Raw genomic sequence first — 57,671 nt, forward strand, 5'->3', positions numbered from 1 at the left:
AGAAATAGAAGAAATTGCAGTTATCGTAATCGGTTGTTCCGGCATAATTTCAGTACAATTCAAATACTATTCAAAACGCCTTGAATAGTATTGTAAACCTTTTTCTTCCTGTTGATCCAAAATATCGTAGAATGCTAAAATATTAATGGTGTTTCCGAGAGGACGCAAAAATACACCTTTATCTATAAAATATCTGAAGGGTTTGCCCCTAAGATTACAGTGGCATTCCGGATGCAATTTTAATTCCAAGGCCGAAACGGTAACATATTGTCTGATGATTCCAACTTTTTCACGTGTTTGGATTTCTTGAATTCCCTGGGAACACAATAATTCAATCCTGGCCAAAGTGGCAGTACAGGCCAAAGCGCCCGCCATAGAGGTCTGTTCTTGAAATCCCTCCTTAAAAGTGAAAAGGACATTCCTTTGGTCTTCTCCATAAAACATAGGTTTCTTATCTCTTTTGGAAAGTTTTTTGGCTATCATTGAATTTAACAAGTCGCCTTTTTTCTATCTTGCAGGGATGGGAAGCAACCCTGGTCTGATGCTGCGCAAAGTTATAACATCTCTTACTCCTCAATACCATAAACTTAGGGACAAATCTATTTTTATTTTGCTTTTGGCAACCTCCTTTTTTATCAGGTTTCCCTTTTTCTTTAGGGACTACATAGATCGGGACGAAAGCACCTTTATTCTTATGGGCCAATCTTGGGTAGACGGCTATTTACCCTATGTGGAACTTTGGGATTTAAAACCGCCCGTTACCTACCTCTTTTTTGCCAGCAGCATCTATGTCTTTGGAAAAAGTTTTTTAGCCATCCGGTTTTTAGGAACCATACTTGTGGCCACTACGGCTTTTTTTACCTATAGGATCGGAAAGGAATTACATTCCATTAAACTGGGCCTTTGGGTGGCTATGGCCTGCATTGCGCTACAAAGTCTCTTTGGAAGTTTGCAGGGAGTAATGTCGGAACATATTTGTATGGCCTTTTTTATGCCGGGACTTTATCTACTCATAAAACAGAAAAAAGTACTGTGGACAGGTTTGGCGGGGATTTTCATGGGCCTTGCGATTATGGCAAAATTGAATATGGCCTATGCTGTGCTCCTGTTGGGAGCATACCTTACCTACCATTATATAAAGCAAAGGGAATTTGATAAAGGAATTCAATTCTCCTTTCTTTTTGGCAGTGGAATTATAATTATTATTCTATTAACGTTGTTGCCTTATTTCATTTCGGGCAATACGGAGGTTTGGTGGAAATCCGTTGTCCTTGCCCCATTGGAATACACGGATGCCAGGCGGTATTCCCTTGTTAAAATGGCACCCACATTTCTTCTCCTAGGTTTGTTCTTCTACTACCTATGGAAAAAGAAGCTTTTAGACTTTAGAAGCACAACGGTTCAAATTTTGGTAATTGCAATTTTGGGTGTACTTTTTTCCTTCTTCAAAGGTGGACGGATCAACAGCCATTATTTGATACAACTACATCCCATATTGATAATTCTAGTGGGTATGGCAATAAGTAAAATCCCAATATTCCAAAAATTCGATTATAGGCCTTATCTATTTTTTTTAATGTTGGTATTGCCTTTGGAAAGTTACTTTGAATACTATTCCATAGTAAAGAATAAAATGGAAAGAAATACTTACTTCAATGGTGAAGGATTTACCGTACCCCAGTACTTGGTCGGTGCAAATATGGACACACAGAACATTTTGTTTTTGGGCTATCATATTGGATATTGGATACTTGATGTAAAACCGCCCACAAAGGCGGCCACACACCCCAGTAATATCTGCAGGGACGAGTTATTTCGCTTTTATGACAACCCAAGGAGTTCTTCCTTACAGGAATTACAATATATATTGGAAGAAGTACAACCTAAGGTAATTGTTGTGCGAAAAAATAGATTGGTTTTTGATAAGAAGGAAGTAGAAGAAAACGAATATGTTGATGCCTATTTAGAGAAGTACTATACGGTTTTTGCAACAATTGATAAGGCCGAAATCCTTCAACGCCTACATTGACTCCAATATACCACGAAATCTATTCGCATATTTTTTTATGGTTTCCCGGTCAAAGCCCGGTTCTTCTTCAATTCTTCCTATTAAGGATACCCCTGTCTTATGAAGTATTATGTTTTCTGTATGCGGATTGGCATCACCGCTAAAAATTACCGAGACCTCATATCCCTTTTGTTGTAACCAACGGATGGTCAATAAGGAATGATTAATGCTTCCCAGATAGTGCCTGGAAACCACCACCACCTTGTAATTGGGCATAATGATATCCAAAATGGTATCTTCCTCATTTAAGGGAACCAGCAGACCTCCTGCTCCTTCGATAATCAGATGATTATCTGTTTCCGGCTCAACGATATGTTGCCTTTCAATGTGAATACCATCTATTTCAGCAGCCGCGTGGGGGCTCATGGGGGAAGTCAGTTCATAACTGCCTTTATGGATTACACTTTTAGTGTTGGAAATAAGTTCTTGTATTTTATGGCTATCCGTATAATCCAGTTCCCCGGCCTGGACCGGTTTCCAATAATCTGCCTCCAAGGCCTCCACAAGTATAGCCGAGGCAACAGTCTTTCCCACCTCGGTGGATATTCCGGTAACAAATATTCTCTGCATTCCTAAGGTTTTGTAATCATGCCACAATTTAGGCATTTGTACTTTCTTTTTTCAAAAAAAGGGAAGAGTTTATGGAAAAGGCTTTTTCGTTGATAATAGACTTCTGACTTTTGGGCCTTACAATTGGGGCAAACAACAGGGTTACCATTTTTATCCAAGGCGTAGGACCGAATTTCATCATAAATCGCCTTCGCCATTTCCTTATCCCTGCTGTAAACCTGAATCCGTACTCCACCAATGGCACTGCTGATCAACGGGTCGGAATTCAAGGTATTTTCATCCTTTAGAAAAACAGGAATACCCTCAGATTCCAGTTTGCCCTTTAAAACCTGGACATCCGCCGGATATTCAAAAGAAGCCAAAGTGTAAAATCTTTCACCCATAAACATTCAAATTATAGGAGAGTATTTCAAGAGATTTCTCGATTTCCTTTTTAGTATTAAAGCTATGCAAACAGAAACGCAAACGTTCCTTTCCCTTCGGAACGGTTGGGGAAAAAATTGGTTTTACGTCAAAGCCGACATCCTGGATGTTTTTGGCTATTGACCCAACTTGCCGATTTCCGGGCAGTATACAACTCTGAATGGCCGAATAACTTGGGATAAAAAAGGAATCAAGTCCTTTTAAATTTACCCTGCTCTTAAAATAAATAATATTCTCCTTGAGTCTTTCCCTAGAGTCGACTCCTTTTGAGGACATCAAATAGTGATACGCTTCAATAATCGTTGCTATGGAATGTGGTGGTAGCGCCGTTGTGTAAATGAAACTTCGTGCAAAATTCACCAAATAGTCCTTGAGTTCACCACTCCCTAAAATCGCTGCCCCATGACAACCCAAAGCCTTACCAAAGGTAATAATGCTGGCAAATACTTCCTTTTGAAGCCCTAACTCAACAACTTTACCTTTGCCCATTTCTCCAAAAACACCTATTGCATGCGCCTCATCCACGATGAGATTAAATCCGTTCTGGACACAAAAATTTGAGAGTTTTCTCAAATCGGGAGAGTCCCCGTCCATGGAAAAAACTGATTCGGTAACAATATAAATCTCTACTTCATCAGTAGTTCCATTGCATTTGGAAAGGCACCTATCCTTTAAATCTTCCAAGTCATTGTGCTTAAACTTATAGCTTTTGGCATTGCCCATTTTAATACCGTCCCGGATACTGGCATGGATCAATTCATCAAAAAAGACAAAATCGCCACGTTGCGGGACCGAACCAAAAAAACCTACATTGGCAGCGTACCCTGAACCAAAAACCAATGCGGAAGGCACTCCGAGAGATTCGGCCAAGGTTTCCTCCAACTCCTTATATAAACTGTGATTGCCCGAAAGTAGCCGCGATCCCGTAGCACCATTCGATGTTATGCCTCTTTTTTTTAGAAGCTTAAAAGCATTGGAAAAAATGGTTTTGCTCCGGGCAAAACCCAAATAATCATTAGAAGTAAAATCCATTAGATCCAAGGGTTCAACCAAGTTTCTGATAAAATTATCCTCCTTTCGTTTTGAGAGTTTCGCCTTTAATTTGAGGGGAAGTTTGGCCATATTCAAATTTACTACCTTTATTAAAACTTCTTGACATGGTCATCTACAAAAGGACGTCAATAGAAGATGAATTATTACAGATTTTAGAATTACAAAAGCGTAACCTATCGGAATCCTTATCAAGGCAAGAGAAGTATACGGAGGGCTTTGTAACGGTATCCCATTCTCTTGATCAATTAAGGAAGATGCACCAGGTCTGCCCCCATATCATCGCAAAGGACAAGGACAAGGACAAGGTAATCGGTTATGCCTTATGTATGCATCCTAGATTTGCAGAAATAATAGCCGTCTTAAGACCTATGTTCCAAGAAATTAAGACCGTGCTATCCGAAGGAGAAAAGTATATGGTTATGGGACAAATATGTATTGACAAGGCTTATCGGAAAAAAGGTGTTTTCAGAAAACTATACCAAACTATGAAATCAACTTTGTTTCCGGATTATCCCACTATCATCACTGAAGTAGACACCGAGAACCAACGCTCCCTTGAGGCACATTATGCAGTTGGTTTTAAAGATTTAAAAAAGTATCGTTCCGTTGATCAGGAATGGCAATTGATTTTGCTCAAATAAAATCCTTCTTTGTTATTCAACAGGTCCCTTAGGTTGAAAACAGTCTGATTTACTAATCCGCCAGAACAATTACCTTGTTATCCTTTATTTCAACGGTGCCACTAGTAATAGGAAGAACGGTCTTACCACTGGGGTCCTTGCTAAACTTATCTTTATAAAGCTCATCGATGACCACATTGCCATCAACTTTTACCTGCCCCTTTTGTAGCAATGAAACGATAGGTGCGTGGTCCTTTAACATTTGGAATTCACCGTTGATGCCCGGTACGGTTACAGACTCCACTTCTCCAGCGAACAGTGTAGCTTCAGGTGATACGATTTCTAAATACATACGGTCTAAATCTCAAATTAAATATCAAATTCCATGTTGGAATTTGGCATTTATCGGACAAAGCCCGATTTATGCCTCGGCCAGCATTTTCTCACCTGCTTCAATAGCTTCTTCTATGGTGCCTTTGAGGTTAAAGGCCGATTCCGGTAAATGGTCCAATTCACCGTCCATAATCATATTAAAACCTTTTATGGTATCCTTTATATCTACCAAAACCCCAGGTGTACCTGTAAACTGTTCCGCTACATGGAATGGTTGTGACAAGAAACGTTGTACACGCCTTGCCCTACCCACTGCAAGTTTATCCTCTTCGGAAAGCTCTTCCATACCCAAAATAGCAATGATATCCTGAAGTTCCTTGTAACGTTGAAGCAACTCTTTTACCCTTTGGGCACAAGCGTAATGATCTTTTCCTAAAATTTCCGGGGTCAGAATCCTCGAGGTGGAATCCAAGGGATCCACCGCCGGATAGATTCCAAGTTCAGCAATTTTACGGGACAATACCGTTGTTGCATCCAAGTGGGCAAATGTTGTTGCAGGAGCGGGATCCGTTAAGTCATCCGCGGGTACATATACCGCTTGTACTGAAGTAATGGAACCTCTTTTAGTAGAAGTAATCCTTTCCTGCATGGCCCCCATTTCCGTGGCCAAAGTAGGCTGGTAACCTACCGCAGAAGGCATACGTCCCAATAGGGCGGACACCTCCGAACCGGCTTGGGTAAATCGGAAGATATTATCAACGAAGAAAAGCACATCTTTTCCTTGGCCTTCCCCTGCGCCATCACGAAAATACTCGGCAATGGTCAATCCTGAAAGGGCAACACGGGCACGGGCACCCGGAGGTTCGTTCATTTGGCCAAAAACGAAAGTAGCCTTGGATTCCTTCATAGCCTTTTTATCGACCTTGGACAAATCCCATCCTCCTTCTTCCATGGAATGCAAAAAGTCATCCCCATATTTTATAATACCGGATTCCAACATTTCGCGAAGCAAGTCATTTCCTTCTCTAGTCCGTTCCCCAACCCCTGCAAATACAGATAGACCACCATGTCCTTTGGCTATGTTGTTGATCAATTCCTGAATCAATACCGTTTTTCCAACCCCAGCACCGCCGAATAATCCAATTTTACCACCTTTGGCATAAGGTTCTATCAAATCGATTACCTTGATTCCAGTAAAAAGAACCTCGGTAGAGGTGGAAAGGTCCTCAAATTTTGGAGCTTCACGGTGAATCGGCAAACCATTATCCCCTTCTTTGGGCAAATCCCCGATTCCATCAATGGCATCCCCGATTACATTGAACAAACGTCCATAAACCTCCTCACCTATAGGCATCTGAATGGCATTTCCAGTAGCCAGTACTTCCGTTCCCCTGCTTAAACCATCCGTAGAATCCATGGATATGGACCTTACGGTATTTTCCCCAATATGGGATTGCACTTCCAAAACCAATGTTGACCCATCTTCCCTAGTAATTTCTAAAGAATCATAAATCTTGGGGAGATCCAATCCCGATTCAAATTCAACATCCACTACCGGACCTATTATCTGAGAAACTTTACCTGTAATTTTTGACATTACTTTTGTATTTAAGCTATTAAGGTTAGGAACTGTGCTAGAAAGCCTTAGTTTTTTCGGCTGCAAAGATATGGTATTCCGTCTTAATTGGAAACTTCTTTTTGCTGTTTTTTGACCAAAAAAAGGGTGCCCAATGAACACCCTTCTTCAGTTCTTTTTATAGGCTTGTGCTATGGATTTATCGTCCACGAAAGGTAATAAATTGATCCTACGAGACCAGAGCCCACAATGGTAAAATATTCGTCCGCCAAAAGGTTGGACCCCCCAAGCTTAAAGACTGATTTTATCTTTGGCACGGCATAATTGATTTGAGCATCCAAAACTGTGTAGGCCGGTATATCCCCATCGGCAAAAGAAGCCTGCCAGAAAAATGCATCACTCCATCTGTAATTGACATTAAACCCAAAGTTTTTGAATAACTCTTCGTTTCCGAAAGATGCCTTCACCTTATGCTTCGGCGTATTAAAACCAGGTCTAAAATCCGGGTCGGAAGCCTCATCAAAGTCAAAATCCGCAAAAGTGTAGTTCACTCCCAAATCAAAATTACCGAGAATCCTTGTGTTCACACCCAAGGTAGCACCATATGAGTTTACGTCTGCCGTGGAATTGGTATAGGCCTGAAATTCCTGACTATCCCCATTTCTTATTTCCGCGGCGGCGGCTTGCAAGTTGGTTTCATCCTTGGAAAATGTCACAATAACCCTTTCGGTGGCAATGAAGTCCTGAAAGGTATTATAATATCCGCTTAAATCTATGGTGAACTTTCCAATCTGCCCGCGATACCCCATTTCAAAGGCAGAAACTTGTTCTGGCTTTATGGGATCGGGATTACCTACTTCCAGCAAGTCGGCATTCGCAAAATTGGAAGCTCTAAAGGCATCTACCGAACTTTTTGAAAAAGAGTTTTCATAGGTATCCCTTGGCACAAAAACCCCTGTATTTCCTGTATTGTTATTGGTGACCGAAAACGTTCGTTTTTCCAGGTTGTCCGGTGCTGAACCCACCAATATAACATTGCCTAGATCCAATCCAATAAACAGGTCCTGGGTGGTAGGGTTTCGAAAGCCTGTTTGAAAAGAGGCCCGGAAGTTATGATTTCTTTTAGATCCCGCAGTATAGGCCAATGAAGCCCTCGGCGAAAGGAAACCATCAAAAAACTCGTTCTTATCATATCGAATGGAACCTGTAAACTTTAGTCTTTCGTCCAAAAATTGTTTTTGGATTTGCGTGTATAAACCAAATTCCTGATACGGAATGGATCCATCCAAATCCGTAAAAATGGTTCCTTGCGAATTGAGCACGTATTCCCTAAAAGACCCTCCTATTTGTATATCGGCAAAATCCTTGGTCAAATGACTAAAATTATAGTTTGCATCGATATGGCTTAGCTTTGTGTTATCTATAAAGCGGGACCCCGTAGCCAAATCCCCGTCCGAAATTACAGCATTAAAGGCACTTTGGAATTCGGGAGTTCCCGGAATCAATCTTCCCGTATCCGCTGCTTGTCTAGCTGTAGCATGAGCTGCTTCATCATCAAGTAATACCCCGGTTCCTATGCCTAATTTGGCTCCTGCAAAAGCAGCCACATAATCCCCGAACCACTGGGCATTGGATTTCCATATATTGTTAACGTTTATTCCCGTAAAACGCATATCGTAGGAGTTACCCGCATTTTCAGATGTGATATAGCCCCTTAGGAAAAAATTGTTGTTTTTGAATTCCAGCTTGTGCTGTTGCAAAATAAAATCATCAATATAGTACCTACTGGCCCCATGAAAGATGGTAGAACCGCGACCTATTCTACCATTATATATAATCTCGAAATCATCACCGAAAGGTCTGTAATGAACCGCTCCATCGAACTTGACACTCTGGGCGCCGTAATCGGTCAAATCCCGTTCTGAATAACCCGTCCTGGAGACCACCGCCGAACCCAAGGTGCCGGAGGGAAATCCCGTGGCAGCATCAAAATCAATGGGTATGGCAACCTCATCGCCAAACACGTTCAATCCGTTATAGGCAGGATTACTTCGATCCGCTCCGGGAATACTTAAATCTTCTTCATTTACTGCGAACCAGTCCGTACCTTCTAAAATGGAGAAATTGGCCTTTACCGCAAATCTTTCGTTAAATGCATGGGCTACCCTTATCCCAATATCGTAGTACGAATTGTTTCCAGCCGCTTCCTGGGAGGTCAACCCGGTTTTGCCATAAACGCTTATCCCTTGAAAGTCAAATGGACTCTTGCTTCTCATAAATAGAATACCATTGAAAGCATTGGCCCCATATAATGCGGAAGAAGCCCCTGGTAAAATCTCCACACTTTGTACATCCAACTCGTTCATTCCTACCAGATTTCCCAAAGCAAAATTCAATGCTGGGGAAGAGTTATCCATACCATCGACCAATTGTACGAACCTAGAATTATCAACTGCAGCAAAACCTCTGGTATTCAAGGATTGAAAAGTTAAACTACTAGCATTGATATCCACACCCTTTAAATTCTCAAGTCCACCATAAAAGGAGGCTGATGACGCATTTTTAATATCCCTTATCCCAAAACGTTCGACGGATACCGGGGATTCGAAAATACGCTCTGGAGTTCTGGAAGCAGAGATGACCACCTCATCCAAAAAGGTCTGGGTCTCCGAAAGTACAATAGTCAATGTTTGATTATTTTCCGTAACATTTGCAGCCCCATCAGAATACCCTATACTTGTAATTCTTAACTGAAAAGGGGGGACTTCCGATGTTTCCAACGTAAAAACCCCATCAAAATCAGCGACTGTCCCTATGGTCTTATCCACAATGACCACATTGGCTCCCGGAATGGGTTGGTCGTTCTCATCTACTACTTTTCCATTTACCGTTGTTTGCGCAAAACCAACCGTCACAAGCATCAGCATGGATAACAATAGTGTTGTTCTCATGTTAACTTTGGGTTAAATTAGTTCGTAGGGCAAGATACAGATTTTTAGAAAGGAACAATCATAAAACGGAAAAAATTATGCATGCATAGTATAATAATTGTAAAAAAACATCTTTAAAAATAGGAAATCAATAATCGCCAAAGAAAAAGGCCACGAAAGTTGTCCGTGGCCTTTTTTGAATCTTCCTTTGCAAATCCATCATTCAACGGTAACGGATTTCGCCAAGTTACGGGGCTGATCTACGTTGCAGTCTCGCATTACGGCTATATGGTAGGACAAAAGCTGTAAGGGTACCGTGGTCAAGAGCGGTGTTAGGCTTTCCAATGTTTCAGGAATCTCCACTACATGATCTGCCAATTCCGTCACTTGTTCGTCGCCTTCGGTAACGATAGCGATAATCATCCCTTTTCTTGACTTTATTTCTTGAATATTACTTACCACTTTTTCATAATGCCCCTTATTTGTAGCAATTACTATAACAGGCATTTGCTCATCAATCAAGGCTATAGGGCCGTGTTTCATTTCGGCGGCAGGATAACCCTCGGCATGTATATAGCTTATTTCCTTTAATTTCAACGCTCCTTCAAGCGCTACAGGAAAGTTATACCCCCTACCCAAGTACAAGCAATTACCGGATTCCTTGTACACATCCGCAATGATTTCGATTAACGGATTGGATTCCAATGCTATTTGCACTTTTGCAGGAATGTTTTCCAACTCTGTTAGATATTCATGGAATTTCGATTCTGAAAACTCCCCCTTTTCCTTGCCCAATTTAAGGGCCATTAACGTTAGGATTGTAATTTGTGTCGTAAAGGCTTTGGTCGATGCAACGCCTATTTCAGGTCCGGCATGCGTATAAGCGCCTGCGTCGGTTTCCCTGGCAATGGAAGACCCCACGACGTTGCACACTCCAAAGACAAAAGCGCCCTTTTCCTTGGCCAGTTTTATTGCGGCCAACGTATCTGCCGTCTCCCCGGACTGTGATATGGCAATAAGTACATCCTTATCGGTAATTATCGGATTCCTGTATCGAAACTCCGATGCATATTCAACTTCCACAGGGATTCTAGCCAAATCCTCAAAAATATATTCCGCCACTAACCCGGCATGCCAAGATGTTCCGCAAGCCACGATAATAATCCTATCGGCATTGACAAATTTTTCGAGATGCTGATCTATTCCTGCCATACGGATTATGCCCTGATCAGCAAGAAGTCTTCCCCTGTAGGTATCCAATATGGCGTGAGGCTGCTCGTAAATCTCTTTCAACATAAAGTGATCATAGCCTCCCTTTTCAATTTGCTCCAAGTTCAGCTGTAGTTCCAAGATTTTGGGATAAGCTATGGCATCATCCTTGATTTTGCGTAGTTTGATCTCCTTTCCCAGGCGAACGATAGCCATCTCCTGATCCTCCAAGTACACGGCGTTATTGGTAAACTCTATAAAGGGAGAGGCATCCGAGGCAATAAAAAACTCATTTTCCCCAATTCCGATGGCTAAAGGACTTCCCAATTTAGCCACTACAATTTCATCTGGTTTTTGTTTATCGAAAACAGCTATAGCGTATGCCCCAACCACCTGATTCAGTGCAATTTGAACAGCTTGTCCCAATTTTACCCCTTCAGTCTTCTTTACTTCCTCTATAAGATTAACCAAAACTTCGGTGTCCGTATCCGATTTAAAGGAATATCCCCTTTTGGTCAACTCCTTTTTAATGGACTCGTAGTTCTCGATAATCCCGTTGTGAATAATCACTAAATCACCTGAGTTGGAATAGTGGGGATGGGAATTGACATCGTTTGGCACCCCATGTGTAGCCCAACGTGTATGGCCTACCCCTAGATTCCCAATTAAGGAAATGCTATTTTCAGCCTTATTTTTAAGGTCCTCGACCTTACCTTTGGTCTTGGAAAGATTTATGGAAGTACCATCGTATAATGCAATTCCCGCACTATCATAGCCCCTATATTCCAGCCGTTGTAAGCCCTTTACAATAATGGGGTATGCATCCCGGTGTCCTATGTAACCAACTATTCCACACATAATAAAAAGGTATTAATAAGATGATTTTGAGTATAATGCAAATCTAATACGATGTCATTAAACTTCACCACTTTTTGGATGTAAAACGTATAATCTCTTTATGTGGTATAGGAAGGAAGAAAATATTGCCTTATAAAATCCAAATTATACTCTGCGGCCAACTTCTTAACATCAATTGGTTTCCGTATAAAAAATCTCAAGTTTCAATTTCTTATCCTCATTCTCCGGGCCAACATTACTACCAAAAAGCACTGTTCCCAAAGGGCTTAGGGTAGAAACAAATGGCAAATCCCTTTCTTCATCGGTCAGCATGGCATTTCGTGTTGCGCTAGATCTAATATCTGTAGTTATGGTAAGTGCCAAAGTTGCATTGGTGGAATCTCGGATTACCAAATCATTAATATAATCGGTAATCTTTAATTTATACCTGGATCCCTTTTCGTTCGATTCCACGATTAATCTTCCATCATAACTTTCATTTACGGCAGCTACTAAAATCTGCCCTGTTCTGGAATCGATAAGTCTCTGAGCTCCTGACAAGTATACCGGAATATTGGTTTCGGCGTTATATAGATATAGCCGGGGAGGTTCTGCAGCATCCCCAGCGGCATCCAAGGTTTGGCGATCTAAATAAAAAATGAGATTGGCCTCATTGATAATCCAATTGTTGGCCTTTATCTGGTTTAAGACTTCTTCACCGTTTTCCTCCTCAAAAAGATTTATTTCCGCAAAAGATCCCGAACCTCCTTTTAAATAAATCCTCGAAGCATTTTCCGAAACATCCAAGGCGTCTGTTATTTGAGGAGGGAAGGCGTCATTTATAAATGTATTGACCGCATTGCCATTAATTCCTCCAGCATCCAATCGCGTAATCAGATCAATCGAATAGGTGCTTTCCCTTACTTCAACAATATCATCCGAAACATCATCCGCGGTCCCATTTACATCTACGGCATCATATTCGTACACAATATCCAAGCTTACATTAGGGTTGGTAAGATCCAAAAGGACCATAGCATCATCCGAAATAGAGGATATTGAAAAATGAAGCCCCCTTAAAAATTCGTTGAAGTTAGGTTGACTCAATAATTCAGAACCTCCTTCCTTATCCAAAATATTTTCCTGGAAGAAATCAGAATCCAAAGAAATCCGTATCCCTGGATCTAAACGACTGAATTGCTCTGACTCGTCCACATCCTCGGTAGTTGGGTCGTCTTCCAAAGGAACCAATATATGTTCATTACTTACGGTAATTTCACCCTCAAATAGGACATCGGACACAAAAGTTGGCGAGAACCTTTGTGTGGAAAAGTATTCTTGGGCTTCCTGAAAGTTGGTGTTGGGATCTAAATCACGCAAGAAGAAGGTAGAACGTTCTATCTTCAAATTAAAGGACAATGGGGTTTCATCATCAAATAGTTGGCCATTGACATAAATACTATCCAGTTCGAACTTTTTCGGAAATTGGTTGGCTATAGTGGAATCATCCTCCCCATCATTTATGTCATCCCCATCCGTATCCACATTTAAGGGGTCTGTTCCATTCGCCCTTTCCTGGTTGTCATTGACTCCGTCACCATCCGAATCACTATTGGGATCATCCGGGTCGACATCAAATTCATCGTCCACACCATCCAAGTCCCGATCTCGCTGCTCATCTCCTGCCCTTAAATAAGGTATATACAAAATAACTTCCTTTACGGTTTCATTTTCGGGTATCTGGGTAGGGAATGAACTATCTGGGTTGTCCTCCGTATCCTGATCAAGAATACCAAAAGTGGGATTGGTGTTGGGAAGTATGAGTTGAGTAGTTATGCGTGCCTCGGTCTTACCGTAAATTGGGTCATTGAAAATCCCTAGTTGGTACAAGGGAAGTTTGTTGGTACGTACTGCCTCTATTTTTTTGTTAAATGCAAAGACATCATAAACCGCCTTATCCGTAGTAAAGGGCTCACCTCCAATAACGCTGGCACCTATGGTGGTAAGGTCTTCCTCGCAAGAAAAGAAAAGTACCACAAGCAAAGTCCCTGCAAAGGCAGAAAATTTAAATCTTCTCAAAAAAGTCATTTAGGATTACTTTAGAACTTGTGTGTTATAAAAATTATCGTATGCTTCTTCAAATTCTTGCAAGGAAACATAAGGCAACACGGGCTTTTGAAGGTTGGAAATGTAATTCTGTAAATCTTCTGGAATTTCTTCCGCGGCTAAAATAACGGCATCCGAATAATCTACCGCCACTTTTAACAAATTATTATAGTTGGGGCTTTCCAAAGCATTGATATGGTCCTCAGGTACACCATCAAAGGTGATTTTCTTCTTCATTCCCCCGTCCAACTCACCTTCGAAACTGCTGCCATAGACCGATGTCACTATTTTGCTATCTGCAAATAATGGCTCATCGGCATAGTACTCCCTTAGATAAAGTGGCAACAAAGAAGCCATCCAACCATGTACATGAATAATGTCCGGGGACCAATTTAGCTTCTTGACCGTTTCGACTACCCCTTTGGCGAAGAAGATAGCTCGTTGGTCATTGTCTGGAAAAAGGTTGCCGTCCTCATCGGTAAAGGTAGATTTTCGCTTGAAATATTCATCATTGTCAATAAAATATACTTGTATCCTTTCTCGCGGAATGGAAGCTACCTTTATAATCAATGGCATGTCCATGTCGTTGATGACCAAGTTCATACCGGATAATCGTATTACTTCGTGCAATTGATGCCTACGCTCGTTGATGTTGCCGTATCTCGGCATGAAAATCCGTATTTGGCCACCTTTGCTATTGACCATCCTTGGCGCTTCGTAAGACATTAGGGAAACTTCGTTCTCTGGTAGGTAAGGGACTAATTCTGAAGATACGAACAATATCTTTTTACCATTCATAAAAGTTGTATTTTATTTATCGGACAAGCGTAGCTGCAAAATTACAAAAATTATGCAGATTAGCTGTAATTATAGTAAGTTTGCTGGCCTTTAGCGTAAAGTCAATGCTAGTATTAAAAACTGAAAAAGAGCTCAAATCACATCTTTCATCCTTGGGTGATGGAAAGTCTCTTGGGCTTGTCCCGACCATGGGAGCTTTGCATCATGGCCACACATCATTGGTCCAAAGAGCGATTTCCGAAAACGACACTACCATCGTAAGTATTTTTATTAACCCTACCCAGTTCAACAATCAGGAAGATCTAAAAAAATATCCTCAAAGCATAACGAAGGATATCCATATTTTGGAAAAACTTTCTGGTAAAGTTATTGTCTTTGCTCCCTCCGTTGAGGAAATGTATCCACAAGGGGTAACCTCCACGGCATATCGATTTGATGGTTTGGACAAAGTAATGGAAGGGGCTTTTAGGGAAGGCCATTTTGATGGCGTAGGTACTGTAGTAGAAACCTTGTTGAGATTAGTAAATCCCCATAAGGCCTATTTCGGAGAAAAAGACTTCCAACAGTTGCAAATTGTAAAACGGCTAGTTCAAATAAAGGATATCCCTGTAGACATCATAGGCTGCCCTATTGTCAGGGAACCCAATGGACTCGCGATGAGTTCACGGAATGAAAGGCTCTCCCCGGCACTTCGAAAGGAAGCGGGTATTATCTACAAAACACTAGAGACTGCCAAAAGGAAATTTGGCACGGAAAGTGCTAAATCTATTATGGACTGGGCAAAAAATAAGTTTAAAGGTCATCCAAATTTGGAGTTGGAATATATTGTAATAGCGGATGAGAAAACTTTGATGCCCCTTAAAGGAAAAAAAGATAATAAAAAATACAGGGCATTTATGGCCGTTTATGCCGGCACGGTTCGGCTTATAGATAACATAGCCCTGAATTAACTAACTTTGTCGTATGCAAATAGAAGTCGTGAAATCCAAGATTCATCGGGTAAAGGTCACTGGTGCAGACCTTAACTACATTGGTAGCATTACCATAGATGAGGATCTTATGGACGCCGCAAACATTATACGCGGCGAAAAGGTGCAGATTGTCAACAATAACAATGGGGAACGCTTGGAAACCTACGCCATTCCGGGACCAAGGGGTAGTGGCGAACTTACCTTGAACGGTGCCGCGGCACGAAAAGTTGCTGTGGGGGATATTTTGATATTGATCACTTATGCCTGGATGGACCAAGAAGAAGCCAAAAACTTTAACCCGGCATTGATTTTTCCCAATGAGGCGAACAACCTGTTGAACTGATCTTGAACGGAAAGCTTAAGAAAATACTAAAAACCATACTCCCGATATCTTTGGGAGTTTTTTTGGTCTGGTATTCCTACGCCAGCACTTCCCCTGAAGACCGAGAACAGATTATCCTACATATAAAGGAAGCTGATATGTTCTGGGTAAGCCTCTCCATATTCATTGGCATTGTAAGTCATGTATCCAGGGCAATACGCTGGAACTATTTGCTGGAGCCCTTGGGATATAAACCGAGAATCATCAACAATGTTTTTATTATCCTAATTTCCTACTTTGCCAATTTGTTGGTTATACGTTCCGGCGAAATATTACGGGCTACGGCCCTGAATACGTATGAAGATGTTCCCTTTGAAAAGGGCTTCGGCACCATAGTCACCGAACGGATTATCGATGTGATCATGTTGCTTTTGGTAATACTAATCGCATTTTTGTTCCAAGCCGAAATAATTTTAGGTATTCTCGAAGAAAATGGAATAGGACTGGTAGGCTCAATCGGCTTAATCGTAGCCGGTGTCCTAGGGCTTATTATCTCCATAAGGATTATCAGAAAATCCACCTCTGCCTTTGCCATGAAAATCAAGGCCTTTTTGAAAGGTCTTTTGGATGGAATCCTGAGTATTTTTAAAATGAAGCGGAAAGGAGGATTTGTATTTCATACCCTGCTAATATGGGGTTGTTATATTGGTATGTTCTGGGTCATAAAATTTACGGTGCCCGAAACTGAAAATCTTACTTTGGGAGCTCTTTTAGTAGCCTTTGTGGCAGGTGCCTTTGCGATGGCAACGACCAACGGTGGCTTGGGCCTTTTCCCTATTGTTGTGACCGCTGCTTTATCCTTTTTCGGAATAAGCAAGACCTCCGGGGACGCTTATGGATGGATCATGTGGACGGCACAAAACCTTATGATAGTGATTTTTGGTGCAATATCTTTTCTGGTATTACCGTTATGGAACAGAAACCGGTAACCTGTTCTACGGACCAAAAAACACCTTATGCAACGTTTTATCCTTACGCTTACCCTTCTAATATGCCTCGGTGCCAACGCCCAAGTGACCAAAGAGATTTTCGAATCTTTTAAGCTCCAGGAAAGAAGGGATGTCTCCTACTATTTCCCCGAAAATCTTTCGGAAGAAAAAAAATATCCACTTATTGTGGTATTGGATGGGGATTATTTATTTGACCAGGTGGTCGCCATCGCAAAATTCTACAGTACTTTCCAAGGAATGCCTGAATCCATTGTTGTTGGCATCCATCAAAGCAAGGATGACTTGCGCTGGGAAGATTGTGCTTTTGAGGAAATTAGCGGGCTCCCCTCCGAAAAAGGCAAAAAGTTTTTTGAATTCCTTGGCATGGAGCTTATTCCCTATTTGGACCTTAATTATAATACGGCCCCATTTAAAATGATCGTTGGTTATGATATTACGGCAAATTTTCAAAATTATTGGCTTTTTAAGGAAAACTCATTGTTCAATGCCTATATAAGTATCTCGCCTTCTTTGGCTCCTGAAATGGAAACTAGGGTTCCGGAACGCCTAAACACCATAAAGCAGAAGATATTTTATCATCTTATCGTTGAAGGAAAAACAGATGAAGCTATTCTCCAAATGGATAGGGCACTTAAGGTCATAGACAAGGAATCCTTTCACTATTTCTTTTATCAATATCCCGAGGCTAATGAAGTTTCCATAGCCACCTATGGACTCGGAAAGGCATGGGATCGGACCTTTGACATATTCAAACCGATAAGCCCACAAGAGTATAAGGAAAAAATATTGACATCGGACGAACCGGTTTTCCAATACCTGGAAGACAAATACACCATGATAGAAGATCTCTTCGGATTTCGCAAGGCCGTTGAGCTCAATGACGTTATGGCAATTTATGCGGGCACACGTAAGAAAGAAGACCTCGAGTCCTTAAAATCCCTATCGGATCTTTGTAAAAAAGAATTCCCCGATACTATGTTGGGCTTTTATTTTGAAGGCGAATATTACGAACAATTGGGAGAACCCAAAAAAGCCTTGCGCACTTTTGAAAAAGCTTTTGGTATGGACGAAATCGACTTTCTCACCAAAGAAATGGCCCTGGAGAAAATCGATGCCCTCAAAGCGGATTTTGGATATTAAAAGAGCCAACATTTTCTACTAGTATCTGGCTTGAGTACAACTTTTTGGCGACTATCCTAATTTATCCCATTAAATTCCTACACGATCCTGAGTTTAGGTTTATAAAAACAGCCGTTTTCAAACTTCTTGCTACCTTTGAGGTCAATCTAAACTTGTTTGGATGGCCAAAACAAAAACTGCCTACTTCTGTCAAAATTGTGGAGCCCAATACGCCAAATGGGTAGGGCAATGTACCTCTTGCAAGCAATGGAATACCGTGGTGGAGGAAGTTGTTCAAAAAGAGGAGAAAAGTGGTTGGAAAACGAGTAATAATCTTGCAAAAAAAATTGCCAAACCTTTACGGGTCAGTGAAATAAATACAGCTCGTGAGCTTCGCTTAGATGTATATGACCAAGAATTCAATAGGGTATTGGGAGGTGGGCTGGTACCTGGTTCCATGGTACTTTTAGGAGGAGAGCCTGGAGTGGGCAAAAGTACTTTATTATTACAAATTGCCTTGAGACTACCCTACAAAACCCTCTATGTTTCCGGCGAGGAAAGCCAGAAACAAATAAAGATGCGCGCGGATCGTATCTTTCCCGATACCGAGAATTGCTTTATCCTAACAGAGACCAAAACCCAGCACATTTTTCAGCAAATCGAAACGCTGGAACCGGATATTGTGGTCATAGATTCTATACAGACCTTGCATTCGGATTACATTGAATCGGCCGCCGGAAGCATTTCACAAATTCGCGAATGCACCGCTGAACTCATCAAATTTGCCAAGGAAACAAATACCCCTGTTGTTCTTATAGGCCATATTACCAAGGACGGCTCCATAGCAGGCCCCAAGATCTTGGAACATATGGTGGACACCGTGCTCCAATTTGAAGGTGACCGAAATTATGTGTATCGGATTTTGCGGTCTTTAAAAAATAGGTTTGGATCCACGGCAGAACTCGGCATTTACGAAATGCAGGGAAACGGACTTAGGGAGGTGAACAATCCATCTGAAATCCTGATCTCAAAAAACGACGATGGACTTAGTGGTACGGCCATTGCCTCTACCGTGGAGGGAATGCGACCCTTACTTATTGAAATCCAGGCCCTGGTAAGTACCGCCGTCTATGGTACGCCCCAACGTTCCACCACGGGCTACAATACAAAACGCTTAAATATGCTTTTGGCGGTACTTGAGAAACGTGCCGGTTTTAAATTGGGGGCCAAGGATGTCTTTCTAAATATTACCGGAGGTATTTCCGTAGACGATCCGGCCATAGATTTGGCCGTAATTGCAGCTATTCTTTCCAGCAATATTGACGTCCCTATTGAAAAAGGTATCTGTTTTGCGGCAGAAATCGGTTTAGCTGGGGAAATACGGCCGGTACAACGTGTGGAACAGCGTATTTTGGAAGCCGAAAAACTGGGTTTTTCCACCATTTACGTTTCCAAACGGAATAAAATTGGCCTACAAAACACCCAAATTGAAATTCAGTTGGTTTCCAAAATTGAAGATGTAATACGTCGATTATTTGGATGATCTATGGTGCGGGATTAGGAATCGCATTATGGATTTCCTCAATACCTTCAAGAACCGCATCGCTCAGCTCCACGTCAATGCTGGCTATATTCTCTTGCAATTGCCGCATGGAAGTGGCTCCTATGATATTACTGGTCAAAAAAGGTCTCGTGTTTACAAAAGCCAAGGCCATTTGGGCCATGGATAGGTCGTTGTCCTGAGCCAATTTGTGGTATCTTTCCGTGGCTCCTACCGCTGTTTCACCACTATACCGCTTATAATTGGGGAAAAGGGTAATCCTTGAGGTTGCCGGTTGCATACCCCCCAAATACTTTCCACTCAACGTACCGAAACCTAGAGGGGAATAGGCCAACAAACCTATTTTCTCACGATGTGACACCTCCGCATTGCCTACTTCAAACAGACGGTTCAATAGACTATACGGGTTTTGTATGGTAATCATTCTGGGGAGGCTTGGGTGCACCTTACTTTCTTCCAAGTAACGCATAACACCCCAGGGCGTTTCATTGGAAAGTCCTACATGGCGAATTTTTCCTTCACGTATCAAATCGCGCAAAGTTTCCAAAACCTGATGGATATTGTCCTTCCAATGATCGGTCACGTCATATGCGTACCCTCTTTGGCCAAAAAAGTTGGTATTTCGATCAGGCCAATGCAATTGGTAGAGGTCTATGTAATCGGTCTGCAAACGTTGCAAACTGCCTTCTACCGCCTGTGTGATGGACTGTCTCGTAAATCCAGTGGTTCGAATGAACTTCGTAAATTCCGCTTTTCCGGCAATTTTGCTGGCCAAAATAATCTTATCCCGGTTCCCGGACCTTTTGAACCATGTTCCTATGATTTTCTCGGTATCCGCATACCGGTCGGCATGTGGAGGTACCGGATATAATTCGGCCGTATCAAAAAAGTTAACACCCTCATTAAACGCATAGTCCATTTGTTCATGTCCTTCGGCCTCCGTATTCTGTTTGCCCCAGGTCATGGTTCCCAAACAAATTTTACTGACTTCAATATCGGTGTGCGGTAAAGTAGTATATTTCATCCTAAGCTTGGCGGTTTTTTAAAAGCCCAAATTTACAAATTAAAATGCCTTTGCCCTTTAACTCGGCATCAATTTTCCAACTCCACAAGAATGGGGCAGTGATCACTGTGTTTTGCTTCGGACAGAATTACGGAACGTTTCAAGCGATTCCCTAATGGCTCACTTACCAGACCATAATCCAATCGCCACCCTTTGTTGTTGTTCCTGGCATTGGCGCGATAACTCCACCAGGTATAATTATGGGGTTCTTTGTTAAAATAACGGAAACTATCTATAAATCCATTGTCCATAAAATTGCCGATCCATTCTCTTTCGACCGGCAAAAATCCGGATACATTTTTGTTTCGTACAGGATCATGGATATCTATGGCACGATGACAGATGTTATAGTCCCCTAGTATTATTAAATTCGGATATTCTTTTTTTAACCCGTTGATATACTCCTGAAAATCGGCCATATATTTTAACTTATGTTCCAACCGGGCCAAATTGGTTCCGGAAGGAAGATATAAGCTCATGATAGAGACTCCATTGTAGTCGGCCCTTAGATTTCTTCCCTCGTTATCCATATAGTCTATTCCCGTACCAAATTCCACATGATCCGGTCTTTGTTTGGACAAAATGGCCACCCCGCTATACCCCTTCTTTTGGGCACTGAACCAATAGTTATAGGAATATCCGGCCTTTTCAAAGAGTTCCAGGTCCAATTGATCTTCTTGGGCCTTTATTTCCTGTAGACAGACCACATCGGGGTCTACAGTGCCCAACCAATCCAAAAAACCTTTGTTCAGAGCGGCCCGGATACCGTTTACGTTGTATGAAACTATCTTCATTCATGAAATATTTGGGCCGAAATTAAGGAATGTTATAGGAAATACATAGTGCTATTGCCACCATTACGACCGAAAGGGCATTTTTGGAACGCGATTTGATTTACTTTCAATATCCTTTAGTTTTGACCTATGAAAAATGTATTCCTCTCCTTCCTGTTCCTAAGTGTTTGTAACTTGAATGCCCAAGCCTATCCTCCATTGGGCAACGAACACGAAATAAAGTTTAACATAGGGCTTTTTTTGGTCACTGCCACAGCCGAAGGTTCTTATGAATATTTCCTTAATGAGGACATCAGTATAGGGGGCACGTTGTATTTTGATGGTGATGCCGAGGATTACAACGGTAATTTTGGCATAGGCCCAAATTTTAGGGCCTATTTTGGTTTTGGGCCAAGAAGTGGGTTTTTTGCCGAGGCCTTTGGGCTGTATTATACCGGTGAGGATGAAGTGAATTCGGATACTTTGGGCATCCGCAACAATGATTATAGTACTTTGGCCCTCGGTTTTGGCATTGGCAATAAGTGGGTTACCCGAAGTCAGCGTTTTAGTTTGGAAATAAGCGGAGGTTTAGGGAGAAACATAAATCCGGAGGATTTTCAGGATTCTTTCATGTATAGGGCGGGTCTATCGGTTGGATTTCGATTTTAATCCCTAATTTTAAACCTTGATTCATAATGAATGAAGGTATCCTTTCTATTTCCCGTGCTTTTATGTTTTCCATTTTTGGTTGGGTCACAGGAACCGACCCAAAAAGACAGTGTGACCCGTTTGGACGAGGTAGTCCTTACGGACAGTGTGCGAATTAAAAATGCCATTGGAATTGTTCCCTCCCGTGTTATTGGCCCCGAAGTCTTCCAAAATTATAGTCCCATCGACGCGGTTTCGGCCATTAACCAAATCCCGGGGGTCTATATTCTTTCCGGAGCCTTGAATACCAACCGGATAACCATCCGAGGCGTAGGTGCACGGACCCCGTTCGGCACGGACAAATTACGCCTGTATTATAACGATATCCCGGTTACCAATGGTACAGGCTTTTCCACCATTGAGGCATTCGATCTTGAAAATCTTGCCGCCATTGAGGTCATAAAAGGCCCAAAAGGAGTCGCTTTTGGAACCAATTTGGGTGGGGCAATAATCCTTGACTCAAGGGAACGAAAGGAAGAATCCACCGAATTCCGCAACAATTTCACCGTAGGTTCCTATGCACTCCTTAAAAACAATCTTTCTTTTCTTCATAAGGAAGGAAAACTATCCCTAGGATTTCACTACGGCCATATGGAGACAGATGGCTATCGGGAAAACAATAGGTTTGAACGGGATGGTTTTCTCTTGAACACTTCTGTGAAAATTAGTAGAAAAAATACCATTTCACTACTAGTAAACCATATTGACTACACGGCACAGATCCCGAGCTCCCTTAGTCAAACGGCTTTTGATGAGGATCCTACCCAAGCCGCCTTTACCTGGGCCGCATCTCAAGGTTTTGAAACCAACAATTATACCCTGTTGGGCTTGTCCTTGAATCATAAATTTTCGGACAAGTTAGAAAACAATACGAGCGTTTTTTACACCTATTTGGACCACTTTGAACCCAGACCATTCAATATTTTAGATGAGTTTACCAATGGCTATGGTTTTCGGACACGATTTTCGGGAAGCTTCGATCTGGGAGGGCAAAATGCCCAATATACCTTTGGTGGTGAATTGTATAAGGACGAATACCATTGGGGTACTTTTGAGAACCTGTATCAAGAGAATAATGGTAACGGAAGTCTCCAAGGTGATAGACTGAGTGATAACAGAGAGTTCCGAAGGCAATTCAATGGGTTTGGTGCCTTGACAATTCCATTGGGAAATAGATTTATAGCCCAGGCGGGCCTAAACATTAATAAGACCAACTACGATTTTCGGGACCTATTCAATTCAGGGGCTCAAAATAGGAGCGCGGAACGTGATTTTAAGGTTATCGTAATGCCCAGCCTTAATCTAGATTATGCCTTTGCCTCAGGACAAAAGCTTTATGCCAATATAAGTAGGGGGTTTTCCAATCCCAGTTTAGAGGAAACATTGACCCCGGACGGTGTCATTAATCCCGATATCGCCCAAGAAACTGGAACAAACTATGAAGCGGGGGCCTTTGTGGCCTTTGCAAACAAAAAACTCACTATTGATGCCGCCCTGTATCGCATGGATATTAAAAATTTATTGGTCGCCCAAAGAGTGGGGGATGACCAGTTTGTGGGCAGGAACGCCGGCCAAACCAAACATCAGGGATTGGATATGGAAGTAAATTATGACTGGGACATTTCCGAAAAACTGCGCATTTCCCCTTTTATCAATTACACTTTTAGCGACCATAGTTTTGTGGACTTTGTAGATGGGGACGACGACTTTTCGGGAAATCCTTTGACAGGGGTACCCAAGCATCGTATCAATTCTGGTTTAAGACTACAATGGGGCCCTGGATTCTACTGGAACACCACCCATCAGTTTGTGGATGAAATTTCACTGAGGGATGAAAATACAGTATACAGTGATAGCTTCAATGTCTTTAATTCAAGATTGGGATATCGTACCACGCTTCTCCAAAAATTGACCCTTGGGCTGGATTTTGGGATGAATAACATCGCAAATACAAAATATGCCCAATCCGTTTTGATCAATGCCGGTAGTTTTGGTGGCAACGAACCGCGCTATTTTTACCCTGGGAATGACCGGAATGTGTACGGCAGCATTCGAGTTAGTTATTTCCTGTGATATAAATACGATTTCAAATCCATCAAGAAACTGCCCAAAAGTCTTAGTACACTCAAAATCTGACAACCGACAATTTTCGTATCCGGCCAATTGAATTGGCCCCGAAAATGAATACTTCCAATTTCTAAAGTATATCTCTTTTAATATTTGCGAAGCGGTATTTAATACTCTTGGATTTTGGGAATACGCTCTATTTATAAAAAATTTATATATTTGCACAATCGATTGTGCAAATTTTCGACCACAAATAGAAATTATGACCATAAAGGAATTGGCACAGGAACTCAATATGTCCACAACCACGGTTTCCCGTGTCTTGACCGGTCAAGAAAAAAAATACCGCATCAGTCCAAAAACTGCCTTAAGAGTAAGGGATGGGGCAAGGAAGCACAAATTTGAACCCAATCAAATTGCCCGTAATCTACGTCTTCAGGAAACCAATACCATAGGGCTAATTATCCCGGATATCAGTAATCCCTTTTTTGCCAACCTCGCCCGAACGGTAGAAATAGAACTCCGAAGAAGGGACAAAATGATCCTATTATGCGATACCAAGGATGAGACGAGCTTGGAGAAGGAGTCCCTGCATCTTCTTTTGGGCAGAAAAGTAGACGGTCTCTTGGTGGCGCCCGTAGGCAAAAAATATGACCATTTTATCAAGGATTCCAAAGTTCCTGTAGTGCTGATAGACCGTTATTTCAAGGACCAAACTATTCCCTTTGTTACTACGGACAACTACCAAGGCGCATATTCCGCAACGAAATTCTTGATCCAAAAGGGGCATCAAAATATTACCTGCATCCAAGGGCTAGGGCACACCTCGGTAAATGAAAATAGAATTCTTGGGTATCGAAAAGCAATGGAAGACCACAAAATATCGAATTTCATTCGGATTTCCGGTGCTGGCTATAGCATCCAAAATGGCTATGAGTCTACACGGGAGCTATTGCAAAAAAGGAATCGCCCTACGGCAATCTTCGCATTGAACAACCAAATTGCATTGGGGGCAATGAAAGCGGTTAAAGAGGCCGGTTTGCATATTCCGGGAGATGTTTCGCTTATTGCCTTTGATGAACAACCCTATTTTGAATTGTTATCCCCGGCCCTTACGGCCATACAACAACCCATGCAGGACATTGGCAAAGTGGCTGTGGAAACCTTGTTTAAGCTTATGACCGGTGAAACCGTAAAAAACCAAATGCTAAAACCCAATTTCATAGAGCGCGAATCCGTAAAATCAATAGAGTCATGAAAACCAAACTATTTTATTGTTTCCTTTTTCTATTATGGGGTCCGGTGATTTTTTCCCAGACCAAAATTATTTTTGATACTGATTTTGGAGGCGATGCGGATGATCTGGGAGCCCTGGCCATGCTCAATCATTTTCAAAACAAAGGTGAAATCGACCTTCTAGCGGTCATGTGTTGGAATGTGGAAAAGTATGCCGTAAGTGCTATTGACGCTGTAAACACCCATTATGGCAATCCGGATATCCCCATTGGGTTAAGAAAGGACAATCCCCATGAAACACCTTGGAACCATAGCAAGGTTATTGCGGACAACCTAAAACATGATGTTACCTATAACAACGCTCCGGATGCTACCGAGCTATATCGGAAATTGCTGGGTGGAAGCGAAGACCAGAGTATTGTACTAATTACCGTAGGGCCTTTGATGAACATTAAAAGACTGATCGACTCAAAGCCCGATGCTTTCTCCCCTCTTGCCGGCTCGGAATTGATTCACGCCAAAGTAAGGGAATTTGTAATCATGGGCGGTAATTTCCCAACAAGTAAGGATGAATGGAATTTTAACGGGGATATGCCCGGTGTTACAAAGTATGTGTTGGAAAACCTCAACTTGCCCATAACCTTTTCCGGTGCCGAACTGGGTTCCAAGATAAGAACGGGCGAGGTGTTCAATGACCTTCCCAAGGACTCCCCGCTTTACCTGGGCTTCTTCCATTTCAGTAAATATGCCCCTTGGATGAATCATTTATTCATGGGAAGGATCATTGACAATGCCACATTTGATCAAACCGCAGTTTTGTATGCGGTCCGGAATGGTTTGGGAGACTACTGGCACAAAGTTTCTGACGGCATTTGCATAGCGGATGAAGCCGGCGGCAATATCTGGAAGTCAGCAACAAATTCCAATCACTCCTATCTAGTACTTGATAAGGACATCCCTCAAATGGAAAAAGAACTTGAAGCCTTTATGCTAGGGAATTTCTAAAAACCACTCTTATGAAGAACCTTATATTTATACCCGTTTTAGTGCTGTCATTCCTTGGGGGAAGTGCTCAGGAAAAAGTTATCTTGGATACGGATCCTTCTTTTGATCCGGACGATGTAGGTTGTATTGCCATGCTTCAGACCATGGCCACCCAAGGGGAATGCGATATCTTGGCCATCATCAATTCCACCGATCAAAAAGAATCCGCCTTATGTATTAGTTCCATCAACTATTTCTATAATAGGAAGGCCATTCCCGTAGGCGACTATAAGGGGTATTCCAAAAAAATACATGCCACTGAAAATACCTATGACTATCATATTGCCAAGGACTATCCCCGGGAACTACAGAACTGGGAGGATTCTCTTGATGGGGTAAAACTGTATCGTGAGATTTTGGAGAGTGCCAAGGACACCAGTATTACGGTAGTCATTATCGGGACCATGCATAATTTTTATGGTCTACTGCAATCCGGTCCGGACGAGTTTAGTGACAAGACCGGGGTGGAACTGGTAAGGGACAAAGTAAAGCTCGTAGCCACCATGGGTGGAAACTTCTTAAATAACAAAGGCTTGGACAGAACCAATTGGGGCGGGGCGGATGCACTCTGTTCCTATACGGACTGGTCCTGCTTGAGACCTGAACGAAATCGAATGTGCCGTTACGTTATCGAGAATTGCCCTGCCCCTTTTATAGCCTCAGGTTGGGAAAATGGCAACGGGGACTACCACAATGCCAATAATGGCAATGTCATTACCGGACAGGGACTGAAGAAGCTACCGGAAAATCAAATTGTCCGCAAAAGTTATGAGCGTCATTTTGAATATCGTGGTGGTGCGGACGACATTTCGCGCCATAGCAATGATCAATGTGCCCTGCACTATGCTATCCGTGGGGAGGCCAATAACTATAGGGCATACACCAATGGCAAGATTACCCTATCCAAAAATGGAGAATGCCTCTGGGACCCTAACATCGATAGAAAACAGGGGCATATCCAGAAAAATAGGGAAGATGACGCGATAGCGGCCGAAATTGAGGCATTGATGATGGGTGCTGTTCCCGATTTGGATACCTCTCCCCCGACCACTCCAAAAAATGTACGATTAGTTTCAAGGGATGGGGAACATAGCATCCATTGGGAAGCTTCCACCGATTCCACAAAAGGTAGCTGGGTTGTGGGGTACAATGTTTATCAAAAAGGTGAATTTATCCATCAGGTATATGGGACCAAATTCAATATTGGAAATTCACTTGGAGAAGACTCCTATACCATTAAGGCCATTAATGCGAGCGGTACTGAAAGTGCCCCTGCAATCTTTTCAATGAAACGCTGATGTCCAATTCTATGAACAGGCTAGCTTTTCTTACGCTTTTCTTCCTAAGTTCACCAATTTTAATCGGGCAGGAGACCATTCGAATCCTTAATTTTCAAGCCGATAGCGGATACCAGCACGATTCAAAGGAGGAAGCCTTGCTATTGGTGGAATCGCTTGGCAAGAAAAATGGATGGGAAGTCTTTTCTACAGCTGATGCCAATACCTTGAACGAATCCCGACTTTTAAAGACGGATGTTGTAATCTTCAATAACAATTGTGGTACGGAAAGTGCCATTTTCTCTAAATCACAGGGACAGGCGCTTCAGAATTTTATTAGAAATGGCGGAGGCTTTGTGGGGATTCATTGCGCAGGTGCCATTTGGCATGAAGAGAAAGAATTCCAAGCTTGGTATGAACAACTTATAGGGACGCGCTTGGTAGGTCACCCCGAGGTACAAAATGCAACCCTGGTCATTGAAAATTCCGATCAGAACAGCACATATCACCTTCCTAGGAAATGGCGGATAAAGGACGAGTGGCATTATTTTTCATCCAACCCCCGTGGTAGGGTCAATGTACTTTTATCACTGGATGAGAATTCGTACCAGGCCGATTCCAGTTTAAAAATGGGTGATCATCCCTTTACATGGTACCAATATTTTGACGGGGGTCGGTCTTTTTTCACCTCTTTGGGCCATACTGTCGAGGTTTATCAAAATGTCGATTATCAAAGACTTATTGAAGGAGGTATCCAATGGGCGGCCCACAATGCAAAGGATAAAACGAAACCTGCATTGGACGGCCTAATTCTAGATTTGGATGCGGACCATAATGTGGTTACCAATGAAAAGGAAGAAGTATTGAAATGGACCAATGGTGTTGCACTTAGCGAAGCCCAAGATTTTACTCCCAATGATTATGGTGTGCGAATTACCGATCCGGGATCCGGAAGGCCTAAGCTTAAAAAGAACATCCAAGAAATAGCGGGACACAATGCCATAGTATTTGAAGAGGACGAGCTGGTAAATGGAAAAGAGGATACCTTTGATTACTTGGTAACGGGAAGCGGTTATACTTGGTTTACGGTACTAAAACCCTATAGGACGCAAAGTAGTACGGAACCGACGGAATTTGGATTGCATCGTTTAAAGGATGTGAATTCATTTTTAGGGAACTTGAGAAATGGGGGCAATTATGAAGGAATATGGGGTAGCCTTAACGACGACCTTACAGTGTGGTGTGGTTCGCGCAATGGCGTCACTTTTGGGCGATTTGACCAGAACAATCCAAAAATCACCGGAATACAACTGGAACCGAATACATATTATATCATCGCCGCAAGAATGGGATCGGGCACGGGCCATGTAGAAATAGAGCTCTTTGTAAATGAAATAAAACCTGTGGCCTCTGGAGAATATCCGGTAAATATCCATTCCAACCCCTCTAAATTGGCCATTGGGACGGAAAGGGATGCCACCAACCATCCCGGGTCGGAGTCTTTTGATGGTGAAATTGCCCGTTTGTTGCTATACGAGAGACCTCTGGATGATTCCGAAATGGCCCATATACTGGAATACTTAAAATCCAGATATGGCCTAACGAATTAGTGTTTCCTTTATAATCCTCCTTTTATGGTGGATTTGCCATTTCAACTTTAAGACCCTGTTTTGTTATGTAGTGCTGTCAAAAAAAGCATCCCACCGAGTGGTGGGATGCTTTACACCTACATATCAATTTTACTAATTCAAATCAAATCGGTCCAAGTTCATTACTTTGTTCCAAGCCGCAACAAAGTCCCTTACAAATTTCTTTTGGGCATCGTGGCAACCATATACTTCGGCAATGGCCCTAAGTTCCGTGTTGGATCCAAAAATAAGATCTACCCTGGAAGCGGTCCATTTTAAATCGCCTGTTTTGCGGTCGCGTCCCTCGAATATTTCCTCATCCTCGGAAACCGCTTTCCATTCGGTGTTCAGGTCTAGTAGATTTACAAAAAAGTCATTCGTGAGCGTTTCCGGTTTATGGGTAAATACGCCATTGTGCGATTTATCAAAATTGGTATCCAATACACGCATTCCACCTACCAAAACGGTCATTTCCGGAGCGGTCAAGGTCATCAATTGCGCCTTGTCCACCAACAATTCCTCCGTAGCTACGGAAAACTTGGTTCTTGCATAGTTTCGGAATCCGTCCGCTTGAGGCTCAAGCACTTCAAAGGATTCTGCATCGGTCTGCTCTGCACTGGCATCGGTACGTCCTGGTGTAAAAGGTACTGATATAGCTTCACCGGCATTCTCTGCGGCCTTTTCCACAGCAGCACTCCCACCTAAAACAATTAAATCCGCCAGCGAAACTTTTTTGCCTCCAGTTTGGGTTGCATTGAATGTGGCTTGAACACCTTCCAAGACCTCCAACACCTTGGCCAATTGGGCAGGATTGTTCACTTTCCAGTCTTTTTGTGGTGCCAAGCGCACGCGGGCACCGTTGGCCCCTCCACGGAAATCGGAACCACGAAAAGTTGAGGCCGAGGCCCAAGCTGTAGCCACCAATTGTGAAATGGATAGCCCGGAATCCAAAATCTTGGCTTTAAGGTCGGCGATATCATTTGCATTGATCAATTCATGATCTACGGCAGGTATGGGATCTTGCCATATCAACTCTTCCTGGGGCACCTCTGGCCCCAGATAACGGGAAACCGGTCCCATATCCCTATGGGTCAACTTAAACCAGGCCTTTGCATAGGCATCCGCAAATTCATCCGGGTTCTCGTAGAAATGCCGTGAAATCTTTTCGTAGTCCGGATCCATGCGCAAGGCCAGATCCGTGGTCAACATAAAAGGGTCGTTTCGTTTTTCCGGGTCGTGGGCATCAGGTACCGTACCGGCACCGGCTCCATCCTTAGGTTTCCATTGGTGTGCCCCTGCCGGACTTTGGGTCAGTTCCCATTCGTAACCAAACAGGTTTTCGAAGAATTTATGGCTCCATTTTGTGGGCGTATCCGTCCAAGCCCCTTCCAGACCACTGGTAATGGTATCGGCACCTTTACCGCTCCCAAAGTTGTTCTTCCAGCCCATACTCTGCATTTCAATGGAAGCTCCGGCAGGTTCCGCTTCTACAAATTCGGCATCGCTGGCGGCACCGTGTGTTTTGCCAAAGGTATGGCCTCCCGCAATCAAGGCTACGGTCTCATAGTCGTTCATGGCCATGCGACCAAAAGTTTCGCGAATGTCATGTGCTGCGGCAACAGGATCCGGATTGGCATTCGGGCCTTCGGGATTTACATAGATCAATCCCATATGGGCCGCTCCCAAAGGATTTTCCAATTCACCTTTATCCGAATACCGGGCTTTGTTCCCCAACCATTCGGCCTCCGAACCCCAGTAAATATCCTCTTCGGGCTGCCAGATATCCTCACGGCCTCCGGCAAAACCATACATGGGCAAGCCCATGGATTCGTGAGCCACATTACCCGTTAGAATCAACAGGTCTGCCCAGGAGATTTTCTTGCCATATTTCTGTTTTATGGGCCAAAGCAATAGACGGGCCTTGTCCAGATTGGCATTGTCCGGCCAACTATTCAAAGGGGCAAAACGCTGGGCCCCGGTTCCTCCACCACCGCGGCCATCGGCAATGCGATAGGTTCCAGCGGCATGCCATGCCATGCGAATAAAGAACGGTCCATAATGTCCGTAATCTGCCGGCCACCAGTCCTGGCTATTGGTCATTAAATCCGTGAGGTCTTTTTTTACCGCTGCCAAATCCAACGATTTGAATTCCTCGGCATAGTCAAAATCCTCATCCATGGGATCGGCCAAATTGGAATGTTGGCGTAGAATGTTCAGATTTAAGGAGTTGGGCCACCAATCGCGGTTGGTAGTACCCCCACCAGCAGCTTGGTTTAACTCCCCATTTAAAAATGGGCATTTGCTTATGTCGCCCTGACCGTTGTGTGTAGAATCCATCTCTAATTTTATTTTTAAGTGGTTATGTTCCTATTTCTTTCTAAAAGTAGGATTCTTATCCTTACAATTCGGAGTGCCGTTATTTTTTTGCGTTATGTGGATATTAAGATTTGTTATGGCTTGGTACAAAGCACATAGAATACGGTTTGGTTTTTGATTATCTTAGTTCCACATAGAAAAGATGTATAAATCATGATCTATACACAATTGTTGCCCACAATATTGAAATGAATATCCACAAACTAATAGACCAAATAGAATCAGTTAAAAAGTTCTTCTATAGAGCTGATGAAAATGCGTTAATTGAAATATCCGAAGAAAAATATAAAACTGAAATATTTGGGAAATTAACTGAAGAACAAAAAAAGAAAGCTTACGAGAAGGCTTGGGAGGCAAAGAATTTCGAAATTGAAAACTATTGGAAAAGAGCAAATTATTTTTGGGCATTTCAAGTGGCTTCATTTGCTGGTTACTTTAGTGTTATTGGTTCTGATTTTTATTTGGAGAATAAAGAGGTTTTGTATTACGTAATATGTATTGGATTTGTAACATCCTTGGCTTGGGCATTCATAAATATTGGAAGTAAAACTTGGCAAAGACATTGGGAAATTCACGTTGATTTATTAGAAGAAGAAATAACTGGACCTCTTTATAAAATAGTTACTACAGATAAAACTTTTTCTGTTACAAAAATCAATGAAATAATAAGTAGATTCTTTGTAGCAATTTGGCTAGTAATCGGATTTAAGTTCTTGGTCAACGAAACGACATTAGAATATTCGGAATTTGAAAATATTTATTTCTCGATAATATTTAGTACGATAGCTGTTATTTATTTTTCCATTGCAATGTACCACGGATATGGTAGAGGAAGATTTGAGGAAAGAAAAGTACGTTTATTTGAAAGACAATACAAAGTTGGAGAAACGGAAACAGAATAAAATACTGTGGGCAACATTGTATAACCGCAATTACGGCGGATTCGACTACGTCCGAATCCACTCGGAATTGCTAAGGCTTGTGATAAACCAAAAAATAATAACTTAAAACCCGTAACTGACGGTTATACGAGACCGTTACCTAACCTATTTTCAAAAAGAGGGAAAATAAAATTATAAATACTCACAATTGTATCTCTAAATACTGTCTTTGTCAAGAAAAACAAATACTTAACTGCCAATTGAAATGATGGACGTAAACAAGGTGAAGACAATAAAATTAACAATGTTAGATGGTGTTGAACTTAAATCCGCTACTTTTATTGGTAAACACTTCCCTTTTCATTTTCATCAATGTTGGAGTCTCGCTTATCTCGAATACGGAAGCGAAAACATTGCATTTGGCGATACAAATTTTTTGGTTAGTAAAAATGCTTTCCAACTAATTCCCCCTTATTCAATTCATAAAAACTGGAGCAATAAAAACAGTGCTTGGACTTATAAGGCGCTTTATATAAGCAATGACGTCATCAAAAATGTTTCAAAGAAAATAAATGTTGATTATTTCCATCTAGCAAGCTTTCCTTATTTTATATCATATGGGAACAGTGAGTTTGACATAAACGAAGCATCAATTTTTAAAATCCTTGAAAATCTTTTTTTGAATACTTTGAATGATGTTAAACGATCTTATTTTCAAAAAAATGTCGATGAACCTTTTGATGATATTCTAAACTATTTGTCCCTAAATTATAGCCAATCGATCACTTTAGAGATGCTACAGCAAAAGTTTAAAGTGAATAAATTTAAACTACAAAAAAGCTTTAAAAAGAGCATTGGTTTAACACCTTTGGAATATCTAACCACTATTAGAATAGAAAACTCAAAAAAACTTTTTTATACGGATGCGCCTTTGGTAGAAATTGCCCTTGAATCAGGGTTTTATGACCAAAGTCATTTTACGCATAGTTTCAAAAAATACGTTGGGGTAACTCCTGGAGACTATAAAAAGAATAGCAAGATTTTACAAGACTGGTAACCCCCCGGGAATTACATTTGTTTTCTAATTAAACCAATGAGAAACTAACTCATTTATAAGAAAGAAAACATGAAAACCAGTGAATTAATAATTCTGATTATCATATCGCTTAACACTGTCTCTGCCCAAGAAAGTATTGTAAACGATACTACACAAATAGCAGAAAGTTCCCATTTGGAATTGCCTCGGATACGGGTTATCCCGATAAAGGATGCCAAAAATGACAGGCAATATGAACTTTATATCAAGTTGCCAGAGGGATATTCGGAAAACGGTGATATCAAATATCCCGTGCTTTATTTTACCGATGCCATGTGGCACATTGAAATATTATCCGGTTCCACTGAGTACATAATGAAAGATGCTATTTTGGTTGGAATTTCCTGGCGGAAGGATATAGAGGAAGATGTAAAGCAAAAATATGGGGTTCATGCCAGTCGATTTGAAGATTACTCGTTCTGGAAAACAACCCACCCGGATCACCCAAAATTGCAGTTTGGCCAAGCCGATAATCACTTGGATTTTATTCGCAATAATGTTTTTAATTACATAGAAAAGAACTATCGTACGAACCCCAATAATCGTTCTTATTTTGGCTATTCCCTAAGCGGATTATTTGGCGCTTATATAATAATGAAGCAGCCTGATACTTTCAAAAACTATATTCTTGGCAGCCCATCAGTTCAAATACTTCATAAGGGAGAGCATAACGTGGAGTTTAAAAGTAAAAGGCTCAATGTCAACGTCTTTATTTCAAACGGCACTTTGGAGGAGGAGGAGCTGCACGAGCCAATAAGTGAATTTGTTAATTCGTTGAAAGCTAGAAACGATAATGGTTTATCCATAGAGCATGTAGTTATTGAGGGTAGTCACGAAACAGCGTTTCCGATGACGGGTGTACATAGTGTTACGTGGTTATCGGGTTTGATAACCGAATAACCAATCTAAAACCTAAAGTAAAATGGGATAATAAGTATGCATACGCTTGCTAACAAAAACTAATAACGGCTTTGGTGCTTCATCAAAGCCATTCAATTTGTTAGTAAAGAACTTGGTGAATAAGGAAAAAGCCCCCCTCGATCTCTTATAAAAAAGGCCGGGTTATAGCAGAGCTATGGTTATAATCAACAAAAACAGTTTTGTAAAGAGAATACTATATCTTTAATAACCACTCCCGCATATCTACCTCTTTGGCAATAATGGATTTTACCTCGGCCAACTTAATACGTTGCTGTTCCATAGTATCCCGGTGGCGTAGGGTTACCGTATCATCTTCCAAGGTCTGATGATCCACGGTAATACAAAACGGGGTGCCCGCGGCATCCTGCCGTCGGTACCTTCTGCCTACGGCATCCTTTTCGTCATAGGCCACATTGAAATCCCATTTTAAATCGGAAATGATCTTACGGGCAATTTCCGGAAGACCATCTTTTTTGACCAAGGGCAATACAGCGGCCTTGGTTGGGGCCAATACCGCGGGTAGCCGCAATACCGTCCGGAAGGTACCATTCTCCAACTCCTCTTCCTGTAGCGAATGACTAAAAACGGAGAGGAACATCCGATCCAAACCTATGGAGGTCTCTATTACATAAGGGACATAACTTTCTCGGGTATCCGTGTCAAAATATTGCAATTTTTTACCGGAATATTTTTCATGACTTCCCAAATCGAAATCGGTTCGGGAATGGATTCCCTCCAATTCCTTGAACCCGATTGGGAAACGGAATTCGATATCAGCGGCAGCATCTGCGTAATGTGCCAGCTTTTCATGGTCGTGAAAGCGATAGTTTTCTTCGCCCATTCCTAGGGACAAATGCCACTTTAGGCGATTTTCCTTCCACTTGTCATACCATTCCTTTTGGGTACCCGGTTTAATAAAAAACTGCATTTCCATCTGCTCGAACTCACGCATTCGGAAAATGAACTGCCGCGCCACGATTTCGTTACGGAAAGCTTTTCCGGTTTGTGCGATACCAAAGGGAATCTTCATCCGCCCTGTTTTCTGCACGTTCAAAAAGTTGACGAAAATTCCTTGGGCCGTTTCCGGGCGGAGATACAAATCGGTGGCCGTATCGGCGGAAGCGCCCAATTTGGTACCGAACATAAGGTTAAATTGTTTTACCTCCGTCCAATTTCTTGATCCGGACATGGGGCAGGCGATTTCCAATTCCTCAATGAGCTTTTTCACATCCGCCAGGTCCTCCTTTTCCAAGGACTTCCCTAAACGTTTTAATATGGTGGTTGCCTGTTCCTGATAATCGACCACCCGCGTGTTGGTGGCCAAAAATTGTTCCTTATCAAATTTATCCCCAAAACGTTTGGCGGCCTTTGCCACCTCCTTTTCGATTTTGGCCTCGATCTTGGCTACATGTTCCTCCACCAAAACATCGGCCCGATATCTTTTTTTTGAATCCTTGTTGTCTATTAACGGATCGTTGAAAGCATCCACGTGGCCCGAGGCTTTCCAAGTGGTAGGGTGCATAAAAATGGCCGCATCCAGACCAACGATATTTTCATTGAGCTGCACCATGGCCTTCCACCAGTACTCCCGTATATTTTTTTTGAGTTCCACGCCATTCTGGGCGTAATCATAAACGGCACTTAGACCGTCATATATCTCGCTGGATTGGAATACATAGCCGTATTCCTTAGCATGCGAGATTACCCGTCTTAAATCGTCATCTTGTTTTGCCATTCGGCAAAAATAGAATATTACCCTAAAAAAGTGCTAATTATTTCAATTGAAATTCGGAAGAGGCCAGGAGACGTTCGTCCTCGAAAACATTAAGGGTATATGTGCCCCCTTCCAAGGACCCCTCGGGAAGGGTTATGAAGTCGCAAATATTTTTCTGTTCCCCTGTAAAGACGACCTCCACACGCTTGCTGTAAATGTTTCCATTTACGGAAATGGTATTGGCATTATCCTCTATGACCCCCATGTTGGGGCCTAAAAACTGGAAGTAAATTACCTTTTCGGTGTTTATGATATTGGGATCGGCCATGATGGTAACACAGCCCCTTAGTTTTTCTATGGTCGATGCCTTATTGGTCCGTATGGGTTTTCCGCTTCTTAATCGAAAGCCTATTCCTTCCGAGCCTCTCAATGTCAAATACCGCTTGCTCTTCAGTTCCTTATTCAGTTCCTGGATCTTCCTGCGCTGCAGAGCTTCCGCTTCTGCCAAGGAATTGCTTTTGGTCCTTAGTTCCTCTATTTGCTTTCGTGTTTCCTCATACTTATCGGATAGCAACATATTGTTGTATCTCAGGAAGTTGTTTTTAAGCTTAAGACTATCGTTCTTGGCCTCCAGTCTACGAAGTTCGGTTTTGTATTCCCGTAATCTATCCACGGTAAAATTAAGCCTTCCAACCGAGTCCAATAACTGCTGTACACGATATCTGGAATCCTGCAATTCAATTTCGTTGACCTCGTTGAGCGCGGAAAGTCGATCAACATCTGCCTTCATTAAGGTAAGGTCCTTAACCAAAAGCTCCTTTTCCTGCTCTAAAAAGTCGATTTGGCTTTGGGATTGGGCATAGCTGTAATAGAAGGCAATAAGAATACCTATAATCACCGCCGCCAAAGCAGTAAGGATTATTTTATAGTTGAATTTATTATCTTGACCATCCATCAGAGCAAGTAAGCTTTAGTAGGTTAAAGTATATAAGATTTGTTCCGCTCCAAGCTATCAAATATAATAAATGATATAAACACCCTCCTATTGCCCAAGGTCTGTTTTGGATGTAATGCACATTTATCGGGCGGAGAGCAATATCTGTGTACAGTTTGTCGGAACCAAATACCGCTCACCGAATACACCTTTAACGCCGAAAATGCCGTTGACCGTATCTTTTATGGTAGAATTAACATAAAAAAGGCCAGTTCTTTTTTGTTTTATTCGGAAATAGGCATCGTAAAAAACCTGATCCATCATCTAAAATATCGAAACCAGGAGCAAATAGGGGCTTTCTTAGGTGATTGGTATGGCCAAGTCCTAAAAGAAACCTTTGATACAAACATTCATGCCGTTGTCCCGGTTCCGCTTCATAAACAAAAATTGCGACAACGTGGGTATAACCAAGTGACCCTATTTGCAGGAAAAATTGCCTATCACCTCGAAGCGGAATATGTGGATCATATACTCGTTAAAACGGCCAATACCAAGACACAGACCAAAAAAGGCAGAATAGCCAGATGGCAAGGAAACAAGGCCCTTTACACCCTTACCGATGCATCCGTATTGGAAAACAAAAATGTGCTTTTGGTAGATGACGTTATTACCACTGGGGCTACCATGGAACTCTGTGCAAGGGCCCTCATGGAGGCCAAGGGCATTAACATATATCTAACCAGTATCGCCGTTGTACCCTAATAAAATAAATTGTTTCTTTGTTGCGCTATACTATCCCCAATGTTACGACGCATATTGGCTTGTATTTTTTTGTTCTTTGCCATTGCCGCTTTTTTGCAATGTGCAAGAAGGGGCAATCCGACCGGCGGCCCTAAGGATATAGACCCTCCGGTTTTGTTACGGGCGGAACCTGAGAATATGACCATCAACTTTGATGCCCAGGAGATAAAGTTATATTTTGACGAGTATGTGAAGTTGGAGGATATTCAAGAGCAACTCATTGTCTCCCCTCCTTTGAAATATCTCCCTGAAATATCCCCACAAGGAGGAGCTGACAGGGTCGTGGAAATAAAGTTCAAGGATACCCTAAAGGAGAATACCACCTACACCCTGAATTTTGGACAAAGTATTACGGACAATAATGAGGGAAATCCGAATAGCTTTTTAACCTATGTGTTTTCCACAGGCGACTATATCGATTCATTGACTGTATTGGGTGTTGTTAAAGATGCCTTTAATAGAAAAGCTGATGAGTTCATAAGCGTAATGCTGTATGAACTGGACACCGCCTATACGGATTCCACAATCTATCAAAGGCCTCCAAACTATATCACAAACACATTGGATAGTGCCGTAATCTTTACTTTAAAAAATTTAAAGGAGGGCCAATATGCCTTATTTGGTCTAAAAGACGAAGGAAAGAACAATCTTTTTGATCAAAATTTGGATAAAATCGCCTTCATCCAGGATACGGTTACCCTACCTACGGATTCCACATACTTGCTCACCTTATTCAAGGAAATCCCTAATTATAGCAGCTCGGTACCAAGCTTTGCGGCAAGGAACAAAATAATTTTTGGATACTATGGTGATGGGAAAGACGTTCATATAGATCTTCTGAGCGACTTGCCGGATACCGTTAGAACCAAGATCTTAAAGGAACAGGACAAGGACACCCTCAATTTTTGGTTCACACCATTTGAAATGGATTCCCTTATCTTCACCGTAACCAATGAAACTCTTAAGGTTATTGATACATTTACCGTGAAAAGCAGGAAGGTAGGAATAGATTCCTTGACCCTAAATCCCAACCAACGCGGGGCCCTGTCATTCAACGAGCCATTTTACATAAATGCTACCACACCTCTGGTCGCTTTGGACACCTTACAAATGGGTATGCTAAAAAAAGATTCTGTCCCCGTTTTGTATACCGTGGCACTGGACAGTGTTGAGAACAGGATAAATTTTGACTTTGAAATAGAGCCCAATGAAAACTATGCCCTAAGGATGCTGCCTGGCGCAATTACCGATTTTTTTGGGCAAACTAACGATACTTTGAGCTATAACCTTTCTACCAAAAGTCTGGCCGATTTTGGAAATCTCAGGTTTAGCGTTACCACAGATAGTTTGGCGTATCCCCTCATCGTTCAGTTAACGGATGAAAAGGGCAAGACAAAACGGGAAATCTATGCCCCAAAACCCCAAATTTTCGAATTTAATGCCCTAGAGCCTTCCAAATACCTGGTCCGTATCATTTTTGATGGAAATGGCAATCAAAAATGGGATACGGGGAATTATCTTGAAAGAATACAACCCGAAAGGGTAACCTATTACCCCGATGTCATCGAAGTAAGGGCCAACTGGGAGTTGGAACAGACATTTATCATTCCAGAATAAAATGGTCCCTATCGTCCAGAAATTTTAACTTGTTCCGCGTGGTCTCAATGTGTTCCTTACGCAAAGTTGTATGAAGGACAGTCTCCTTATCCGAAAATACAAGTTGATTTCCCAAACAGTCATATACGGCGGAATGGCCTACATATGCATGGCCTGTGTCGTCCTGTCCTATCCTGTTTACCCCGATACAATACGCCATATTTTCTATGGCACGTGCCCTTAACAGGGTATCCCAAGCTGTAATTCGAGGCTTGGGCCAATTGGCCACGTAGAGGAGCGCATCATAATTCTCCGTATTTCGGCTCCATACCGGGAACCGAAGGTCATAGCAAATCAAGGGATAGAACCGGAATCCCTTGTACTCCACCAAAACTTTCTTTTCTCCGGCATTATAGACCTTATCCTCACCGGCAAGGGTAAAGGTGTGCCTTTTATCATACGTATGGAAACCACCATCGGGTTCAACAAAATGTAAACGATTAAAATACCTTCCATCTTCCTGGAATACCATACTACCAACCAGGGCCGCGTTTTTCTTGGCCGCTTGCCTTTGCATCCATTTTACCGTTTTTATTCCTTCTTCTTCCTTAATGTTCTTAGGTTGCATGGTAAATGCCGTAGTAAACATCTCGGGAAGAATGATAAGGTCTACCTCATTTGAAATAGCGTCCAATTTTTTGGAGAACATCTCCCTGTTCCGTTCAGGGTTTTCCCAGAACAGTGGGGATTGCACCAAGGTTATTGTCAATTCCTTTGCCATTGCAATCAATCAAAATATGCTTTAGAGTCATCCTCCATTACCAGCTTGTACAGCTGTTTCAATTGGCTTTTGAGAATTCTATCCTCAGATAACTCGGGAAGCCGGTCTATGGGAAAAAATCCAACGTCCTTAATATCAAAACTAGGTTTTAGCTCCCCGCCATATATCTTACAGAGAAAATTTAATTTGTAAATATAAAAAGGTTGGGGAGGATGGGGATGGCACTTTTTATCATAAATGGCCAATAATCGAACTGCATTGGTTTTGAACCCTGTTTCTTCTTCGATTTCCTTTACGACGACTTCCGAGGGTGAATAGCCCACATCGGCCCAGCCCCCGGGAATGGTCCATTTATCATCCTCACTTTCCTTGACCATGAGCACTTCCTTTGCATCATTTAACACAAAACCTCGAACGTCCACTTTTGGTGTGGGATAATCTGTTACCGGCATGTAAAAATCCTGCAATACGGAAAGCGGATGATCGGCCATAGTCGCCAACAGTCTTAGGCTTATATCCCTTAGTTCCTCGAACCGTTCCCGGTCGTACTCGTTCTGGCAATAGACCAGACCTGTATCGGACAATGCTTGTATGCGTTTAACGAGGTTTAGCTGATCGGAATCCTTCATTGAGGCGTATTTTCCAATAAATCCACCAATGCAGGTGCCTTTTGCATCTTAGCGTGATCCAAGGCCGTATGGCCTCTGTTATCCTTTATAGCGGTATTTGCTCCTTGGGCCAAGAGCATCTCGGTAATTTCTTTTTGATGAAAAGTCGCGGCATAAATAAGAGCCGTGGCCCCCATAGCATTTTGATGATTCACATCTGCCCCTCTTTCCAACAATTTCTGGGCTACAGCGATAAATCCCTTAAAACATACGCCCATTAAGGCTGTATTTCCAGAAGCATCCACTGCATTTATTTTTGCCCCTTTATCCAATAATAACTCGGTAATACCATCTTGACCGTAGTATGTGGCCAAAATCAGGGGGGTGGATCCCCGCTGGTCTTTACTATTGACCACATCCGGATTCGAAGCGATCATTTTTGTTATGGCTTCCAAATTACCATCTCGTATTTCCTTAAAAAAAATTTCCTCCTTTTCCATGGGTACTAAATGTATAAAAAACTATCAGATCTATAAAGAGATCTGAGGTTGGAAATTTTGCAAAACAGTATTCCAATCTATGTATCAAGGTAAAACGATTTCATAGTCTAAACCCTAGTTCCAGTGTTCATATTCCGATAAAACAACTATTTACAATTCTGACAATTTTTATGTAATTTCTTACGTTATTCAAATAAATTGTATTTTTAACCAACTAAACATCGTTAATTTGGAAACATTACCCATAAACTTCCTTATTAAAGATTCCCCTGCCTCCGTAGCCATTGTAGACTTCAATATGCGTTTCATAAGCCACTCCAAAACATGGTTGGAAGAATTCGCCAATGGCCACTCCTCAATCATAGGAAGATCGTATTATGATGTAATCCCGGATATTCCGGAGGAACTAAAAAGCATACACAAGGAGTGCCTAGAGGGAAGGCCTGATGCAAATACGGGCTTTAAACTAATACATCCCAATGGGTCTGTACAATGGCTGAAATGGAAAATAAACGCCTGGAGGGAAGAAGATGAAAGCATAGGAGGACTCATTATAGTTCAGGAGGATATTACCGAAGAAAAAAGAAGCCAAGAATTACTGATGAAGGCCAAGAGTGTGGCGCGCATTGGAGGTTGGGAGGTAGATTTGATATCCAATAGGGTGTACTGGACCCAGGTTACACGGGAAATCCATGAAGTTAGCGAGGATTATGTTCCCAACCTGGAGGAGGGAATCAATTTTTACAAGCAAGGAAAATCACGCGATACGATAACCTTTTTGGTCAGTAGGGCCATGAAGGATGGTACGCCTTGGGATACTGAACTACAAATCGTCACCACAAAAGGTAAAGAGCTTTGGGTAAGGGCCAAAGGGGAGGCGGAAATCATTAATGGCAAATGTATCCGCATTTATGGGACGTTCCAAGATATTGACGAAAGGAAAAGAGCCATTCTGGAATACCAAAAAGTATCGGATAGATTGGCCATTGCCACCGGTGCGGCCAAAATTGGTATTTGGGACTATAATGTTGTGGACAACATACTGGTTTGGGACGATAATATGTATGACTTGTATGGCGTTGCCAAAAAGGATTTTATCGGTGCCTTTGAAGCCTGGGAGGCTTGTGTACATCCGGATGATAAGGACAAAAGTCTAAAGGAATTGGACATGGCCTTGGCGGGCGTAAAAGAATTTAATACTGAATTTCGTGTGGTGCTCTCCGATGGCGAGATTAAGCACATCAAAGCGAAATCTACCGTGAAAAGGGACGAAGAGGGCAATCCGCTGCGTATGATTGGTGCCAATTGGGACATTACAAAATTAAAGAACACCCAATTGGAACTACTTCGTAGTCAAGAATCTTTTGAAGGTGCCTTTGAAAATTCCGCGGTAGGTATGGCCATTGTAGGACTTGACGGAAAATGGATACAGGTAAACAAAAGCTTATGCAAAAGCCTCGGTTATCGAAAATCCGAACTTTTGAAACTTACTTTTCAGGATATTACCCACCCGGACGACTTGGATATTGATTTAAAACTGCTGCGCAAACTCATTGATGGCAAACGAAAAAGTTATCAAATAGAAAAACGCTATTTTCATAAAAAAGGCGGTATCGTTTCCGCTGTACTCACGGTGACCGCCGTAAAGAACATTAAAGGTGAGTTATCCCATTTTATCTCCCAAGTTGTGGATATTTCCTCTCGGATCGAAGTACAGGACAAATTGACAAAACTTTTGGACGTAACCAGTGAACAGAATGATAGTTTACTGAATTTTGCCCATATCGTATCCCATAATCTAAGGTCTCATTCGAGTAATCTTTCCATGTTAACCGGTTTCCTAAATAAGGAAGAAAACGAGGAAGAACAAAGAAATTTGATGGGCATGTTATTGGATGCCTCAGAAAGTCTCAATGAAACGGTCCTCCATTTAAATGATGTGGTTCAGGTAAAGGCAGGAGTATTGGAAGAAATGATCCCGGTAAATCTTTTAGGGACTATAAAAGATGTAAAGAAGAACTTGGGCGTGTTGCTCAGGGAAAAAAAGGCGCGTTGTTCCATTCAAGTGCCGACTACTTTGAACATTGTTGGAATACCGGCCTATTTGGATAGTATTTTTCTAAACTTGTTTACCAATAGCATTAAATACAGCTCACCCGAAAGGGAGTTGTGCCTTAAAATTACGGCATCAAAAACAAATGATACGATACAGGTCTCCTTTTCGGACAACGGTCTGGGGATAGATTTGGAGAAACATGGGGACAAGCTTTTTGGCATGTACAAAACTTTTCATAAGCACAAGGATGCCAAAGGCATAGGACTGTTTATCACCAAAAACCAAATAGAGGCCATGAACGGGCGAATAACAGTGGAAAGTAAGGTTGGTATTGGTACCACTTTCAAGATATTTTTTCAAGTAAACTAAAAAAGAACGCTATGATGGAATTAAAAAAAATTCAACGCACCTGTATTATCGATGATGATCCGATTTTCATCTATGGAACCAGAAGGATTATGAAGGAGGTCGATTTTTGTGATAATATTTTGGTGTTCAATAATGGCCAGGATGCCATTGATGGCTTAAAGGAACTGATCGCCAAAGGGGAAGATCTTCCCGAAGTTCTATTTCTGGATTTGAACATGCCTATCATGAATGGCTGGGAGTTTTTGGAGGATTTTGTAAAAATCCCGAACCCGGATGGCAAAAAGGTCATTATTTATATCATTAGCTCGTCCGTAGATCCCAGGGACCTGGAGCGGATACGCAATTACAAGATGGTAAACAATTACATCCTTAAACCGTTATCCCCACAGGATTTGGTAAATGTGCTACAAGACGTAGCGTAATTTTTTCGGGTCTTCTTTTTTAAAGGAAACCGGCATTTTTATATGGTTTCTCCCAAACTGAGTATGCTTTTTATAAGCCAGAGGCTTGTGTCTGTCTTGTTTTTGCCAAAATCGTCCGAAAAGGCACTATCCCACTTGTCCTTAGCGCGGTAAAGCAACTGATATTAATCAGAGAATAACACAGTTAATCCCTTTTTCCAGGGCCAAAGTCTTCCGGGGCGTTTTGGGGTAAATCTATGGTCCCGGCCTCACCGGAATCATTATAAATGGTCCATTCGCTAAAAGTATACATGGGATTTCCATTCATAATATTCAAGTTGCGTACCGCGCGGCCATCCTCAAATTCATGATTGGTCCCGCTACCATCTTCCCCTATAACCCCAAAAATATCGATAACAGCTCCAAAGGGATCTACCAATTCCAAGTTGTCATCGCCATTGGAGTCTGCAGGACTGTTGGTCCTTACCCCTAAATCGGGTTTAAAGCCGTATACTATTTCAAATTCCTCGGCATTTGGGGAAATTACAACCGTGCTCCCGGCCGCAATAGTAAGTTCGGAAAGATCTAAGGATGAACTGACCTCGGTATTGGCATTGGTATATCTTCGTAATGCCCATCCCCTTAAACTTAAGGGTTGGGAATCGGCATTGTACAATTCTACAAAACGTGCACCTGAGTTATTGTCGGGATCTGCCAGTTCCGAAATAAAAATGAGGGTCGAGGTAAACTCATCGATCAGGTTTTCACAACGTTTCCCACTAAAATCGATATCATTCAAATCGCGGATAATCAATTGGAAGTCATCCCGGTCCTTGACCAAAACTCCCGTAACGCTTCCATTTCCCTCTGGAAGAGCTTGAGCCTGGAAATCAGAAAACCCACTGTTCAGCATGATGAGCTGGTTGTCATTACAAGTGGTCAAATTACGTTCCGTTTCCTCACGTTCCGTGGCGAAGGGAAGGCCCAACTCCTCTTCCAAAAATTCTACATTTTCTACAGTAACCAAAGTGTTTGCTACGGCATCACCTATGGCATCTACAGTGACCAAGATAGGTCTTGGTTCAACAATTTCATCACAAGAAACAAAAACATGGTTTCCTACGACTGCGGCCGGCAAACGACCAACGGACACGTTACCAAAGGAAATAAAGGTTCCGCCTAATTTGAATACTTCCCTACTCTTTCCCAAGTACAGGCCTTTTAGTTTGATAAAAATCTTACTTCCCATAGGATAGAATATATGGGAATCCCTAAGGTCAATCTCTATCTGAAATCCATCGGTAGGGTTTAAGGGATCATCCTGAAAATGAAGCACACTGAAAAAGTTACCTGCCTTATCCGATGATATTACGTAGCCTTCGATAACCCAATCTTCCAGGATCTGGATTGTCTCATCTACATACAAGTTCTTTACTTGGGCAAAGGTTGCATTTACTGCTATATCCGAAACGCATGTACTTCTGGGTGGGTCAAAGTTTCGATTTTTGATACATGATGTTGTCCACACAGAGATTACGGCAAGTAACGCTATACTTTTTTTCATCTTCTTTGTTTCTCCCTATCCAAGGAAATGATTTATCGATTCTTAAAAACTAAGGGCTAGGTTTAAAAAATAGGTGCGTCCGTAACCATACCAATACTTAGGTGCAAAAGAGGGCGAGTCACTTAGATTGTCCTGTTGCAGTTGTCCAAAATTACCGTTCCTACTCTGTTCAAACCCCCCGGTCCTAAAAATGGTATCGAATACATTATTTATGCTCACAAAAACACTGATATATTTTCCTTTTTTCAACCAAGATTTCCCTCCTACCAAATTCAACAGATAAAAACTATCCAGAGGTCTTTGTGCCAATAGCTTACTCACATTTTCTTCGGTTGCTTCCGGAAAAGGTTGTCCTGTATCAGGGTCCAATAGGAAACTCCGGGTTCGGGTTATCGTGGAAATACTGGCATAATTTTGGGTAAGATAATTGGCCGTTGCTCCAATCCACCAATATTTTGGATCTCGATATTCCAATCCAACGGCATAGGCCTGTTGTGGCCCTTGGGCTAGTTTATAGTCCTTGATATCTGCAGGACCAAGATTTATATTTCCATCGGGGTTTATTAAATCTTCCTCGGCGCCGGCGGTATCAAAATTAATGGACACCAGAGGATTACTGGCATATCGTTGTTTTCCAATGGAGCATACTGCAGACAGCTTTACGGCTGGGGATACCTGATATTCCAAACCCAATTCTGCACCCATATGCAATAAATCCAATTCTGTAATGACCTCCTGTACAAAATCTGAACCCACGCCGGCATCCACAAAAAAGAAATTGACATCGGTCATATTTTGGAATCGGGTATAAAAACCTGTAAGCCTTCCTGTTAGTTTTGGCAGCCTTATATAGTAATTCAAATCCGTGGAGAATATGGTCTCACTTAAAATGTCCGGTACCGTTTCAGTATTTTCCCTTGGATTAATGAACACGTTCTGTAAAACTGGTGGTCTACTCAAATACCCTCCATGGACAGTAAGCCAATGTCTTGCTGTTATTCTGTAATCAAGTCCTCCTTTGATACTATAATTTGAAAAAATCAGTTTGTCGTTCCTGCCTAACGAGTTTTCCGGAAAACGCTCATTCAAAAACAAACCCTCTCGTTGGTAATCTATGTTGATATGGGTTCCTGCCAAAAAAATACTCCACCTTTTATATTTAAATCTAAGTTGCGCAAACAAATCGAATCGATTCGTATTCATCCTGTAATGATAATTGAATACATCGCCTTCTTTTTTGTTCAAAGGGCCATTTACATCATTCTTGGTATCCGAAAACGGGTCAATATCCGTATGGAAATCAGCTCCCAAAAGATCTTGTATTTCTGCATAGTTATCAGAAATAGAGTTTCTATAAGTAACTCCAAAGTCTAACTTAAATCTATCGTTGATTTCCATACTTCCCATAGAATTGATGGCAAGTTGTTTTTCATCTGTTGTGTCATCGTAGAGCACATATGTGGCCATTTCGGTGGTATTCCCCATATAGAGACCTGGCCAATCTATCTGCGGGTCTTCCAGAAATCCTTCCCGGGCGAGATTGGCATTTACAAAATTGGCCCCAATGGGGCTATTCACATAAAAACTGGGTAAATAGCGATAATAAGTTGGGTCCGGATTGGGCCCATTATAATATCCTAATCTGCTTCTGGCATTGGTTCCGAATTGATAAGAGATGCCTGTATTTAAACGAAATTTATCAGATTCATAATAATGGTTCATTAGGAACAAAGGTTCTGCAATCTTCCTTTCCCGAGAGTTCCGGATTTTCCCGTTTTGTTCGCCCCAATATGGATTATATCGCTTTCCGGCCAATCTAAAGACCTCTTCGGTAATGGCAGAAGAGCGCCCACGACGATTGGAAGCCAAAATTGCCGTAAGATTGATTGTGTTCCTTGTATTGAAGCGATATTCCAAAGCCCCAAAAAGGGAATAGGCATCGTATAAAGTACCCCTAATATATCCTTCTTTGGCCCATCCCCTGGAGGTCGAAATGGCATAGGCCAATCCATTATCCTTTAAACCGGAATTGTAAGTGGCCATTAACCTGCCCGCATAGGTTCTGTTGGAGAACGAGGAGGATAATCGAGTCCCTGGACGCAGCCCAGAAGGTCTTACAGTAATGTTGGTATTGCCCAAGATACCCCCAAAGGTGTATTCGGAAGCGGATAACCCGTTGGTAAACTCTTGATTTCGGGTTACGTCGTTTAAGCCACCCCAGTTGTTCCATTGTGGACGGCCGTCAAAGAATTTGTTCATAGGAATTCCATTGATCAGTACTTGGCCGTTTTGAGAATCATAACCACGTACACGAAAAAACGCCTGTCCAAAGTCGAACGCGGCACGGTTAAGAAACACATCTCGGGTAGCCTGTAAGAACCCAACTGAAACCGAGCTTATCCCATCATCCAGTAATTCGGAATCGGTAAGGGTGATTAGGTTGTCCGTTTGTTCCGTGGTGATATCGCTTTCCAGGTAGATAGAGCCCAAGTCCAGTTCATTATCAACTGGGCTTATGGGAATCCGTTGCATTACAAAATCCACTGCAAAAATGTTCAGAATTACATCTTCCTTTAGGGAAATTTCCAATTTGAACCTACCTAGTTCATCAGTATTGGATTTCAAGCCCATTTCTTCTATATACACCGAGGCGCCCGATACCGGAGTTTTAAAACGATCATCCAACACACTCCCTGTGATGGTATACGTTTCCTGGCCAAAAAGTGCGGTCAGAAAGGGGAACAGATAAAAAAGCAAACAGCACCGATGCATTTTATAGTTTATCTACTATATTTTTGTAAAAAAATATCCTAAATCTTCAAAAATAACGTATATTTTCTTATAAATATAGTTTATTTTCTATTTATTGAGTTTTTATCATGAAGTTTTTAATCCTACTTACTTGCTCGGTATCCGCCCTTTTTGGATTTTCCCAAAAGTCCAAGAGATATACGGTAAGAACTATTGCCTTTTACAATGTGGAAAATCTGTTCGATACCAAAGACGATTCCCTAATTTTCGACGATGATCGTACACCGCAGGGAAAGGATCACTGGACAGCGGAGCGTTATCATAAAAAATTAAAAAATATCTCCAAGGTGATTTCCCAAATCGGAGCTGAGGTCACCCAAACATCCCCGGATCTCATTGGTCTCTGCGAAGTGGAGAACAAACAAGTGCTTCAAGACTTGATCAATCAACCTGCGCTTTTGGAAAAGGGCTATGGTATTATCCACTTTGATTCCCCTGATGAACGTGGCATTGATGTGGCCTTACTCTACAAGAAAGCCGTATTTATCCCAAGTTCATTTGAAAGTCATCGTTTATTGCTATTTACTGCCGAAGACGAACGCAACTATACCCGAGACCAATTAGTGGTAGGAGGGTTGCTGGACCTTGAAAAAATATATGTTATTGTAAATCATTGGCCTTCACGAAGTGGAGGTGAAAGCCGAAGCAAACCCAATCGTATTGCAGCCGCCCAATTGAACAAGCGCATTATGGATTCTCTTATACACTTAAATACCCATGCCAAAATTATTAGTATGGGCGACCTAAACGATGACCCGACGGACGAAAGCCTTAAAAAGGTTCTAAAGACCAATGGGGCAAAAAAAATGTTGGTAAAAGGTGAACTCTTCAATCCCATGGAAAAAATGTATAAAAAGGGTATCGGCTCCCTTGCCTATAGGGATAAATGGAACATGTTCGATCAAATTATCCTTACCCCAAATATGGTAAACACTGAAAAGGGAGCCTATACATTTTGGAAGGCCGGGGTTTTCAGTCCGTCCTACGTTATTACGCAAAAAGGAGCTTATAAGGGGTATCCCTTTAGAACTTATGCAGGCGGTAATTATACAGGTGGGTATAGTGACCACTTCCCGGTATACCTCTATCTAATAAAGGAAGCCTACGATACTACAGAGGAAAAAGAACCTTAGAATTTGTCCTTTTTCAGCCGGAACTAAATTCAGTGTTAACGGTTTCAAAACTCGTGAGGAACCATCAAACGATGCCATAAAGAAATTCTAGTCAAGTTTTTTAGTCCAATTCGGTAATCTGGAGATTTCGCCAATTTACTTTAATTCCACCCCCATCATGGATCTGTAGGGCAATGGATCCTTCTCCCATTCCTATTTTTTCGTCGGAAAAGCTTACCATTTCGGTGCCATTGAGCCAAGAGGTGAGTTTATCACCTTCCAACCTTATTTTCATCGTGTTCCAATCCCCCATTTTAAGTGCCTTGTCCTTCTCCGGATCGGGCTTTATCAACCAACCACGACCATAGGATTCATAAACACCACCGGTATCATGACCAGGAGGGGCCACCTCTACCTGCCAGCCGCTAATCTTTGTGCCCTCAATGGTTGAGCGGATGAAAACACCGCTGTTTCCATTGGCTTCCTGCTTAAACTCCAAGGTCAATTCAAAATTCTTATAGTGCTCATCCGTGGCCAAATAGCCATATCCCTTGTCCGGACCACTTTCACAGATCAACAATCCATCTTTTACATACCATTTTTCGGTGCCATAAATTGTCCAGCCATCCAGATTTTTTCCGTTAAAAAGTGATTTTTGTTGAGCCAGACCAAAGCCGGATATTAGAATTGCTACTAGAAGTGCCGCTTTTTTCATTCTATGTTTTTATTTTTCTATTTAACTAATTACTTAAATCTCCTTTGAAATCGTAAAGTTATCCCTGAATTTATTTCCTTTACCTTACTTTCTCTACACCTAGACCGCGCTTAGAAAGAGGGGGCAAGCCCCGTTAATTGAACCATTGGCCCCAAGGGATTCGGCTTAGGATCAAAACCAATCCGAGTCCATAAAAGATGGCTATACTTTTGAACTTCTTCTTCCCTTCCATAAATCTTTTGTGACGGGACCATCCTATGGTAATCAATACTATTGCAACAATGTTGATAAAAGGATGTTCCACGGCCAAGAGACGTGCCGCAGAATTCAGTCCACCCATGCCTAAGGCTTTAATGGCGTTTAATCCACTTGGGGAAATAAAAAACAATAAGAGACCGATCAAGAGTTGGATATGGGATAAAATCAAGGCAAAAAGGCTTAAGCGCAAATCCTTCTGTGGATAGAACATTTTATTGCCCAACCATCCCATAATGGCATTGGCCACAGCAAGAAAAAGAACGGCCAATACCACATAGGCCAAATAGGAGTGTAGAATTTGTACGGTTTGATACATCATGTTGATTTTGGCCTCCTAAAATACAAATTCTTTGGTATTAAAAAACCCCAACTGTATTGTTGGGGTTTAAAGGCTTGTGTATCCATCAGAAATTATACCGTAGACTTAAATTCCAGGTTCTTCCAATTCCTAGATAATATCCGAAGGAATCCCTTTGGTTTATATAATCCGCATCAAAAACATTGAAGACATTTCCTCTAAGGACCATTTCATTTGAGCCTCCTAAACTGAAGCTATACGTAGCTCCGGCATCTACCAAAGTGTAAGCAGGTAATCTCTCCGATTGGAATACCTGATTGTTAAGGGATGCATCTATGACATCCTCCACATCTACAAAACCATAGAATTCCGTAAAAATATTTATGTCCGTATCAAATGAAAAACCCTCACAGATATCGACATCTATTCCCGCACCGGTAGAGACCTGTGGGGCCTGTCCAATTTTTGTTCCTGTTAAGTCTACACTTCCACTGGCAATAAGTTCCGCTGTTTCATTGTTCTCCGTTATAAAAGGGGTAGTACCATCATATTCCCAATTCCCAATAGATCCGCGCCATTTCAACAAAAATGCCGCAGAAGGTCTATATCGGATGTCCAATTCTGCACCTCTATGGACCTGTGCAATATCGGTATACCGTGTCCTGATATCTATCTCCTCCCCATTGATTTCACGTTGTCCAAAATCCTGTAGGAATCTATTCCCCCAAGTTGTATAGTAGAGGTTAAAATTTATGACAAAATCGCTTGTAGTTAAACGATATCCCCCTTCAATGCCCGTAATTTCCTCATTATCCACCTCCGGTTCCACGATTTCGTTGGAATATCGAATATTTGTGAAAATGTTGTCCAAAAAGGCCTGTCTGGAATATTGTCCGATATTTGCAAAAATCACATGTTTGGAATCAAAAGTATAGGATAAACCTCCTTTTATGGTATAGCCCAATCGGTTTAACTTTTCGGATTCCCCCAACCCATCACCAAAACCGGATAACCGCCCATCTCTTTGATAATTTTGATTGGATACGGCTCCTTGTACGAAAGCAGAGAAAAGATTATTGGAATACTCCGCTTGCCCGAATACGCCCTGGTAATTTATATTCTCGGAATAATCAAATTCATAACGCTGATCGGGGTCCGCAAAATTGAAAAGGGCCGCCCAGGGATCTGCCTCAAAAGTTTCTGAAATAATATAATCATCCGGTCTATCCGATCTGCGATTATCATTGTAACCTTCCAAGCCTAATTTATCTACCAACTGCCTCCAGTGATCTCCCCTGTAGAATCTGAAATCAGCTCCAACGTTCAAAGCCCAATTTTCATTCGGGTTGAATTCCAGATTGGTCAACGCGCCGTACCAATTATGATTATTTACAGAAGCCCTCAGAACACCTGCACTTCCAAAAGATCCTATCCCATCCGGATTTTGAGAAATATTGTTTTCAACAATGGCGTCAAAATCTACTTGGCCGTCTTCCCGAAAAAAACGGGTACCCCTGCCCAAAGGACCGGTACCTCCCCCACGTCCCCAGGAAGCGTACAGCACTGTTGACAGTGCCGTTTCTTCATTAAGGGTCCAATCCCAGTTCAAGTTGGCCACAGGTTTATGATAGTAATTTCTTCTAAAGGTAAACTGTTCCCCTCTCAAGAACCCGGCATTGTCGTTGAATTTTTCACCAAACTCTTCATACTCCTCCAAATCCTTTGAAAAATTCTGTCCGTGAAACTGAGGTGCTCCGGTAATCAAGAAATTAAAATTATGGGAATCATTGGGTTGAAAGCCGACTCCAAGAAAGTAGGTCTGTCCCTGACCAAAAGTACCGCCGGCCCATTTTCTATGACCTTGCCAGTGATCCAGTAATATGGAATAGGCCCATTTCCCCTTTAATCCGGAATCGTAGCTTGCCGTTGTCTTACCGTAACTGTCGTTTCCGGTCATAATGCGGACAAAACCTCCTTCTTTACGTGCCGTAGCTTTGGACACGATATTGATTGTACCCCCTACGGAGGATATAGCCAGTTTAGAAGAGCCCAAACCCCTTTGTACCTGTACTGCGTTCGCCACATCCGCCATTCCGGACCAATTGGACCAGAATACCCGTCCATCCTCTACACTGTTTATAGGCTGCCCGTTCAAAAGAACTGCTGTATTGGTCTGATCAAATCCCCTGACGAATATCTGGGAATCTCCGAAACCGCCAGCTTGACTGGATACATATACATTAGGCGTATTTTTCATAGTTTCCGGAAATTCCACATTACCTACTCCTTTAGTCTGGATTTCAGCGGCGGGAATACTAGAAACGGCAATAGGCGTTTGTCTATCCCGGGCGAGGTCTATGATTCCAGAGCCCACCACAACTACTCCTTCCAACTCTTCCGCATCGGGGGATAAAACAATCTGTCCCAAACTGCCTGAACCATCAAAAGTCACCCTTGAAGTGATAAAACCAAGATATGATATAATTAACGTTCCTGAATCCTTGGTAGCTTCAATAGTAAAATTTCCATCAAAATCCGTTGTAGTACCATTACTGGTCCCATGAACAACGATATTTGCCCCGGGAAGCGGACCTCCTACCTCCGCATCCAAGACCGTGCCTGTAAGTGTTGCCTGTGAAAATACAATGGACACCATAAAAAATGCCATCAGCGCCAGATATGTCCTTCTCATTGTTTGCACTGCTTTACAATTTTTGAATTTGCCGCGAAAGTGCCTTTTTTCCAGATCTTTCATGTTAAGGCAATGTTAAATTAGCAAAGACAAATTTAACATAAATTCGACAATCTAAACACTGAAAAACAAGAAGTTACATTGTACATTGCAGAAATAGAAAAATGTCCCTTTAACTCTTAAAAACTTGTAAAAGATGCAAGGTAGAGGCATCATGATTCCCAATATTGGAACTATTGATGTCTTTTAATATGGATCCTGCCAATTGCTTGCCCAGTTCCACGCCCCATTGGTCATAACTGTAAATATTCCAGATAACGCCCTGAACAAAAATCTTATGTTCATAAAGGGCTATCAGCGCTCCAAGACTTTTTGGGGTCAGGCGGTTGATCAGGATGGTGTTTGTGGGCTTATTACCCTCAAATACCTTGTATGGAACCAATTTTTCCATTGTAGCATCTGCAAGCCCTTTGGACTCCAATTCAGACCGGACTTCTTTTTCTGTCTTGCCGTTCATTAGGGCTTCTGTCTGCGCAAAGAAATTGGCCATGAGTTTTTGATGATGGTCGGTATCTCCATGAAGCGACTCCTTAAACCCGATGAAATCCGTAGGAATCAATTTGGTGCCCTGATGTATTAATTGAAAGAACGCATGTTGGGAGTTGGTTCCAGGCTCTCCCCAAATAATGGTGCCCGTTTGGTAATGGGTTTTAGTCCCCATTCTATCCACACTTTTACCGTTACTCTCCATGATGCCTTGTTGTAGGTAGGCGGAAAATCTAGCGAGATATTGGGTGTATGGGATAATGGCTTCTGTCTCGGCACCATAGAAATTATTGTACCAGATACTCAATAAAGCGAGGATAACGGGAATATTCTGGTCAAATTCCGTGCCTTTAAAATGTTGGTCCATTCCATTGGCCCCCTCTAAAAGCGAGTTAAAATTTTGAAAACCTACGGCCAAGGCAATGGAAAGCCCCACGGCGCTCCATAAGGAAAACCGGCCTCCAACCCAATCCCACATGGGGAATACGTTCTCATCTGAAATACCAAACTCGCTTATGGCCGCCGTATTTGTGGAAACCGCTGCAAAATGAAGGGCAATGTCCTTCTGGGTAGCTTTTTGCAAGAACCATTTTTTTATAGTTACTGCATTGCTAAGGGTCTCTTGGGTAGTAAACGTCTTGGATACAACTACAAAAAGCGTAGTCTCGGGATTCAATTCCTTTAAGACCTCGTGAACGTGGTCACCATCCACATTACTCACAAAATGCATCCTTAAATGGTTCTTATAAAACCGCAAAGCTTCGGTGACCATTGCAGGTCCTAAATCGGACCCTCCTATTCCAATGTTTACCACATCGGTGAAAGGTTTTCCGGTAAAACCCTTCTTTTCTCCAGAAATTATGCCATCCGTAAAGCCTTTGATCTGTTCTTTGACCTGAAAGACCTCCTTAATTACGTTTTTGCCATCGACTACTATACGGTCAGCCTTCTGGGCACGAAGTGCTGTATGTAAAACGGCACGACCCTCCGTATGGTTGATCAAATCCCCTTCGAAATATTTATTTATGGCATCCTTTAGGTTTACTTCTTCCGCCAGTTGTAACAAAAACTGTACTGTTGGCTCGGTAATTCTATTCTTGGAAAAATCGACCAAAAAATCCTGCCATTTAATCGTAAAATTATCCACTCTATTTTGACCATCCTCGGCAAAAAGATTTTTTAGGTGGATTTCATTTGTTGCCTCGAAATGTTTTTTGAGTTCTTTCCAAGCGGATGTTGTGGTAGGATCAATACTTTGTAACGGCATTTGCAGGTTTTTCTTAGGGTTATGAGTTATTTCTGTGATTATCCAAAAATAAACATAATCCCGAGACTAAAGGAAAAACCAGCGCGTGAAAAAGTTCTATTGGTTCAGGGTAATCAGATCTTCATCCGAATCGTTGGGCTCCGGAAATTGGATGCAGTCCAGTTGATCCTTTTTTGGGTTAATGTAGGCATAGTATTCGGGTCTTAGTTCCTCGGCCAAGGGCTCGGCCTTTGGAAGTTCCTCGCGCAGTGGATCTACTTGTCTCCCATTCTTCCAAAAACGATAACATACATGAGGGCCGCTTGTATTACCCGTCATGCCGACCCATCCTATTACATCGCCCTGGCGCACAAATTCGCCTCTTCTTACCTTTTGTTTCTTCATGTGAAGATATTGGGTAGAGTAGGTACCGTTATGACGTATTTTTACATATTTTCCATTACCCCCTCTACGGGTAGATTCTGTTACCGTACCATCGGCCGTGGCCATAATAGGCGTTCCGATGGGCGCAGCATAGTCCGTTCCTAGATGGGGCCTTATTCTGTTGCCATAAAAGCGAATCCTTCTTTTAAGATTATACCGTGAGGATATTCTGCTGAATTTTACCGGTGCCCTTAAAAATGTTCTCCTAAGATTATTGGCTTCCTCATCAAAGTAGTCCATTATGTTTTTTAGGGAGTCGTTCTCATAGGCAAAGGCATAAATGGGTTTGCCATTGTGTTCGAAAAATGCTGCTTCTATGGGTTCGCAACCCGCATAAATAGAATCGTTGATGTATTTTTCTTTATAAATGACCTTGAATTTATCCCCTTTTTGAAGTCTAAAGAAGTCAATGGTCCAAGCGTAAATTTCCGACAAACTATTGGTTACGTTATAGTCTATTCCCTGATCTAAAATGGCCTCCGACAATGAGGTTTCTATAACCCCGGAAGCCTCACGCTCCACGTACTTCACCTCCTTTTTATCCTTATAGGCCATTACACTGTCCCTTAAATCGACAACCGTGTAATTTATACGGTCATTTTCATATATGAAAAATTGGGCCGCTTCCGCAGTGTCCTTGGATTTTAAGATAAGGTAGGGTTTCCCAACACGTATTTTGCGAACATCAAAAGTATCCCTGAAGTCTTGGGATATCTTGGCAATCTTTGGATAATCTACCTTGTGTTGCAACATGAGTTCGCCAAAACTGTCCCCTCTTTTTACGGTGTCTTGCTGCACCTTGAAGTTGGAAAGGTCAAAACCGAACTGTTTTACGGCTGCGGGAGCCTCTACAATGGCCACCTCACTATTATCCATTTCAGTTCGTTCCAACGGTTTATCGTCCTTACAAGATGTCAATATGGAAAATAATAATACTACGCCCCAGAGTATTCGCATTCTATTTTTTTATTTTCTCAGGGTTAAAGATATGGTCTACCCATTGCTTTCCCCAATTTTCTAATTCCTGATTCGTGTACAATTTCGGAAAAAATACAACCTTTTGAAAACTCGGTGGCAAATACTCTTTCCAGTTGGTGCCTCCAGTAGCCTCTACCTGTCCTTTTTCGCTTCCCAGATACCGGTAAGCGGAACCCATATGCATCAAAGGCCAGTTTATATTTGCATTCATGTCCAATGTCTTTAACGCCTTAACCAGCTCTTTATTATTTCGTTTCTCGTCTGGCATTTGCAGGTACTTGTGGTAGATGGTAGTATTCTGCAATTGCTTCGCTATTCGTACTAATCTTGGGGTGTATCTATATTCAAATTGCTTCAAGGTAAGGGTCTTTTCCCCGGTAACGTAATCCGTTGCACCCTTTTTCCAATAAATATGTTCGTAAAGTTCCTCAATGGTATCTTTAGATGAAAATCGGTCACGTTCCGTATAGTGTACCAGGTTTTCCAATGGAGTGGCATAAAGCTCGATCATCCTATATTGTGCAGACTGAAAGCCGCTGGAAGGTAACAAGGCCATTCTATATTGAAGGAACTGTTCCTTTTCCATTCCTTTGATCATAATACTGAAAGACGATATGAGGGCTTGGTAATAACTGTTTATTCTTCTGGCTTTCTCGATAAAAAAATCAAGG

The 57,671-nt window shown here is 42.0% G+C and carries 48 protein-coding genes (2 of these 48 running past the window's edge); 21 read left to right on the plus strand and 27 right to left on the minus strand.

Translation table 11 applies throughout. The features are described 5' to 3' along the window. On the minus strand, positions 1-45 hold the beginning of the coding sequence (locus Q0993_RS06685) for a beta-ketoacyl synthase N-terminal-like domain-containing protein (protein ID WP_299531026.1). The gene continues 1,134 nt to the left of window position 1, outside the view; 45 of the gene's 1,179 nt are visible here — the first part of the coding sequence; its start codon is at positions 43-45; its stop codon lies beyond the left edge, outside the window. 21 nt (positions 46-66) lie between these two features. After that, positions 67-483 (minus strand): hypothetical protein, encoded by a 417-nt coding sequence (locus tag Q0993_RS06690; RefSeq protein ID WP_299531028.1) that lies wholly within the window; start codon positions 481-483, stop codon positions 67-69. Positions 484-610: 127 nt separating this feature from the next. Between Q0993_RS06690 and Q0993_RS06695 the strand changes: the two genes are divergently transcribed. Next, positions 611-2,029: a glycosyltransferase family 39 protein gene (locus Q0993_RS06695; protein ID WP_299531030.1), complete on the plus strand. Its 1,419-nt coding sequence runs from the start codon at positions 611-613 to the stop codon at positions 2,027-2,029. Here Q0993_RS06695 and bioD read toward each other — a convergent pair. From bioD to Q0993_RS06710, 3 genes are read right to left on the minus strand one after another with little or no spacing between them, the layout of a single operon-like run. Further along, on the minus strand, positions 2,021-2,638 hold the full coding sequence (gene bioD, locus Q0993_RS06700; RefSeq protein WP_299531033.1) for a dethiobiotin synthase: 618 nt from the start codon (positions 2,636-2,638) through the stop codon (positions 2,021-2,023). The genes Q0993_RS06695 and bioD overlap by 9 nt on opposite strands. Before the next feature lie 2 nt (positions 2,639-2,640). Beyond that, a complete protein-coding gene (locus tag Q0993_RS06705; RefSeq protein ID WP_299531036.1) occupies positions 2,641-3,021 on the minus strand; it encodes a DUF2007 domain-containing protein in 381 nt (126 codons plus the stop codon). Then, positions 3,014-4,183 (minus strand): pyridoxal phosphate-dependent aminotransferase family protein, encoded by a 1,170-nt coding sequence (locus Q0993_RS06710; protein ID WP_299531039.1) that lies wholly within the window; start codon positions 4,181-4,183, stop codon positions 3,014-3,016. Before Q0993_RS06710 ends, Q0993_RS06705 begins: the two co-directional genes overlap by 8 nt. Positions 4,184-4,218: 35 nt before the next feature. Between Q0993_RS06710 and Q0993_RS06715 the strand changes: the two genes are divergently transcribed. Then, entirely contained in the window at positions 4,219-4,755 is a 537-nt protein-coding gene (locus tag Q0993_RS06715; RefSeq protein ID WP_299531042.1) for a GNAT family N-acetyltransferase, read from the plus strand. Positions 4,756-4,807: 52 nt separating this feature from the next. On the opposite strand, the gene Q0993_RS06720 is transcribed toward Q0993_RS06715, so the two are convergent. From Q0993_RS06720 to Q0993_RS06745, 6 genes are all read right to left on the minus strand, one after another. Further along, positions 4,808-5,086 (minus strand): F0F1 ATP synthase subunit epsilon, encoded by a 279-nt coding sequence (locus Q0993_RS06720; RefSeq protein ID WP_299531045.1) that lies wholly within the window; start codon positions 5,084-5,086, stop codon positions 4,808-4,810. A 69-nt stretch (positions 5,087-5,155) separates the two neighbouring features. Then, positions 5,156-6,664, minus strand: a complete 1,509-nt coding sequence (gene atpD / locus Q0993_RS06725) for a F0F1 ATP synthase subunit beta (protein WP_299531048.1) — start codon at positions 6,662-6,664, stop codon at positions 5,156-5,158. A 170-nt stretch (positions 6,665-6,834) separates the two neighbouring features. Further along, positions 6,835-9,594, minus strand: a complete 2,760-nt coding sequence (locus tag Q0993_RS06730; RefSeq protein ID WP_299531050.1) for a TonB-dependent receptor — start codon at positions 9,592-9,594, stop codon at positions 6,835-6,837. Positions 9,595-9,792: 198 nt separating this feature from the next. Then, entirely contained in the window at positions 9,793-11,640 is a 1,848-nt protein-coding gene (gene glmS / locus Q0993_RS06735; RefSeq protein ID WP_299531052.1) for a glutamine--fructose-6-phosphate transaminase (isomerizing), read from the minus strand. Positions 11,641-11,811: 171 nt separating this feature from the next. Further along, entirely contained in the window at positions 11,812-13,707 is a 1,896-nt protein-coding gene (locus tag Q0993_RS06740) for a DUF4270 family protein (protein WP_299531054.1), read from the minus strand. Positions 13,708-13,713: 6 nt separating this feature from the next. Continuing rightward, positions 13,714-14,523 carry a glycogen/starch synthase gene (locus Q0993_RS06745; RefSeq protein WP_299531056.1) on the minus strand — a complete coding sequence of 270 codons (810 nt, stop codon included), beginning with the start codon at positions 14,521-14,523 and terminating at the stop codon, positions 13,714-13,716. A 104-nt stretch (positions 14,524-14,627) separates the two neighbouring features. Between Q0993_RS06745 and panC the strand changes: the two genes are divergently transcribed. The 5 genes from panC (at position 14,628) to radA (ending at position 19,488) form a co-directional block, all read left to right on the plus strand. Further along, on the plus strand, positions 14,628-15,473 hold the full coding sequence (panC, locus tag Q0993_RS06750) for a pantoate--beta-alanine ligase (protein WP_299531058.1): 846 nt from the start codon (positions 14,628-14,630) through the stop codon (positions 15,471-15,473). A 13-nt stretch (positions 15,474-15,486) separates the two neighbouring features. Beyond that, on the plus strand, positions 15,487-15,837 hold the full coding sequence (gene panD, locus Q0993_RS06755; protein WP_299531060.1) for an aspartate 1-decarboxylase: 351 nt from the start codon (positions 15,487-15,489) through the stop codon (positions 15,835-15,837). A gap of 2 nt (positions 15,838-15,839) precedes the next feature. Then, complete coding sequence (locus tag Q0993_RS06760; protein ID WP_299531063.1) at positions 15,840-16,805, plus strand: lysylphosphatidylglycerol synthase transmembrane domain-containing protein; 966 nt, start codon at positions 15,840-15,842, stop codon at positions 16,803-16,805. Between the two features lie 27 nt (positions 16,806-16,832). Next, the gene (locus Q0993_RS06765; RefSeq protein ID WP_299531065.1) at positions 16,833-17,966 is read left to right on the plus strand and encodes an alpha/beta hydrolase-fold protein; all 1,134 of its coding nucleotides are present in this window, start codon (positions 16,833-16,835) and stop codon (positions 17,964-17,966) included. Between the two features lie 160 nt (positions 17,967-18,126). Continuing rightward, complete coding sequence (gene radA / locus Q0993_RS06770) at positions 18,127-19,488, plus strand: DNA repair protein RadA (protein WP_299531068.1); 1,362 nt, start codon at positions 18,127-18,129, stop codon at positions 19,486-19,488. 1 nt (position 19,489) lies between these two features. Here radA and Q0993_RS06775 read toward each other — a convergent pair whose 3' ends face one another. Together Q0993_RS06775 and Q0993_RS06780 are read right to left on the minus strand one after the other, a co-directional pair. Then, positions 19,490-20,530: an NADP(H)-dependent aldo-keto reductase gene (locus Q0993_RS06775; RefSeq protein ID WP_299531070.1), complete on the minus strand. Its 1,041-nt coding sequence runs from the start codon at positions 20,528-20,530 to the stop codon at positions 19,490-19,492. A gap of 68 nt (positions 20,531-20,598) precedes the next feature. After that, complete coding sequence (locus Q0993_RS06780) at positions 20,599-21,363, minus strand: exodeoxyribonuclease III (protein WP_299531073.1); 765 nt, start codon at positions 21,361-21,363, stop codon at positions 20,599-20,601. Between the two features lie 129 nt (positions 21,364-21,492). On the opposite strand from Q0993_RS06780, the gene Q0993_RS06785 reads away from it, so the two are divergent. From Q0993_RS06785 to Q0993_RS06810, 6 genes are all read left to right on the plus strand, one after another. Next, positions 21,493-22,011 carry a hypothetical protein gene (locus Q0993_RS06785; protein WP_299531075.1) on the plus strand — a complete coding sequence of 173 codons (519 nt, stop codon included), beginning with the start codon at positions 21,493-21,495 and terminating at the stop codon, positions 22,009-22,011. Between the two features lie 30 nt (positions 22,012-22,041). Further along, entirely contained in the window at positions 22,042-24,123 is a 2,082-nt protein-coding gene (locus Q0993_RS06790; protein WP_299531077.1) for a TonB-dependent receptor, read from the plus strand. 256 nt (positions 24,124-24,379) lie between these two features. Beyond that, the gene (locus tag Q0993_RS06795) at positions 24,380-25,375 is read left to right on the plus strand and encodes a LacI family DNA-binding transcriptional regulator (RefSeq protein WP_299531079.1); all 996 of its coding nucleotides are present in this window, start codon (positions 24,380-24,382) and stop codon (positions 25,373-25,375) included. After that, positions 25,372-26,358 carry a nucleoside hydrolase gene (locus Q0993_RS06800; RefSeq protein WP_299531081.1) on the plus strand — a complete coding sequence of 329 codons (987 nt, stop codon included), beginning with the start codon at positions 25,372-25,374 and terminating at the stop codon, positions 26,356-26,358. Before Q0993_RS06795 ends, Q0993_RS06800 begins: the two co-directional genes overlap by 4 nt. Positions 26,359-26,369: 11 nt before the next feature. Beyond that, on the plus strand, positions 26,370-27,695 hold the full coding sequence (locus Q0993_RS06805) for a hypothetical protein (protein ID WP_299531083.1): 1,326 nt from the start codon (positions 26,370-26,372) through the stop codon (positions 27,693-27,695). 11 nt (positions 27,696-27,706) lie between these two features. Beyond that, positions 27,707-29,284, plus strand: coding sequence for a ThuA domain-containing protein (locus tag Q0993_RS06810; protein WP_299531086.1), 1,578 nt, complete (start codon positions 27,707-27,709; stop codon positions 29,282-29,284). A gap of 132 nt (positions 29,285-29,416) precedes the next feature. Here the strand turns inward: Q0993_RS06810 and katG are convergent, their stop codons facing one another. Next, positions 29,417-31,639, minus strand: coding sequence for a catalase/peroxidase HPI (gene katG / locus Q0993_RS06815; protein ID WP_299531089.1), 2,223 nt, complete (start codon positions 31,637-31,639; stop codon positions 29,417-29,419). A 227-nt stretch (positions 31,640-31,866) separates the two neighbouring features. Here katG and Q0993_RS06820 point away from each other — a divergent pair, with 227 nt between their 5' ends. The 3 genes from Q0993_RS06820 to Q0993_RS06830 all read left to right on the plus strand — a co-directional run bounded on the left by Q0993_RS06820 (position 31,867) and on the right by Q0993_RS06830 (position 34,555). Next, positions 31,867-32,580, plus strand: a complete 714-nt coding sequence (locus tag Q0993_RS06820) for a hypothetical protein (RefSeq protein ID WP_299531092.1) — start codon at positions 31,867-31,869, stop codon at positions 32,578-32,580. A gap of 244 nt (positions 32,581-32,824) precedes the next feature. Further along, positions 32,825-33,616: an AraC family transcriptional regulator gene (locus Q0993_RS06825; protein ID WP_299531095.1), complete on the plus strand. Its 792-nt coding sequence runs from the start codon at positions 32,825-32,827 to the stop codon at positions 33,614-33,616. A gap of 69 nt (positions 33,617-33,685) precedes the next feature. Further along, positions 33,686-34,555, plus strand: a complete 870-nt coding sequence (locus Q0993_RS06830) for an alpha/beta hydrolase-fold protein (protein ID WP_299531098.1) — start codon at positions 33,686-33,688, stop codon at positions 34,553-34,555. A 214-nt stretch (positions 34,556-34,769) separates the two neighbouring features. Here the strand turns inward: Q0993_RS06830 and Q0993_RS06835 are convergent, their stop codons facing one another. Both Q0993_RS06835 and Q0993_RS06840 read right to left on the minus strand, forming a co-directional pair. After that, positions 34,770-36,311, minus strand: coding sequence for a glycine--tRNA ligase (locus Q0993_RS06835; protein ID WP_299531099.1), 1,542 nt, complete (start codon positions 36,309-36,311; stop codon positions 34,770-34,772). A 37-nt stretch (positions 36,312-36,348) separates the two neighbouring features. Next, positions 36,349-37,245 carry a hypothetical protein gene (locus Q0993_RS06840; protein WP_299531101.1) on the minus strand — a complete coding sequence of 299 codons (897 nt, stop codon included), beginning with the start codon at positions 37,243-37,245 and terminating at the stop codon, positions 36,349-36,351. A 90-nt stretch (positions 37,246-37,335) separates the two neighbouring features. Between Q0993_RS06840 and Q0993_RS06845 the strand changes: the two genes are divergently transcribed. Both Q0993_RS06845 and Q0993_RS06850 read left to right on the plus strand, forming a co-directional pair. Beyond that, positions 37,336-37,986, plus strand: coding sequence for a ComF family protein (locus tag Q0993_RS06845; RefSeq protein ID WP_299531103.1), 651 nt, complete (start codon positions 37,336-37,338; stop codon positions 37,984-37,986). A gap of 39 nt (positions 37,987-38,025) precedes the next feature. Then, a complete protein-coding gene (locus tag Q0993_RS06850; RefSeq protein ID WP_299531105.1) occupies positions 38,026-39,642 on the plus strand; it encodes an Ig-like domain-containing protein in 1,617 nt (538 codons plus the stop codon). On the opposite strand, the gene Q0993_RS06855 is transcribed toward Q0993_RS06850, so the two are convergent. From Q0993_RS06855 to Q0993_RS06865, 3 genes are read right to left on the minus strand one after another with little or no spacing between them, the layout of a single operon-like run. Then, positions 39,629-40,402, minus strand: a complete 774-nt coding sequence (locus Q0993_RS06855) for an amidohydrolase (protein WP_299531107.1) — start codon at positions 40,400-40,402, stop codon at positions 39,629-39,631. The two genes, Q0993_RS06850 and Q0993_RS06855, sit on opposite strands and share 14 nt — an antisense overlap. A gap of 5 nt (positions 40,403-40,407) precedes the next feature. Continuing rightward, positions 40,408-41,031, minus strand: a complete 624-nt coding sequence (locus Q0993_RS06860; protein WP_299531109.1) for an NUDIX hydrolase N-terminal domain-containing protein — start codon at positions 41,029-41,031, stop codon at positions 40,408-40,410. Beyond that, positions 41,028-41,510 carry an ankyrin repeat domain-containing protein gene (locus tag Q0993_RS06865; RefSeq protein WP_299531111.1) on the minus strand — a complete coding sequence of 161 codons (483 nt, stop codon included), beginning with the start codon at positions 41,508-41,510 and terminating at the stop codon, positions 41,028-41,030. Before Q0993_RS06865 ends, Q0993_RS06860 begins: the two co-directional genes overlap by 4 nt. A 229-nt stretch (positions 41,511-41,739) precedes the next feature. Between Q0993_RS06865 and Q0993_RS06870 the strand changes: the two genes are divergently transcribed. Both Q0993_RS06870 and Q0993_RS06875 read left to right on the plus strand, forming a co-directional pair. Further along, positions 41,740-43,935, plus strand: coding sequence for a PAS domain S-box protein (locus tag Q0993_RS06870; RefSeq protein ID WP_299531113.1), 2,196 nt, complete (start codon positions 41,740-41,742; stop codon positions 43,933-43,935). Positions 43,936-43,946: 11 nt separating this feature from the next. After that, on the plus strand, positions 43,947-44,357 hold the full coding sequence (locus Q0993_RS06875; RefSeq protein WP_299531115.1) for a response regulator: 411 nt from the start codon (positions 43,947-43,949) through the stop codon (positions 44,355-44,357). A 184-nt stretch (positions 44,358-44,541) separates the two neighbouring features. Here Q0993_RS06875 and Q0993_RS06880 read toward each other — a convergent pair whose 3' ends face one another. Then, positions 44,542-45,900, minus strand: a complete 1,359-nt coding sequence (locus Q0993_RS06880) for a DUF5689 domain-containing protein (RefSeq protein WP_299531117.1) — start codon at positions 45,898-45,900, stop codon at positions 44,542-44,544. Positions 45,901-45,942: 42 nt separating this feature from the next. After that, positions 45,943-48,657, minus strand: a complete 2,715-nt coding sequence (locus Q0993_RS06885; RefSeq protein WP_299531119.1) for a TonB-dependent receptor — start codon at positions 48,655-48,657, stop codon at positions 45,943-45,945. Positions 48,658-48,779: 122 nt separating this feature from the next. On the opposite strand from Q0993_RS06885, the gene Q0993_RS06890 reads away from it, so the two are divergent. Further along, positions 48,780-49,844, plus strand: a complete 1,065-nt coding sequence (locus Q0993_RS06890; protein ID WP_299531121.1) for an endonuclease/exonuclease/phosphatase family protein — start codon at positions 48,780-48,782, stop codon at positions 49,842-49,844. Between the two features lie 100 nt (positions 49,845-49,944). Here the strand turns inward: Q0993_RS06890 and Q0993_RS06895 are convergent, their stop codons facing one another. From Q0993_RS06895 to Q0993_RS06920, 6 genes are all read right to left on the minus strand, one after another. Next, positions 49,945-50,538 carry a DUF1080 domain-containing protein gene (locus Q0993_RS06895; RefSeq protein WP_299531123.1) on the minus strand — a complete coding sequence of 198 codons (594 nt, stop codon included), beginning with the start codon at positions 50,536-50,538 and terminating at the stop codon, positions 49,945-49,947. Between the two features lie 133 nt (positions 50,539-50,671). Further along, entirely contained in the window at positions 50,672-51,112 is a 441-nt protein-coding gene (locus Q0993_RS06900; protein WP_299531139.1) for a hypothetical protein, read from the minus strand. A gap of 88 nt (positions 51,113-51,200) precedes the next feature. Then, a complete protein-coding gene (locus tag Q0993_RS06905; RefSeq protein ID WP_299531125.1) occupies positions 51,201-53,786 on the minus strand; it encodes a carboxypeptidase-like regulatory domain-containing protein in 2,586 nt (861 codons plus the stop codon). Positions 53,787-53,958: 172 nt separating this feature from the next. Then, positions 53,959-55,599, minus strand: a complete 1,641-nt coding sequence (gene pgi / locus Q0993_RS06910) for a glucose-6-phosphate isomerase (protein WP_299531127.1) — start codon at positions 55,597-55,599, stop codon at positions 53,959-53,961. 96 nt (positions 55,600-55,695) lie between these two features. After that, positions 55,696-56,979 (minus strand): peptidoglycan DD-metalloendopeptidase family protein, encoded by a 1,284-nt coding sequence (locus Q0993_RS06915; RefSeq protein ID WP_299531129.1) that lies wholly within the window; start codon positions 56,977-56,979, stop codon positions 55,696-55,698. A gap of 1 nt (position 56,980) precedes the next feature. After that, positions 56,981-57,671: the 3' portion of a tryptophan 2,3-dioxygenase family protein gene (locus Q0993_RS06920; protein ID WP_299531131.1), read on the minus strand. Its footprint extends 278 nt past the window's final position; the window shows 691 of its 969 coding nt (coding positions 279-969); the start codon falls outside the window, past its right edge; the stop codon is at positions 56,981-56,983.

Source organism: Ulvibacterium sp. (assembly GCF_028285715.1).
Classification (GTDB): domain Bacteria; phylum Bacteroidota; class Bacteroidia; order Flavobacteriales; family Flavobacteriaceae; genus Ulvibacterium.

Bases quoted from the DNA above. Each gene is read 5' to 3' on its own strand.
- panD (WP_299531060.1), top strand. From the start codon at position 15,487: ATGCAAATAGAAGTCGTGAAATCCAAGATTCATCGGGTAAAGGTCACT.
- Q0993_RS06850 (WP_299531105.1), top strand. From the start codon at position 38,026: ATGTTACGACGCATATTGGCTTGTATTTTTTTGTTCTTTGCCATTGCC.
- Q0993_RS06830 (WP_299531098.1), top strand. From the start codon at position 33,686: ATGAAAACCAGTGAATTAATAATTCTGATTATCATATCGCTTAACACT.
- Q0993_RS06705 (WP_299531036.1), bottom strand. From the start codon at position 3,021: ATGGGTGAAAGATTTTACACTTTGGCTTCTTTTGAATATCCGGCGGAT.
- Q0993_RS06855 (WP_299531107.1), bottom strand. From the start codon at position 40,402: ATGGCAAAGGAATTGACAATAACCTTGGTGCAATCCCCACTGTTCTGG.
- Q0993_RS06790 (WP_299531077.1), top strand. From the start codon at position 22,042: ATGAAGGTATCCTTTCTATTTCCCGTGCTTTTATGTTTTCCATTTTTG.
- Q0993_RS06745 (WP_299531056.1), bottom strand. From the start codon at position 14,523: ATGAATGGTAAAAAGATATTGTTCGTATCTTCAGAATTAGTCCCTTAC.
- radA (WP_299531068.1), top strand. From the start codon at position 18,127: ATGGCCAAAACAAAAACTGCCTACTTCTGTCAAAATTGTGGAGCCCAA.
- Q0993_RS06810 (WP_299531086.1), top strand. From the start codon at position 27,707: ATGAACAGGCTAGCTTTTCTTACGCTTTTCTTCCTAAGTTCACCAATT.
- Q0993_RS06895 (WP_299531123.1), bottom strand. From the start codon at position 50,538: ATGAAAAAAGCGGCACTTCTAGTAGCAATTCTAATATCCGGCTTTGGT.
- pgi (WP_299531127.1), bottom strand. From the start codon at position 55,599: ATGCCGTTACAAAGTATTGATCCTACCACAACATCCGCTTGGAAAGAA.
- Q0993_RS06720 (WP_299531045.1), bottom strand. From the start codon at position 5,086: ATGTATTTAGAAATCGTATCACCTGAAGCTACACTGTTCGCTGGAGAA.
- Q0993_RS06795 (WP_299531079.1), top strand. From the start codon at position 24,380: ATGACCATAAAGGAATTGGCACAGGAACTCAATATGTCCACAACCACG.
- glmS (WP_299531052.1), bottom strand. From the start codon at position 11,640: ATGTGTGGAATAGTTGGTTACATAGGACACCGGGATGCATACCCCATT.
- Q0993_RS06690 (WP_299531028.1), bottom strand. From the start codon at position 483: ATGATAGCCAAAAAACTTTCCAAAAGAGATAAGAAACCTATGTTTTAT.
- katG (WP_299531089.1), bottom strand. From the start codon at position 31,639: ATGGATTCTACACACAACGGTCAGGGCGACATAAGCAAATGCCCATTT.
- Q0993_RS06710 (WP_299531039.1), bottom strand. From the start codon at position 4,183: ATGGCCAAACTTCCCCTCAAATTAAAGGCGAAACTCTCAAAACGAAAG.
- Q0993_RS06775 (WP_299531070.1), bottom strand. From the start codon at position 20,530: ATGAAATATACTACTTTACCGCACACCGATATTGAAGTCAGTAAAATT.
- Q0993_RS06765 (WP_299531065.1), top strand. From the start codon at position 16,833: ATGCAACGTTTTATCCTTACGCTTACCCTTCTAATATGCCTCGGTGCC.
- Q0993_RS06860 (WP_299531109.1), bottom strand. From the start codon at position 41,031: ATGAAGGATTCCGATCAGCTAAACCTCGTTAAACGCATACAAGCATTG.
- Q0993_RS06715 (WP_299531042.1), top strand. From the start codon at position 4,219: ATGGTCATCTACAAAAGGACGTCAATAGAAGATGAATTATTACAGATT.
- Q0993_RS06835 (WP_299531099.1), bottom strand. From the start codon at position 36,311: ATGGCAAAACAAGATGACGATTTAAGACGGGTAATCTCGCATGCTAAG.
- Q0993_RS06785 (WP_299531075.1), top strand. From the start codon at position 21,493: ATGAAAAATGTATTCCTCTCCTTCCTGTTCCTAAGTGTTTGTAACTTG.
- atpD (WP_299531048.1), bottom strand. From the start codon at position 6,664: ATGTCAAAAATTACAGGTAAAGTTTCTCAGATAATAGGTCCGGTAGTG.
- Q0993_RS06805 (WP_299531083.1), top strand. From the start codon at position 26,370: ATGAAGAACCTTATATTTATACCCGTTTTAGTGCTGTCATTCCTTGGG.
- Q0993_RS06875 (WP_299531115.1), top strand. From the start codon at position 43,947: ATGATGGAATTAAAAAAAATTCAACGCACCTGTATTATCGATGATGAT.
- panC (WP_299531058.1), top strand. From the start codon at position 14,628: ATGCTAGTATTAAAAACTGAAAAAGAGCTCAAATCACATCTTTCATCC.
- bioD (WP_299531033.1), bottom strand. From the start codon at position 2,638: ATGCAGAGAATATTTGTTACCGGAATATCCACCGAGGTGGGAAAGACT.
- Q0993_RS06825 (WP_299531095.1), top strand. From the start codon at position 32,825: ATGATGGACGTAAACAAGGTGAAGACAATAAAATTAACAATGTTAGAT.
- Q0993_RS06820 (WP_299531092.1), top strand. From the start codon at position 31,867: ATGAATATCCACAAACTAATAGACCAAATAGAATCAGTTAAAAAGTTC.
- Q0993_RS06780 (WP_299531073.1), bottom strand. From the start codon at position 21,363: ATGAAGATAGTTTCATACAACGTAAACGGTATCCGGGCCGCTCTGAAC.
- Q0993_RS06915 (WP_299531129.1), bottom strand. From the start codon at position 56,979: ATGCGAATACTCTGGGGCGTAGTATTATTATTTTCCATATTGACATCT.
- Q0993_RS06800 (WP_299531081.1), top strand. From the start codon at position 25,372: ATGAAAACCAAACTATTTTATTGTTTCCTTTTTCTATTATGGGGTCCG.
- Q0993_RS06865 (WP_299531111.1), bottom strand. From the start codon at position 41,510: ATGGAAAAGGAGGAAATTTTTTTTAAGGAAATACGAGATGGTAATTTG.
- Q0993_RS06840 (WP_299531101.1), bottom strand. From the start codon at position 37,245: ATGGATGGTCAAGATAATAAATTCAACTATAAAATAATCCTTACTGCT.
- Q0993_RS06740 (WP_299531054.1), bottom strand. From the start codon at position 13,707: ATGACTTTTTTGAGAAGATTTAAATTTTCTGCCTTTGCAGGGACTTTG.
- Q0993_RS06730 (WP_299531050.1), bottom strand. From the start codon at position 9,594: ATGAGAACAACACTATTGTTATCCATGCTGATGCTTGTGACGGTTGGT.
- Q0993_RS06890 (WP_299531121.1), top strand. From the start codon at position 48,780: ATGAAGTTTTTAATCCTACTTACTTGCTCGGTATCCGCCCTTTTTGGA.
- Q0993_RS06880 (WP_299531117.1), bottom strand. From the start codon at position 45,900: ATGAAAAAAAGTATAGCGTTACTTGCCGTAATCTCTGTGTGGACAACA.
- Q0993_RS06900 (WP_299531139.1), bottom strand. From the start codon at position 51,112: ATGTATCAAACCGTACAAATTCTACACTCCTATTTGGCCTATGTGGTA.
- Q0993_RS06905 (WP_299531125.1), bottom strand. From the start codon at position 53,786: ATGAGAAGGACATATCTGGCGCTGATGGCATTTTTTATGGTGTCCATT.